Origin of the sequence: Curtobacterium sp. MCLR17_058, from assembly GCF_003234705.2 — a bacterium.
Classification (GTDB): domain Bacteria; phylum Actinomycetota; class Actinomycetes; order Actinomycetales; family Microbacteriaceae; genus Curtobacterium; species Curtobacterium flaccumfaciens.
Window position 1 is genome coordinate 1,759,234 of the sequence record NZ_CP126262.1, and the last position, 57,120, is coordinate 1,816,353.

53 protein-coding genes (2 of these 53 cut by a window edge) are annotated in these 57,120 nt (G+C 71.0%); 32 read left to right on the top strand and 21 right to left on the bottom strand.

Features of this window, described 5'->3' with window-relative positions:
• On the top strand, positions 1-2 hold a 2-nt sliver of the coding sequence (locus DEJ11_RS08330) for an RDD family protein (protein WP_071244549.1). It extends 454 nt beyond the left edge of the window; just 2 of its 456 coding nucleotides fall inside the window; the start codon falls outside the window, past its left edge; only part of the stop codon is in view: it crosses the left edge, with 2 bases visible at positions 1-2.
• Positions 3-379: 377 nt separating this feature from the next.
• Here DEJ11_RS08330 and DEJ11_RS08335 read toward each other — a convergent pair whose 3' ends face one another.
• Positions 380-1,096: a DUF4191 domain-containing protein gene (locus tag DEJ11_RS08335; protein WP_027465455.1), complete on the bottom strand. Its 717-nt coding sequence runs from the start codon at positions 1,094-1,096 to the stop codon at positions 380-382.
• 128 nt (positions 1,097-1,224) lie between these two features.
• On the opposite strand from DEJ11_RS08335, the gene DEJ11_RS08340 reads away from it, so the two are divergent.
• Entirely contained in the window at positions 1,225-2,052 is an 828-nt protein-coding gene (locus DEJ11_RS08340) for a hypothetical protein (protein WP_146250082.1), read from the top strand.
• Positions 2,053-2,134: 82 nt separating this feature from the next.
• Here DEJ11_RS08340 and sucB read toward each other — a convergent pair whose 3' ends face one another.
• The 3 genes from sucB to DEJ11_RS08355 all read right to left on the bottom strand — a co-directional run bounded on the left by sucB (position 2,135) and on the right by DEJ11_RS08355 (position 6,731).
• The gene (gene sucB / locus DEJ11_RS08345; protein WP_111104345.1) at positions 2,135-3,640 is read right to left on the bottom strand and encodes a 2-oxoglutarate dehydrogenase, E2 component, dihydrolipoamide succinyltransferase; all 1,506 of its coding nucleotides are present in this window, start codon (positions 3,638-3,640) and stop codon (positions 2,135-2,137) included.
• A gap of 70 nt (positions 3,641-3,710) precedes the next feature.
• Complete coding sequence (gene lpdA, locus DEJ11_RS08350) at positions 3,711-5,084, bottom strand: dihydrolipoyl dehydrogenase (RefSeq protein ID WP_111022800.1); 1,374 nt, start codon at positions 5,082-5,084, stop codon at positions 3,711-3,713.
• A 156-nt stretch (positions 5,085-5,240) separates the two neighbouring features.
• A complete protein-coding gene (locus DEJ11_RS08355; RefSeq protein WP_111104344.1) occupies positions 5,241-6,731 on the bottom strand; it encodes a leucyl aminopeptidase in 1,491 nt (496 codons plus the stop codon).
• Between the two features lie 76 nt (positions 6,732-6,807).
• Between DEJ11_RS08355 and DEJ11_RS08360 the strand changes: the two genes are divergently transcribed.
• From DEJ11_RS08360 to DEJ11_RS08380, 5 genes are all read left to right on the top strand, one after another.
• Entirely contained in the window at positions 6,808-7,737 is a 930-nt protein-coding gene (locus tag DEJ11_RS08360) for a proteasome assembly chaperone family protein (protein ID WP_027465460.1), read from the top strand.
• A gap of 157 nt (positions 7,738-7,894) precedes the next feature.
• Positions 7,895-9,214 (top strand): MFS transporter, encoded by a 1,320-nt coding sequence (locus DEJ11_RS08365; protein WP_071403956.1) that lies wholly within the window; start codon positions 7,895-7,897, stop codon positions 9,212-9,214.
• Positions 9,215-9,407: 193 nt separating this feature from the next.
• The gene (locus DEJ11_RS08370) at positions 9,408-10,667 is read left to right on the top strand and encodes an RNA polymerase sigma factor (RefSeq protein WP_027465462.1); all 1,260 of its coding nucleotides are present in this window, start codon (positions 9,408-9,410) and stop codon (positions 10,665-10,667) included.
• Positions 10,668-10,673: 6 nt separating this feature from the next.
• The gene (locus DEJ11_RS08375; protein WP_017886091.1) at positions 10,674-11,933 is read left to right on the top strand and encodes a MurT ligase domain-containing protein; all 1,260 of its coding nucleotides are present in this window, start codon (positions 10,674-10,676) and stop codon (positions 11,931-11,933) included.
• Complete coding sequence (locus DEJ11_RS08380) at positions 11,930-12,703, top strand: type 1 glutamine amidotransferase (RefSeq protein ID WP_111104342.1); 774 nt, start codon at positions 11,930-11,932, stop codon at positions 12,701-12,703. Before DEJ11_RS08375 ends, DEJ11_RS08380 begins: the two co-directional genes overlap by 4 nt.
• 132 nt (positions 12,704-12,835) lie before the next feature.
• Here DEJ11_RS08380 and DEJ11_RS08385 read toward each other — a convergent pair whose 3' ends face one another.
• Positions 12,836-13,060: a DUF7455 domain-containing protein gene (locus tag DEJ11_RS08385; protein WP_017886093.1), complete on the bottom strand. Its 225-nt coding sequence runs from the start codon at positions 13,058-13,060 to the stop codon at positions 12,836-12,838.
• A 167-nt stretch (positions 13,061-13,227) separates the two neighbouring features.
• On the opposite strand from DEJ11_RS08385, the gene DEJ11_RS08390 reads away from it, so the two are divergent.
• On the top strand, positions 13,228-15,354 hold the full coding sequence (locus DEJ11_RS08390; protein ID WP_071244557.1) for a DNA gyrase/topoisomerase IV subunit B: 2,127 nt from the start codon (positions 13,228-13,230) through the stop codon (positions 15,352-15,354).
• Positions 15,355-15,598: 244 nt separating this feature from the next.
• On the opposite strand, the gene DEJ11_RS08395 is transcribed toward DEJ11_RS08390, so the two are convergent.
• Positions 15,599-18,085, bottom strand: coding sequence for a DNA gyrase/topoisomerase IV subunit A (locus tag DEJ11_RS08395; RefSeq protein ID WP_111104377.1), 2,487 nt, complete (start codon positions 18,083-18,085; stop codon positions 15,599-15,601).
• 43 nt (positions 18,086-18,128) lie between these two features.
• Here DEJ11_RS08395 and DEJ11_RS08400 point away from each other — a divergent pair, with 43 nt between their 5' ends.
• Entirely contained in the window at positions 18,129-19,295 is a 1,167-nt protein-coding gene (locus tag DEJ11_RS08400) for an alkaline phosphatase family protein (protein ID WP_181440874.1), read from the top strand.
• A 50-nt stretch (positions 19,296-19,345) separates the two neighbouring features.
• Here DEJ11_RS08400 and sepH read toward each other — a convergent pair whose 3' ends face one another.
• Positions 19,346-20,374, bottom strand: coding sequence for a septation protein SepH (gene sepH, locus DEJ11_RS08405; protein WP_164941099.1), 1,029 nt, complete (start codon positions 20,372-20,374; stop codon positions 19,346-19,348).
• Positions 20,375-20,672: 298 nt separating this feature from the next.
• Between sepH and DEJ11_RS08410 the strand changes: the two genes are divergently transcribed.
• Positions 20,673-20,972, top strand: a complete 300-nt coding sequence (locus tag DEJ11_RS08410) for a DUF4193 domain-containing protein (RefSeq protein WP_017886098.1) — start codon at positions 20,673-20,675, stop codon at positions 20,970-20,972.
• 128 nt (positions 20,973-21,100) lie between these two features.
• On the opposite strand, the gene DEJ11_RS08415 is transcribed toward DEJ11_RS08410, so the two are convergent.
• Entirely contained in the window at positions 21,101-21,532 is a 432-nt protein-coding gene (locus tag DEJ11_RS08415) for a DUF3093 domain-containing protein (RefSeq protein ID WP_110859581.1), read from the bottom strand.
• Positions 21,533-21,595: 63 nt separating this feature from the next.
• Here DEJ11_RS08415 and dut point away from each other — a divergent pair, with 63 nt between their 5' ends.
• The 6 genes from dut (at position 21,596) to DEJ11_RS08445 (ending at position 29,547) form a co-directional block, all read left to right on the top strand.
• Positions 21,596-22,087 (top strand): dUTP diphosphatase, encoded by a 492-nt coding sequence (dut, locus tag DEJ11_RS08420; RefSeq protein WP_071403948.1) that lies wholly within the window; start codon positions 21,596-21,598, stop codon positions 22,085-22,087.
• Positions 22,084-22,806 carry a DUF3710 domain-containing protein gene (locus DEJ11_RS08425; RefSeq protein WP_027465470.1) on the top strand — a complete coding sequence of 241 codons (723 nt, stop codon included), beginning with the start codon at positions 22,084-22,086 and terminating at the stop codon, positions 22,804-22,806. The genes dut and DEJ11_RS08425 overlap by 4 nt, the downstream gene beginning before the upstream one ends.
• A 131-nt stretch (positions 22,807-22,937) precedes the next feature.
• Positions 22,938-23,642 (top strand): DUF3159 domain-containing protein, encoded by a 705-nt coding sequence (locus tag DEJ11_RS08430; RefSeq protein WP_258370793.1) that lies wholly within the window; start codon positions 22,938-22,940, stop codon positions 23,640-23,642.
• A 127-nt stretch (positions 23,643-23,769) separates the two neighbouring features.
• Positions 23,770-26,586, top strand: a complete 2,817-nt coding sequence (acnA, locus tag DEJ11_RS08435) for an aconitate hydratase AcnA (protein WP_027465472.1) — start codon at positions 23,770-23,772, stop codon at positions 26,584-26,586.
• Between the two features lie 109 nt (positions 26,587-26,695).
• Positions 26,696-28,633, top strand: coding sequence for a 1-deoxy-D-xylulose-5-phosphate synthase (dxs, locus tag DEJ11_RS08440; protein WP_111031820.1), 1,938 nt, complete (start codon positions 26,696-26,698; stop codon positions 28,631-28,633).
• A gap of 326 nt (positions 28,634-28,959) precedes the next feature.
• Entirely contained in the window at positions 28,960-29,547 is a 588-nt protein-coding gene (locus DEJ11_RS08445; RefSeq protein ID WP_146250081.1) for a hypothetical protein, read from the top strand.
• A 151-nt stretch (positions 29,548-29,698) separates the two neighbouring features.
• Here DEJ11_RS08445 and DEJ11_RS08450 read toward each other — a convergent pair whose 3' ends face one another.
• From DEJ11_RS08450 to DEJ11_RS08465, 4 genes are all read right to left on the bottom strand, one after another.
• Positions 29,699-31,837, bottom strand: a complete 2,139-nt coding sequence (locus DEJ11_RS08450) for a 3-hydroxyacyl-CoA dehydrogenase NAD-binding domain-containing protein (protein ID WP_111104337.1) — start codon at positions 31,835-31,837, stop codon at positions 29,699-29,701.
• A 2-nt stretch (positions 31,838-31,839) separates the two neighbouring features.
• Positions 31,840-33,057: a thiolase family protein gene (locus tag DEJ11_RS08455; RefSeq protein ID WP_027465475.1), complete on the bottom strand. Its 1,218-nt coding sequence runs from the start codon at positions 33,055-33,057 to the stop codon at positions 31,840-31,842.
• Positions 33,058-33,185: 128 nt separating this feature from the next.
• Positions 33,186-34,496 (bottom strand): HRDC domain-containing protein, encoded by a 1,311-nt coding sequence (locus DEJ11_RS08460; protein ID WP_502866916.1) that lies wholly within the window; start codon positions 34,494-34,496, stop codon positions 33,186-33,188.
• Entirely contained in the window at positions 34,493-35,074 is a 582-nt protein-coding gene (locus DEJ11_RS08465) for a DUF3000 domain-containing protein (RefSeq protein ID WP_017886108.1), read from the bottom strand. Before DEJ11_RS08465 ends, DEJ11_RS08460 begins: the two co-directional genes overlap by 4 nt.
• A 23-nt stretch (positions 35,075-35,097) precedes the next feature.
• Between DEJ11_RS08465 and DEJ11_RS08470 the strand changes: the two genes are divergently transcribed.
• Positions 35,098-36,321 carry an alpha/beta fold hydrolase gene (locus DEJ11_RS08470; protein ID WP_284176733.1) on the top strand — a complete coding sequence of 408 codons (1,224 nt, stop codon included), beginning with the start codon at positions 35,098-35,100 and terminating at the stop codon, positions 36,319-36,321.
• Between the two features lie 72 nt (positions 36,322-36,393).
• Here the strand turns inward: DEJ11_RS08470 and DEJ11_RS08475 are convergent, their stop codons facing one another.
• Positions 36,394-36,852, bottom strand: a complete 459-nt coding sequence (locus DEJ11_RS08475) for a SufE family protein (protein ID WP_027465483.1) — start codon at positions 36,850-36,852, stop codon at positions 36,394-36,396.
• Complete coding sequence (locus tag DEJ11_RS08480) at positions 36,849-37,760, bottom strand: sulfurtransferase (protein WP_111103788.1); 912 nt, start codon at positions 37,758-37,760, stop codon at positions 36,849-36,851. The genes DEJ11_RS08475 and DEJ11_RS08480 overlap by 4 nt, the downstream gene beginning before the upstream one ends.
• 171 nt (positions 37,761-37,931) lie before the next feature.
• Here DEJ11_RS08480 and zapE point away from each other — a divergent pair, with 171 nt between their 5' ends.
• A complete protein-coding gene (zapE, locus tag DEJ11_RS08485) occupies positions 37,932-38,954 on the top strand; it encodes a cell division protein ZapE (protein WP_111030005.1) in 1,023 nt (340 codons plus the stop codon).
• A gap of 210 nt (positions 38,955-39,164) precedes the next feature.
• A complete protein-coding gene (locus DEJ11_RS08490) occupies positions 39,165-40,439 on the top strand; it encodes an ammonium transporter (RefSeq protein ID WP_111030006.1) in 1,275 nt (424 codons plus the stop codon).
• 164 nt (positions 40,440-40,603) lie between these two features.
• Here the strand turns inward: DEJ11_RS08490 and DEJ11_RS08495 are convergent, their stop codons facing one another.
• Positions 40,604-41,575: an aldo/keto reductase gene (locus DEJ11_RS08495; protein WP_111103786.1), complete on the bottom strand. Its 972-nt coding sequence runs from the start codon at positions 41,573-41,575 to the stop codon at positions 40,604-40,606.
• A 99-nt stretch (positions 41,576-41,674) separates the two neighbouring features.
• Between DEJ11_RS08495 and DEJ11_RS08500 the strand changes: the two genes are divergently transcribed.
• Together DEJ11_RS08500 and DEJ11_RS08505 are read left to right on the top strand one after the other, a co-directional pair.
• A complete protein-coding gene (locus DEJ11_RS08500) occupies positions 41,675-42,082 on the top strand; it encodes a ChaB family protein (RefSeq protein ID WP_111103784.1) in 408 nt (135 codons plus the stop codon).
• Between the two features lie 67 nt (positions 42,083-42,149).
• A complete protein-coding gene (locus tag DEJ11_RS08505) occupies positions 42,150-43,118 on the top strand; it encodes a beta-ketoacyl-ACP synthase III (RefSeq protein WP_111022822.1) in 969 nt (322 codons plus the stop codon).
• A gap of 117 nt (positions 43,119-43,235) precedes the next feature.
• On the opposite strand, the gene DEJ11_RS08510 is transcribed toward DEJ11_RS08505, so the two are convergent.
• Complete coding sequence (locus DEJ11_RS08510; RefSeq protein ID WP_181440847.1) at positions 43,236-44,108, bottom strand: hypothetical protein; 873 nt, start codon at positions 44,106-44,108, stop codon at positions 43,236-43,238.
• 38 nt (positions 44,109-44,146) lie between these two features.
• On the opposite strand from DEJ11_RS08510, the gene DEJ11_RS08515 reads away from it, so the two are divergent.
• Entirely contained in the window at positions 44,147-44,794 is a 648-nt protein-coding gene (locus DEJ11_RS08515; protein WP_111103782.1) for a hypothetical protein, read from the top strand.
• Positions 44,795-44,811: 17 nt separating this feature from the next.
• On the opposite strand, the gene DEJ11_RS08520 is transcribed toward DEJ11_RS08515, so the two are convergent.
• From DEJ11_RS08520 to DEJ11_RS08540, 5 genes are all read right to left on the bottom strand, one after another.
• Complete coding sequence (locus DEJ11_RS08520) at positions 44,812-45,774, bottom strand: putative endonuclease domain-containing protein (protein WP_111103780.1); 963 nt, start codon at positions 45,772-45,774, stop codon at positions 44,812-44,814.
• Between the two features lie 272 nt (positions 45,775-46,046).
• Complete coding sequence (fliW, locus tag DEJ11_RS08525; protein WP_027465503.1) at positions 46,047-46,415, bottom strand: flagellar assembly protein FliW; 369 nt, start codon at positions 46,413-46,415, stop codon at positions 46,047-46,049.
• Positions 46,412-47,293, bottom strand: a complete 882-nt coding sequence (gene flgL / locus DEJ11_RS08530; protein WP_111103778.1) for a flagellar hook-associated protein FlgL — start codon at positions 47,291-47,293, stop codon at positions 46,412-46,414. Before flgL ends, fliW begins: the two co-directional genes overlap by 4 nt.
• 2 nt (positions 47,294-47,295) lie before the next feature.
• A complete protein-coding gene (gene flgK / locus DEJ11_RS08535) occupies positions 47,296-48,717 on the bottom strand; it encodes a flagellar hook-associated protein FlgK (protein ID WP_111103776.1) in 1,422 nt (473 codons plus the stop codon).
• Between the two features lie 4 nt (positions 48,718-48,721).
• Positions 48,722-49,207, bottom strand: a complete 486-nt coding sequence (locus DEJ11_RS08540) for a flagellar protein FlgN (protein WP_071403931.1) — start codon at positions 49,205-49,207, stop codon at positions 48,722-48,724.
• A gap of 443 nt (positions 49,208-49,650) precedes the next feature.
• Here DEJ11_RS08540 and DEJ11_RS08545 point away from each other — a divergent pair, with 443 nt between their 5' ends.
• The 10 genes from DEJ11_RS08545 to fliG form a co-directional block, all read left to right on the top strand.
• A complete protein-coding gene (locus DEJ11_RS08545; protein WP_111088081.1) occupies positions 49,651-50,466 on the top strand; it encodes a sigma-70 family RNA polymerase sigma factor in 816 nt (271 codons plus the stop codon).
• Between the two features lie 118 nt (positions 50,467-50,584).
• Complete coding sequence (locus DEJ11_RS08550; RefSeq protein ID WP_071403929.1) at positions 50,585-51,424, top strand: flagellin N-terminal helical domain-containing protein; 840 nt, start codon at positions 50,585-50,587, stop codon at positions 51,422-51,424.
• A gap of 106 nt (positions 51,425-51,530) precedes the next feature.
• Positions 51,531-52,919 carry a flagellar filament capping protein FliD gene (gene fliD / locus DEJ11_RS08555; RefSeq protein WP_258375427.1) on the top strand — a complete coding sequence of 463 codons (1,389 nt, stop codon included), beginning with the start codon at positions 51,531-51,533 and terminating at the stop codon, positions 52,917-52,919.
• Positions 52,920-52,930: 11 nt separating this feature from the next.
• Positions 52,931-53,404 carry a flagellar export chaperone FliS gene (gene fliS / locus DEJ11_RS08560; RefSeq protein WP_111039524.1) on the top strand — a complete coding sequence of 158 codons (474 nt, stop codon included), beginning with the start codon at positions 52,931-52,933 and terminating at the stop codon, positions 53,402-53,404.
• Positions 53,394-53,720 (top strand): hypothetical protein, encoded by a 327-nt coding sequence (locus DEJ11_RS08565; protein ID WP_071403928.1) that lies wholly within the window; start codon positions 53,394-53,396, stop codon positions 53,718-53,720. The genes fliS and DEJ11_RS08565 overlap by 11 nt, the downstream gene beginning before the upstream one ends.
• Before the next feature lie 238 nt (positions 53,721-53,958).
• Positions 53,959-54,303: a flagellar basal body protein gene (locus DEJ11_RS08570; RefSeq protein ID WP_017886135.1), complete on the top strand. Its 345-nt coding sequence runs from the start codon at positions 53,959-53,961 to the stop codon at positions 54,301-54,303.
• Positions 54,300-54,695, top strand: coding sequence for a flagellar basal body rod protein FlgC (locus DEJ11_RS08575; protein ID WP_017886136.1), 396 nt, complete (start codon positions 54,300-54,302; stop codon positions 54,693-54,695). Before DEJ11_RS08570 ends, DEJ11_RS08575 begins: the two co-directional genes overlap by 4 nt.
• On the top strand, positions 54,695-55,036 hold the full coding sequence (gene fliE, locus DEJ11_RS08580) for a flagellar hook-basal body complex protein FliE (RefSeq protein WP_027465513.1): 342 nt from the start codon (positions 54,695-54,697) through the stop codon (positions 55,034-55,036). Before DEJ11_RS08575 ends, fliE begins: the two co-directional genes overlap by 1 nt.
• Positions 55,036-56,706, top strand: a complete 1,671-nt coding sequence (fliF, locus tag DEJ11_RS08585) for a flagellar basal-body MS-ring/collar protein FliF (RefSeq protein WP_111103774.1) — start codon at positions 55,036-55,038, stop codon at positions 56,704-56,706. The genes fliE and fliF overlap by 1 nt, the downstream gene beginning before the upstream one ends.
• Positions 56,707-56,714: 8 nt before the next feature.
• Positions 56,715-57,120: the 5' portion of a flagellar motor switch protein FliG gene (fliG, locus tag DEJ11_RS08590; RefSeq protein WP_071244891.1), read on the top strand. It continues 635 nt past the right edge of the window; the window shows 406 of its 1,041 coding nt (coding positions 1-406); the start codon lies at positions 56,715-56,717; its stop codon lies off the right edge, out of view.

Sequence of the window (57,120 nt, forward strand, 5' to 3'; positions counted from 1 at the left end):
GATCGCGTCGGCCGGGGTTGCGGGTGCGGCGCGCGGGTCGTGGCTGTCGTCCGCGCCGTCGCACCGTGCGGGGTCGCTCATCGGGTGCGAGCAGGCACGCCCCGTGCGCCGTCGAAGTCCCGCACCGAGCTGGCAACCTCGCACGGTCCAGGGCCGGTGCCGCGCCGTCGCACCGTGCGAGGTTGCTCACCGGGTGCGAGTCGGCCCGCCCCGTGCGCGGTCGGAGTCCCGCACCGAGCTGGCAACCTCGCACGGTTCAGCGAAGGTCGCACGGTGCGGGACTCGCGAACACCCCCGCCCCCGCCGGCACTCCACGCACGCACGAGAACGCCCACGACCAGATCTGGTCGGGGGCGTTCTCGTGTGCGGAGGGCTTCGGTCAGCGCGGCCGTCCGGCGCGAGCCCGCATCGGGTCCATGCCCTTCGGGATCGAGGCCGCGGGGCTCTGCGTCAGCGAGTCGAGACGGTTCGCGACCGCCAGGACCTCGTTGCGGTTGAGCGACTTCTTGAGCTTGTTCATGGCACGGGGCAGCTTGTGCAGCGTCAGGCTCTCACCGGTGCCGTCACCCACGTGCAGCACGTGCACGGCGACGTTCGGGACGATGCGCTGCACCTTGCGGCGCTCCTCGTCGACCTGGCGGTTGAGGTTGCCACGCTGGCCCTCGGTGATCAGGACGACGCCCGGGCGACCCACGGCGCGGTAGACCGCTGCCTGCGAGCGACCGTGCACCGCGACCGGCATCTCGCTCGAGCGCCACTGGCGACGGAGCGAGTTCGACAGCACGGCACCGACGGCGCCGGGCTGGCCTTCGATCTGCGAGTACGCGGCGCGTTCGGCCAGACGGCCGAGCACGATGAGGAAGAGCAGCACACCGAGCAGCACACCGGCGACGATCCACAGGACGATCGCGAGCCAGTTCTGCCCCGGCAGGAGCAGCGCCAGCAGGACACCGAGGACGACCGGGCCGACGAAGGCGAGGGCGAACCACCAGACCGACGACGGGTCGGCCTTTCGGGTCATCTGGAAGACCTGGAACATCTGCTTGAGACGCCCCGGCTCCTTCGCCTTCTTGTCTGTGGAAGAGCTGCGTGCCATGCGAACAGGATACGGCCTCCGTGCGCCGGGGGAGACCGTCGCGTGTCCGGCTGTGCGCGAACACGTCTTGTCCACAGGTGGTGCGGGAGAGCCTGGAGGCCCGCCGCGCCACCGCCACGCTGGTCGCCATGGAGACGAGTACCGAAGACCACCCGGATCGCTGGATCGCGACCGGCAACGAGCACGACGTGCTCAGCTGGGTCGCCGACCGCTCCGCGGCCGCCGAGCGGCACCTCGTCCCGGTGGCCGCGGTCGGTCGGACCCCGACGGGGCATCTCGTGGTCGACATCGACCGGCCGACCGGCACACCGCTCGTGGCGGCGCTCGACCGGCTCGGCACCCCGACCACCGGCGTCGCGGTGACCCTGACGGTCCCGCTCCTGGAGCTCCTGGTGGCGGTGCACGACGGCGCGGTCCTGCTCGGTACAGCCGGCATCGACGACGTGCTGGTGGACGACTCCGGTGCCGTCGTGCTCTGCGACCGCCCGACGAACGCGACGAACCCGACGACCCCGACGAACCCGATGAACCAAACCAACGCGAGGACCCCGACGCGCACCGCACCCCCGACCGACGCGGCCCGCACCCTCGTGCTCGCAGCCCGGACGGTGTGGGACCGCGTCGACCCGGCCGATCCCGCTCAGCAACCGGTGCTCGACGCGCTGCAGGACGCCCTCGACGGTGACGGACCGAGCGCACGAACGGCACTCGACGTCGTCCACGGCACCGCCGCGCCCCGGCCGTTCCGCTGGACCCCTGTGCCGAGCGACCTCGTGTTCGCCGAACCGCCGACACCGGACGGGCAGGACGGACTGCTCGAGCGCCTGCGGGGCGTGGTCGAGCACGGCGTCCCGCTCGGAGCCGACCGACGGCTCCCGCTCCGCCGCGTGCTCGTAGGGCTCGTCGTCGCCGTCGGGTCGGTGGTCGCCGCCCTGACCCTGCTCGGCGGCGGGTGACGCCGAACCCGCCCGTGAACGGGAACGGGAACGGCCCCAGCTCCCACGAGGGGAACCGGGGCCGTCGGCCGTGCTGCTGGGATCAGTACCCGAGGTTCGGAGCGAAGTTGCCCTCTTCGAGACGGTTCTTCACCGCGACGAGGTACCGCGAGGCATCCGCACCGTCGATGATCCGGTGGTCGTACGACAGTGCCAGGTAGACGAACGAGCGGATGGCGATGGCCTCCTGGCCGTCGACCTTCACGACCGCCGGACGCTTCGTGACGATGCCGGTGCCGAGGATCGCCGACTGCGGCAGGAACACCACGGGGGTGTCGAACAGCGCGCCACGCGATCCGGTGTTGGTCAGTGTGAACGTGCCACCGGCCAGCTCGTCGGGCTTGAGCTGGTTGTTCCGGGTGCGCTCGGCGAGGTCCGCGATGGACTTCGAGAACTGCGCCAGGTCCAGCGAGGCCGCGTCCTTGATGACCGGGGTCAGCAGGCCGCGCTCGGTGTCCACCGCGATGGAGACGTTCTCGGACTCCGGGTAGACGATCTCGTCACCCTCGACCGTGGAGTTGATCTTCGGGTGGGCCTTCAGTGCCTCGGACGCCGCGAGGGCGAAGAACGGCATGAAGGAGAGCTTCGAGCCGGTCTTCTCGAGGAACTCCGCCTTGTGGGCGTCGCGGAACTGCGCCACCTTCGTGACGTCGACCTCGACGACGCTCGTGAGCTGTGCGGTCGAGGTCATCGACTGCACGGCACGCTCGGCGACGACCTTGCGCAGGCGGGTCATCTTCTCGCGGGTCCCGCGCAGCGGCGAGACCTCGGCGACGAACGGGCCGGACGCGGCGGCTGGTGCTGCTGCTGCTGCCGAGGCGGCCGGGGCCTTCGCGGCGGCGGCGAGGACGTCCTCCTTGCGGATGCGCCCCCCGACACCGGAGCCGGTGACCGTGGACAGGTCGACACCCTGCTCGTTGGCGAGCTTGCGCACCAGCGGGGTGACGTAGCCGGAGGCTGCGCCGTCCTGCGTGGGGTTCGGCACCGCGGCGGCGGCCGTGGTGCTCGGCGCGGATGCCGGAGCCGGAGCGGCCTGGGCCGGCACGGCTGCCGGCGGAGCGGCTGCGGGCGGCGGGACCGGAGCGGCGGCCGGGACCGGTGCTGCCGCGGGCGGGGCGGACGGTGCCTGCGGGGCGGCGGGCTGCGTCTGTCCGGCGGGGGCCGGCTCGGGCTCGGTGGGCTCGGGCGCGGGGGTCTCGGCCTCCTGCTCCGTGCTCGGAGCGGCCTCGGGCTCCTCGGCGTCGGCAGCGGCGGCGTTCGCGTCGTCGGCGCCGGAGTCGGACGAGTCCGAACCGCCGTCGGACGAGCCGGAGCCGTCACCGATCTTCACGAGGGCGGTGCCGACCTCGACGGTCTCGTCCTCGGGAACGAGGATCTCCTCGACGACGCCGGCGATCGGCGACGGGATCTCGGTGTCGACCTTGTCGGTCGAGACCTCGAGCAGCGGCTCGTCGACCTCGACCCGGTCACCGACGTTCTTCAGCCATCGGGTCACCGTGCCCTCGGTGACGCTCTCGCCGAGCGCCGGGAGGTTGACGGATTCGCTCATCGGGTGGACTCCTCTTCGCGGGGGATTGCAGTGGTTGTTGATGTCATTGTCACAGTGCGGCCGGTGCCGGTCACAGCGCGTGCAGCGGCTTGCCCGCGAGGTGCAGGAACGCCTCGCCGAGGGCTTCGTTCTGGGTCGGGTGACCGTGCACCAGGGGAGCGATGTCCTCCGGGTAGGCCTCCCAGTTCACGGCGAGCTGGGCTTCGCCGATGAGCTCGCCGACGCGGGCACCGATCATGCTGACGCCGACGACGGGGCCGTCCACGACGCGCACGACCTTGACGGAGCCGGAGGTCCCGATGATGTGGCTCTTGCCGTTGCCGGCCAGGTTGTACTCGTACGAGTCGACCTTGTCGGCGCCGTACTGCTCCTCGGCCTTGGCCTGCGAGAGCCCGACCGACGCGACCTCGGGGTCGGAGTAGGTGATCTTCGGGATGTTCTTGTCCTCGATGACCACCGGGTTGAGGCCGGCGATCTCCTCGGCGACGAAGATGCCCTGCTGGAAGCCGCGGTGCGCGAGCTGCAGACCGGGGACGATGTCGCCGACGGCGTAGACGTTCGGGATGTTCGTGGCGAGACGCTCGTTCGTGGTGACGAACCCGCGGTCCATCGCCACGCCGACCTCGTCGTAGCCGACGTTCTGCGTGACCGGGCCACGGCCGACGGCGACGAGCAGCACGTCACCGTCGAAGGTCTTGCCGTCCTCCAGCGTGACGACGACGCCGTTCTCGTGCTGCTCGACGCCCTGGAACCGGACACCGAGCGAGAACTCGATGCCGCGCTTGCGGAACGCACGCTCGAGCTGCTTCGACATCGACTCGTCCTCGGCGGGGACCAGGTGCGGCAGGCCCTCGACGATGGTGACCTCGGCCCCGAAGGACTTCCAGACGCTGGCGAACTCGACGCCGATGACGCCGCCGCCCAGGATGACGACCTTGTTCGGGACGTAGTCCATGCGGAGCGCGGTCTCGCTGGTGATCACGCGGCCGCCGATCTCGAGCCCGGGCAGGGACTTCGAGTAGGAGCCGGTCGCGAGCACGATGTTCTTGCCGGTGACGGTCTGGTCGCCGACCTGCACGGTGTTCTGCGAGGTCAGACGACCCCAGCCCTCGACCACGGTGATGCCGCGGGCCTTGATCAGACCCTGCAGGCCCTTGTACTTGGAGTTGATGATGCCCTGCTGGTAGTCGATGACCTTGGGCACGTCGACACCGGCGAACTCCGCGACCACGCCGTACTTCTCGGCGTCGCGCGTCGCGTCGGCGACCTCGGCCGCGTGCAGCAGTGCCTTCGTCGGGATGCAGCCGCGGTGCAGGCACGTCCCTCCGAGCTTGTCGCCCTCGATGAGCGCGACGCTCATGCCGAGTTCGGCGGCCCGGAGCGCAGCGGCGTACCCACCACTCCCGCCACCGAGGACAACGACGTCGTAAGTCTGTTCCGTCACCTGGTGCAACTCCCTCGTGCGTGTCGGGCCGATCGGGCCCTACGTGGACACCGCGGAGGGCGGCGTCCGACGGTCGGACCGCGTGGTTCCGGTCCCGTCCCGTGCAGTACCGGTGGGAGGCGCGTCAGTGCGCCGTTCCCACCGGTACCAAACCTACTACTCGGACTGGAGGTCTTCTGCGAGAGCGATGAGCGTCCGGACCATCACGCCCGTCGCACCCTTGCCCAACCAGGCGTACCCGCCGCCCTTGTTCTCCGACGGACCCGCGATGTCGAGGTGCGCCCAGGGGACACCCTCGCCGGCGAAGCGCTCGAGGAACTTGCCCGCGAGCAGCATGCCGCCGGCCGGGTTGCCGACCGTGGCGTTGACGATGTCGGCGACGTCGCTGGACAGCCGGGCCTCGAGCTCCTCGGGCAGCGGCATCGGCCAGATCGGCTCCGAGACGCCCTCGGCGACGGCGCGGACCTTCGCGACGAGGTCGTCGCTGCCCATCAGGCCGGTGGTGCGGTCGCCGAGCGCGACGACCTGGGCGCCGGTCAGCGTGGCGACGTCGACGAGCGCGTCGGGCTGCTCGAGCGACGCGGCGGCCATCCCGTCGCCGAGCACCAGGCGGCCCTCGGCGTCGGTGTTCGTGACCTCGACCGTGGTGCCGTTCTTCAGCGTCAGGACGTCGCCCGGGCGGGTCGCGGTGCCGGAGGGCATGTTCTCGGCGAGGGCGAGCCACGCGGTCACGCGCACGTTCAGCCCCAGGCGGGCGGCGGCGACGGTCGCGGCGAGCACCGTGGCGGCACCGGTCATGTCGGTCTTCATGCCGAGCATCGACGCCGCGGGCTTGAGCGAGAGGCCGCCCGAGTCGAAGGTGATGCCCTTGCCCACGAGGGCGAGGTGCTTCGTGGCGGACTCCGGCGCGTACCGGACGACGACCAGGCGCGGGGGACGCGCCGAACCGCGGCCGACACCGAGGATGCCGCCGAAGCCCTGCTCCTCGAGCGCCTGCTCGTCGAGGACCTCGACGGTGAGCGGCAGGTCCGAGGCGAACCCGGTCGCGACGTCGGCGACGTCCTGCGGCCCGAGGTCGCCCGCGGCGGTGTTCACGAGATCGCGCACGAGCGACGCGGCGTCGGCGACGATCGCGGGGCGCACGGCGGCGTCGGCTGCGACGTCGGCGGGGGCGACGACCTCGATGCGCTGGTCACCGCGGGCCGGGGCCTTGGTGCCGGTGCCCTTGTGCCGGGTGAAGGCGTACGCGCCGAGCGCCGCGCCCTCGAGGGCGGCGTCGACGAGCTCGGCCGAGTCCGTGGGCAGGGCGAGCGTGATCGAGTCGACCCGGGGGAGCTGTCGCACGGCGCTGCCGGCCGCAGCGCGGATCGCCGCGACGCCCGTGGCGGAGCCGAGGCCGATCAGCGCGACCGACTTCGCACCGACGCCGGTGGCCGGCAGCCGGACGAGCTGGTCCTTCGCGCCGGTGACCCCGATCGCGGCGAGGTCGAGGCCGGCGAGGGCGTCGAGCGTGCCGAGGGCGGTGGGGGCGAGCACGGCGGGGCTGTCGGCCTCGCCGGCCGAGCCCGGGCGGACCCCGACGACGAGCACGTCGGCGGTGGTGGTCTCGGGGGGTGAACTGGTGGTGGAGAGCGTCGGTCGGACCATGCTCCAACCCTACCGACGGCCTGTTCGCTGTCGGCGTGGTCGTCGCGCACCGGGGACGTCGGAGGCCCCGCCTAGCATGGGGACGGTGAACCACCCCGAGGAGCTCTACACGTTCGACGCGGACGCCCCGACCGTGCCAGCAGGGTTGCACCTGATCGCCGGGCTGACCGGTTTCGCCGATGCCGGATCGGCCGTGGCGCAGGTGACGAACTCGATCCTCGAGGACCTCGACACCGAGCTCGTCGCCGAGTTCGACCCGGACGTGCTGCTCGACTGGCGGGCCCGTCGCCCGGTCATCACCTTCGAGCACGACCACATCAGCGCCGTCGAGCCGCCCCGTCTGGCGCTGCACCTGGTGCGCGACGAGATCGGCCAGCCGTTCCTGTTCCTGTCGGGCTACGAGCCGGACTTCCAGTGGAACCGCTTCGTCCGCGCCGTCACCGGGCTCGCCGCCGACCTGCAGGTCGCCGACACCACGTGGGTGCAGTCCATCCCGATGCCGGTCCCGCACACCCGTCCGATCAGCCTGACCGTCTCCGGCACCCGGGCCGACCTCGTCGAGCAGATGAGCGTCTGGAAGCCCGAGACCCAGGCGCCGGCGAACGTCCTGCACCTGGTCGAGCACCGCCTCGCCGAGACGGGCGCGCAGGTCACCGGGCTCGTGCTGCTCGTGCCGCACTACCTGTCCGACACCGAGTTCCCCGACGCCGCCGTCGCAGCCCTGTCCGGCATCGCCGCCGCGACCGGGCTCATCTTCCCGACCGACGCCCTGCGCGAGTCGGGTCGCGAGTTCCTCACCCGCGTCGAGGAGCAGGTGGCCGGCAACCCCGAGCTGCAGCGCCTGGTCTCCGTGCTCGAGGAGCGGCACGACACGTACATGGAGGGCAACCCCGTCGCATCGCCGCTCACCGGCGTCGACGGCGAGGTGCCGACCGCCGACGCCATCGCGGCCGAGCTCGAGCGCTTCCTCGCCGACCGGCGCACCCAGGGCGACGCGACCGACTGACCGTCGCGGGATCCGGACGTCCCCACAGGGCGGCCTGGAGGCCCGTGGCGGCCCCGCACCGCGCCTCCAGGCCGTCCTCCGGTCGCCCGCACGACGTGACGCGCGTCGACGACGCTCGTCGCGCATCGACGCGGGGACGCGTCGGTAGCCTGGTCCGGTGAACTCCCGTCGTGCCTTCCTGATCTGGGGCGTCGCGGTCCTCGCGTACGTCCTCGCCGTGGTGCAGCGGTCCTCGCTCGGGGTGTCCGGCGTCGACGCGCAGGACCGGTTCGCCGTCTCCGCCGCGGTCCTGTCCACCCTCGCCGTGGTGCAGATCGCCGTCTACGCGGGGCTGCAGATCCCGGTGGGGATCGCCCTCGACCGCGTTGGCCCGCGCCGGCTGGTGCTCCTCGGCGCCGCGCTGCTGGTCGTCGGACAGGCGATCGTCGCGGTGTCCCCCTCGATCGGGCCGGCCATCGCGGGGCGGGTGCTCGTCGGTGCCGGTGACGCGATGACCTTCATCTCGGTGATCCGCCTGGTGCCGATGTGGTTCAGCGGCCGGATCCTGCCGCAGATCTCGCAGTGGACGGGCAACCTCGGGCAGATCGGCCAGATCCTGTCGGCGTTCCCCTTCGCGGTGCTCCTGCACACGGTGGGCTGGACGCCGGCGTTCGGCGTCGCGGCCGCGGCCAGCGCGGTCGGCCTGGTGCTCGCCGCGGTCTTCGTGCGGAACGGTCCCGTGCCGGTGCGGACGGACACGATCCCGCTGCCGCACTCGTGGGGTGCCGCGTTCAGCACCTTCGGGCACGCGCTCCGGCGCCCGGGCACGCAGCTCGGGTTCTGGTCGCACTACGTCACGCAGTCCTCGGGCACGGTGTTCTCGCTGCTGTGGGGCGTGCCGATGCTCCGGGGGCTCGGGTACTCCCCGGGTGAGGCGGCGGGGTTCCTCACGATCATCGTGGTCGTCGGGTTCGTCGCCGGTCCGGTGCTCGGTGTGCTCTGCGCACGGTTCCCGATGCGCCGGTCGAACCTGGTGCTCGGCGTGGTCGTCCTGCTCGCGGTGCTCTGGACGGCGATCCTGCTCTGGCCCGGGCACCCGCCGACGTGGTTGCTCGTGCTGCTCGTCGTCGCGATGGGGATCGGTGGGCCCGGTTCCCTGATCGGCTTCGACTTCGCTCGGACCTTCAACCCGGTCGGATCGCTCGGCTCGGCGAACGGTGTCGTGAACGTCGGCGGCTTCCTGGCGGCCTTCGTGATGATGTACCTGATCGGCGTCGTCCTCGACGTCGCTGCGCGGGCTTCGGGCACCGAGGTGTTCGCCTGGGAGAACTTCCGGATCGCCCTCACCGTGCAGTACGTCGTGGTCGGTTTCGGCGTCGGGATGCTCCTGCACGCCCGCCGTCGGACCCGCCGCGTGCTGCACTCGGAAGAGGGAATACGCGTCGGGCCACTCTGGGTTGCACTCGTTGCACGCCTGCGGAAGCGGCACGTGCAATAATGATCACGGACCCGTTCGGGACCCCTGTCTGTCGGAGCACTTCGGTGCGCCGGTGAACTCGGGGGACTTGACATGGGTCCTAGTGCTGCCCGGAACGGTAGGACTCGTACGACGCGGGGGACTGCGGCGCGGGACCTGGGCGGCGAGGGAGGCCACGACCCCACGAACGTGGCACGACGAGAGAGGTGATCGCATGGCTGCCCGGAGCACGACGATCGATCCCACGAAGGACACCGAGCCCGAGGGCGCTGTGGCAGAGGACGCCACGGACACCGAGGGCACCGCAGCGCCGAAGAAGCGCGCCACGAAGGCCCCCGCCAAGAAGGCGCCCGCCAAGAAGGCGGCGCCCAAGGCGAAGAAGACCGACGCCGTCGACGAGGCGATCGCCTCCGACGAGCCCGTCGAGGAGCCGACCGACGAGGCCGACGACACCGACGACAAGACGGCCAAGCCGGACGCCGCTGCCGCGGTCGCCGCCGGTGCGCTCGTCATCTCGCAGACCGACGACGACGAGGCGCCGGTCTACTCGACGACCATCACGGGTGCCACCGCCGACCCGGTGAAGGACTACCTGAAGCAGATCGGCAAGGTCGCCCTGCTCAACGCCGAGCAGGAGGTCGAGCTCGCGATGCGCATCGAGGCCGGCCTGTTCGCCGAGGACAAGCTGCAGCACGCGACGGGGCTCTCGAAGCCCGCCGAGCGTGAACTGCGCTGGGTCGCCCGTGACGGTCAGCGTGCGAAGTCGCACCTGCTCGGTGCGAACCTCCGCCTGGTCGTCTCGCTCGCGAAGCGCTACACCGGTCGTGGCATGCAGTTCCTGGACCTCATCCAGGAGGGCAACCTGGGCCTGATCCGTGCGGTCGAGAAGTTCGACTACACCAAGGGCTTCAAGTTCTCGACCTACGCGACGTGGTGGATCCGTCAGGCCATCACCCGTGCCATGGCCGACCAGGCCCGCACCATCCGCATCCCGGTGCACATGGTCGAGGTCATCAACAAGCTCGCCCGCGTCCAGCGGCAGATGCTGCAGGACCTCGGTCGCGAACCCACTCCGGAAGAGCTCGCCCGCGAGCTCGACATGACCCCGGAGAAGGTCGTCGAGGTCCAGAAGTACGGCCGCGAGCCGATCTCGCTGCACACGCCCCTGGGCGAGGACGGCGACTCGGAGTTCGGTGACCTCATCGAGGACACCGAGGCGGTCGTGCCGGCCGACGCGGTGGGCTTCACGATGCTGCAGAAGCAGCTCGAGAGCCTGCTCGACTCCCTGTCCGAGCGCGAGGCGGGCGTGATCCGCATGCGCTTCGGCCTCGGTGACGGCCAGCCGAAGACGCTCGACCAGATCGGTGACACGTTCGGCGTGACGCGCGAGCGCATCCGTCAGATCGAGTCCAAGACGATGGCGAAGCTCCGCCACCCGTCGCGGTCGCAGTCGCTGCGCGACTACCTCGAGTAAGCCGGCATGCGCTTCTTCATCCCGATCCTGATCGGGCGGATCCTCCGTGCTCTCGCTCGTGCGCGGGGCGGCGGGTCCGCCTACCCGGGGTTCATCGTCCTGAAGCTCGTGCCGGACTTCCTGCAGCACGTGACGAAGCAGTTCCCGAACGGCGTCGTCTTCGTGCTCGGCTCGAACGGCAAGTCGACGACCACGCACATGATCTCCGACATCGTGCGGGCCCACGGGCTGCGGGTCTTCACGAACCCGTCCGGCGCGAACCTGCCGCAGGGCATCGCGTCGGCCCTGCTGTCCGAGGTCTCGCTGACCGGTCGCCTGAAGGCGGACATCGGCATCCTCGAGGTCGACGAGGCCTTCGCGGTCGAGCTCGCCGGCATCCTGTCGCCCTCGACGGTGACGATGCTCAACGTGCAGGTCGACCAGCTGTACCGGTTCTTCGAGACCGAGCGCGTGGCGACGATGATGCTCGACACCGCCGCACTGTCGACGGCGAACGTCATCACGAACCACGACGACCAGTTCCTCGACGGCTACTCCGGTACCCCCGGGCAGCGTGTCCTGCGGTTCGGTGCGAGCGACGAGGTCATCGCCGCAGCGCCGAACGGTCTGCAGAACGCCGACTCGTTCGACGCCGGTGACCGTGCCCAGCACACCGCCGACGCCGAGGTCGTGGCCCACACGGGCGACGGCGCGACGATCCGTTTCGACGGCGCCGAGATCCCGGTCCGTCTCCCCGCACGCGGCCTGCACTACGCGGTCGACGCCGCTGCTGCCACCGCCACGGCGAGTGCGGCCCTCGGCGCGCAGTTCCGCGCGGACGCCGTGACCAAGGCCTTCGGCACGATGAAGCCCGCGTACGGCCGCGGCGAGCGACTGCCCATCGCGGGCGAGTCCGCCGAGTTCACGATGTTCAAGAACGCCGCGAGCCTCCAGCTCAACCTCGACGCCCTGCCGGACCAGCCCGAGCAGGTCCTCATGGCGATCGACGAGGGCACGCCCGACATCTCCTGGATCTACGACATCGACTTCTCGAAGCTCGACCACGTGGACGTCGTCTCCGGTGACAAGGCGTGGCAGATCGCGATCGCGCTCGAGCACGCCGGTGTCCGCATCGGCCGGGTCGAGCCCGACGTCGAAGCGGCCATCAAGCACATGGAGCAGCTCGGCTCGACGACCCGCGGGACGAAGAACTTCATCGTCAACTACGAGATCATGATGATCGCCCGCAAGGCCCTCGGCCACCCGGACATGGAGAAGACCGCATGACGGCCGATCGGCTGACGATCCTGCACGTCTACCCCCGGCAGATGGGCGTCTCGGGCGACCGTGGCAACGTCGCGGCGCTGGTCCGCCGTGCGGCCGCCGCGGACATCGAGACCCAGGTCCTCGAGTACGCGCCTGGTGACGACCTGCCGACCACGGCGGACGTCGTCGTCATCGGCAACGGTCCGCTCAGCGCGATGCGTTCCCTGGGCGACGACGTCACACGCATCGGGGGAGCACTCCGTGCGTTCGCGACCGACGGTGTGCCGGTGCTCGCTGTCGGCGGTGGGTTCGACCTCGCGACGAACGAGGTAGTGCCGACCGAGGGTGCGCCGGTCGCCGGCTTCGGCGTGTTCGACGCCCGTGCCGTCCGCGGTGCTGAGCGCCGCGTGAACTACTTCGTCCTCGAGACCCGGTACCCGCTGCTCCCCGGAGCACCGAAGCGTCTCGCCGGCTTCGAGGACCACGCAACCCGCATCGAGCTCGCAGCCGGGGTCACCCCCTTCGCCGACGTCGTATCCGGCGGCGGCAACCAGGCCGGCACCCCGGTCGAGGGTGCGATCGTCGGGAACTCCTTCGGCACGCACACCCAGGGTCCGGTCCTGCCGCTCAACCCGCAGCTGACCGACGGCGTCCTCGCCGCAGCGACCACGCGGCTGGGTCGCGAGTATGCGCCGGACGCCGAGCGCACGGCGACCATCGACCGCTACGCACGCGAAGCGCGCGCCACGGTCGATCGCTACGTCGACAAGGCGTTCAAGCGCATCGCCTGACGCACGAAGAAGAAGGCCGGGTCCCGACGGGGCCCGGCCTTCGTCGTCTCCGCGCGATCTGAACGGGCTGCAGACAGACAGGAGGCGCGGTGCCAGCTGGCACCGCGCCTCCTGTCTTCGTGTCGGTCGCGACTACTTCGACTCGTAGAGTCGGCTGCTCTCGTCGTGCCACTCGATGGCGGTCGCCGCGAGCTTGTCCTTGAACTCGGCGCCGTGGTGGGCGCAGAAGTAGAGCTCGCCGCTCGACATGGTGGCTCGGATGTAGGCCTGCGCCCCGCAGCTGTCGCAACGGTCGGCGGCGGTCAGCTGGTGGTTGCTGACTTCGTCGATGGAGGGGTCCTGCACGGTCTGGGTCATTGCTGTGCTCCTCACGGATCGCAGGTGGTGCCGGGTGGTTGCACCATTTCAACACGTGATGCCTGAGAGCGACGCATTGTCGGGCCCTGTTTCGCTCAGCGCGGATCGCTTGGCCCCAGTGCGAGTGTCCACACGGTGCTGTCGGTGCCGCTCGGTAAACTCCGACGGTGAGCTCCGACTACTCCGCACGCCATCTCTCCGTCCTCGAAGGGCTCGAGGCGGTCCGGAAGCGGCCGGGCATGTACATCGGCTCGACGGACTCCCGGGGCCTCATGCACTGCCTGTGGGAGATCATCGACAACTCGGTCGACGAAGCCCTCGCGGGGCACGGTGACGAGATCGGTGTCGTGCTGCACGCCGACGGCTCGGTCGAGGTCCGTGACACCGCCCGGGGCATCCCCGTCGACGTCGAACCGAAGACCGGCCTGACCGGGGTCGAGGTCGTGTTCACCAAGCTGCACGCCGGCGGCAAGTTCGGCTCGGGGTCCTACGCGGCCTCGGGTGGCCTGCACGGGGTCGGCGCCTCGGTCGTGAACGCGCTGTCGGAGCGCCTCGATGTCGAGGTCGACCGTGGCGGCAAGACCTACGCCATGTCGTTCCACCGCGGCGAGCCCGGCATCTTCGACGACAGCAAGGGCATCGGCCCGGACGCCCCGTTCGCGCCCTTCACGTCCGGCAGCGAGCTGCGCGTCGTGGGCAAGGTCAAGAAGGGCGTCACCGGCTCCCGGATCCGCTACTGGGCGGACCGCCAGATCTTCACCGCCGACGCCCGGTTCAGCACCGATGACCTGGTCACCCGTGCACGCCAGACCGCGTTCCTCGTGCCGGGGCTCGGCATCACCATCACCGACGAGCGCGCGGCGTCGATCGACGCTGCTGCTGCCCGGGCCGAGGCGACGGGCACCACCGTGGCCGCCGGGCCGGTGGTCGAGCGCTTCCGGTACGAGGGCGGCATCGGCGAGTTCGTCGAGCACCTCGCCGTCGACAGCCCCCTCACCGACGTCTGGCGCGTGCAGGGGACCGGCACCTTCACCGAGACCGTGCCGATGCTCGACGACAAGGGCCACATGGTCTCCACCTCGGTCGAGCGCGAGTGCGAGGTCGACCTGGCGCTCCGCTGGGGCAGTGGCTACGAGACCGTGTTCCGCAGCTTCGTCAACATCATCGCGACGCCGAAGGGCGGCACGCACCAGGCCGGGTTCGAGTCGGGCGTCGTCAAGGCCGTCCGTGCCCAGGTCGAGGCGAACGCCCGCAAGCTCAAGGTCGGGCAGGACAAGCTCGACAAGGACGACGTGCTCGCCGGCATGACCGCCGTGCTGACCGTGCGCCTGCCCGAGCCGCAGTTCGAGGGGCAGACGAAGGAGATCCTCGGCACCCCGGCGGTCCGCAAGATCGTCGACCAGGTCGTGTCGAAGCGCATCACCGAGATCCTCACCTCGACGCAGCGCACCGAGAAGGCACAGTCGGCCGCCCTGCTCGAGAAGGTCGTGTCCGAGATGAAGACCCGCATCTCGGCGCGGGCACACAAGGAGACGCAGCGCCGCAAGAACGCGCTCGAGAACTCCTCGCTGCCGACGAAGCTCGCCGACTGCCGCTCGCAGGAGACCGAGGGCACCGAGCTCTTCATCGTCGAGGGTGACTCGGCGCTGGGCACCGCGAAGCTCGCCCGCAACAGCGAGTACCAGGCGCTGCTGCCGATCCGCGGCAAGATCCTCAACGTGCAGAAGGCGTCCGTGTCGGACATGCTCTCGAACGTCGAGTGCGCGTCGATCATCCAGGTCATCGGCGCCGGTTCGGGCCGCACGTTCGACATCGACCAGGCCCGCTACGGAAAGATCATCATCATGTCGGACGCCGACGTCGACGGCGCTCACATCCGTACGCTGCTGCTGACGCTGTTCTTCCGGTACATGCGGCCGATGATCGAACAGGGCCGGGTCTTCGCCGCCGTGCCGCCGCTGCACCGGGTCGTCGTGGTGAACCGCGGCAAGCCGAACGACACGCTCTACACGTACTCCGAACAGGAGCTGCAGACGGTGCTGAAGAAGCTCGAGAAGACGGGCAAGAAGTACCAGGAGCCGATCCAGCGGTACAAGGGCCTCGGCGAGATGGACGCCGACCAGCTGGCGGAGACCACGATGGACCGCGCGCACCGCACCCTGCGCCGGGTGAACGTGACCCATGCCGAAGGGGCCGCGAAGGTGTTCGAGCTGCTCATGGGCAACGACGTCGCGCCGCGCAAGGAGTTCATCCTGGCCGGCGAGGGCCTGGACCGCGACCGCATCGACGCGTAGCGCGTCGCGAAAGCGACACCGCTCGGCCGACGCGCACGGTCCATGGCGCAAGAGCGACAGAACCCCGCCGACAGTCGGCGGGGTTCTGTCGCTTCCGCGATGGCGGACGGGAGGCCCGTGGCGGGGCCGCCCCGCGCCTCCAGGCCGGTGCGCCCTGCGTTCTCACGCGCTGGGCGACACCTCACGGGGTCCGAAGAGCGTGAGGTGTCGCCAGGCGCGAAAGTTGGCGCGCGCCAGCTCGCGCCTAGGCCTCGCCGGCGGTGCCGTCGAGCGTCGCAGCGCTGCCACCGATCGAGCCGATGACCGCCTCGAGCGGGGCACCCGACCCGTCACGCTTCGACAGCCAGTCGGGCAGGGTGCGCGCGGCGCCGTCCGTGCCGACGGCGTGCGGCGGCGCGATGCCGGCCCAGCCCACGGTGAGCCCGTCCTCGCCCTTCAGGAACGCGTGCGCCCGGACACCCTGGGTGGCACGGCCCTTCGCCGGGAACTCCGACAGGGCGGAGACCTTGGCGCGACCGGCGTCCGTACCGGGCAGAGCGGTCGAGGTGGTGGACACCGTGGCGACCACGGCGTCGTCGGAGCGTGCGACCGAGCCGAACCAGATCACGGAGGCGCCGTCAGCGAGGGCCATGCCGGCCACTCCACCCGCGGGCAACCCCTGCGCCCGGACGACGGACGCCGGGAACCGCAGCAGCTGCGCGTTCGAGCTGATGAACACGAGGTCGTCGGACTCCGGGGCCCGGGCAGCGCCGACCACGTGGTCGCCGGGCTTCAGGCCGATGGCGACGAACTCGGGCTTGTCGGGCCACGCACCCGCCACGACGCGCTTCACGACGCCGTGTGCGGTGCCGATCGCCAGCGAGTCCGAGGACGCGCCGGACAGGTCGACGATCGCCACGACGGTCTCGCCCTTGGTGAGCGCCAGGAAGTCGGTGACCCGGACGCCGGCGTCGAGCCGGACCGCGGCTGGCGGTACGGCGGGGACGTCGACGGGGGAGAGCCGGAGGACACGACCGGTCGAGGTGATCGCGCCGATCTGTCCCCGCACCGTGCTCACCACGGCGGAGCGGACGGCGTCGTGCTTCGAGCGCTTCGGCACGCGGACGATGCCGAGCTCCGACGTCGGGATGTCGACGCGGATGAGCCGTCCGGTGGTGGAGAGGAGCACGCGGCAGGGGGAGTCGGCGATCTGCAGCGACTCCGGGTCGACCGCGGCCTTCCGACCGCCCTTCACCGGGGCGTCGGCCTCGGTGAGCAGCGTGCGCCGCGGGGTCGCGAACTTGTCGGACACCTCGGTCAGCTCGAGGGCGACCTGCGCCCGGAGCCGTTCGTCGGACGCCAGCAGTTCTTCGAGGGCGGCGATGTCGGCGAGCAGCTGGTCGCGCTCGGCCTCGAGCTCCATCCGCGAGAACTTCGTCAGGCGGCGCAGGCGCAGCTCGAGGATGTACTCGGCCTGCACCTCGGACAGGTCGAAGACGTCGCGCAGGCGGTTGCGCGCCGCCTCGGAGTCGTCGGAGGTGCGGATGACCTGGATGACCTCGTCGATGTCGAGGATCGCGATGAGCAGGCCCTCGACCAGGTGCAGCCGTTCCTTGCGTCGTGCCAGCCGGTACTGCGACCGGCGGGTGACGACGTCGAGCCGGTGCTGCACGTAGACGTCGAGCAGCTCGCGGAGCCCGAGGGTGCGCGGCGACCCGCCGACCAGCGCGACGTTGTTGATGCCGAAGCCGTCCTCGAGCGGGGTGTGCTTGTAGAGCTGCTCGAGCACGGCGGTGGGGTTGAAGCCGCTCTTGATGCCGATGACGAGCCGGAGTCCGTGGTTGCGGTCGGTCAGGTCGTTGACGTCCGAGATGCCGACGAGCTTCTTGGACTGGACGCCGTCCTTGATCTTCTCGATCACACGCTCGGGGCCGACCAGGTAGGGCAGCTCGGTGACGACGAGCCCGACCTTGCGCGGGGTGAGGTTCTCGACGCTCACCTTCGCGCGAGTGCGGAACGAACCGCGGCCGGTGGCGTAGGCGTCACGGACCCCGGAGAGCCCGACGATCGTGCCACCGGACGGCAGGTCGGGGCCGGGCACGAACTCCATGAGCTCTTCGAGGCTGGCCTGCGGGTTCATGAGCAGGTGCTTCGCGGCCTCGACGACCTCGCCGAGGTTGTGCGGCGCCATGTTCGTCGCCATGCCGACCGCGATGCCGGAGGCGCCGTTGACGAGCAGGTTCGGGAACGCCGCCGGCAGCACGCCCGGCTGCATGATCTGGTTGTCGTAGTTCGGGACGAAGTCGACGACGTCCTCGCCCAGGCCCTCGGTCATCGCCATCGACGGTTCGGCGAGCCGCGCCTCGGTGTACCGGGCGGCAGCGGGGCCGTCGTCGAGCGAGCCGAAGTTGCCGTGGCCGTCGACGAGCGGCACGCGCATCGTGAACGGCTGGGCCATGCGGACCAGCGCGTCGTAGATCGCGCCGTCGCCGTGCGGGTGCAGCTTGCCCATCACCTCGCCGGTGACGCGGGCGCTCTTGACGTGTCCGCGGTCGGGCCGCAGCCCCATCTCGGCCATCTGGTACAGGATGCGACGCTGCACCGGCTTCAGGCCGTCGCGGGCGTCGGGCAGTGCCCGCGAGTAGATGACGGAGTACGCGTACTCGAGGAAGGAGCCCTGCATCTCCTCGGAGACGTCGACGTCCTCGATGCGCTCACCGTCGGGCAGGCCGACTACGTCCGTGCGTGCCATGGCACCTTTCTGGAGAACCGGAGTCGTCTGGGAGACTCGTGGGATGGGAACAAGCGTACCGACGGCCCCCGACGCCGTCGCGAACCTCGCCGACGTCTTCCCGAGTTGCCTCGTGGCGCTCGGCGCTGCGGACGACGCGTGGTTGCGGAACGACGGCCTGGAGGCCCGGATCACCCTCCGCCCCGCCCGCTCGGCGATCGTCGTGCTGGTCGACGGCCTCGGTTCCGCCGCGCTGGCGGCGCGCGCCGGGCACGCCCGCTGGTTGACCGGTGCGAAGGGCACCGGCACCGCGAAGAAGCTCCGGAGCGGGTTCCCGACGACGACCGCGGCGGCGCTGAGCACCCTGACCACGGGCCGCTCGCCCGGCACCCACGGCGTCGTCGGGTACAGCGGCTGGAACCCGGACACCGGTGCCGTGATGAACCTGCTCGGCGGCTGGGACACCGAGGTGCCCGCCGACTGGTTCCTGACGCAGACGCTGTTCACCCGGGCCGCGGAGCTCGGACTCGACCCGGTCGTCGTCGGGCCGGACCGGTACCGCTCGTCCGGGATGACCGCGAACGTGCTCGGCGGCGCCCGGTACGTGTCCGCGGACACCATCCCGCAGCGTGTCGACGCCGTACTGGCCGAGACCGCCACCGGCCGCTCGCTCGTCTACCTGTACGTTCCGGAGCTCGACTCGATCGGGCACAAGTACGGCTGGCAGTCCGACCGGTGGACGGCCGCCCTCGAGCTGCTCGACGGGGAACTCGCCCGCCTCGATGCCCGGACCGCGGACGACGTGGGGGTCCTGGTGACGGCGGACCACGGTGTGCTCGACGTGCCGGACCACGCGAACATCGCCATCGACCCGCTGCTGCTCACCGACGTCGTCGGCGTCGCGGGTGACCCGCGCTGCCGCCAGCTCACCGTCGCACCCGGCACGGACGTCCGCGCCCTCGTCGGCGCGTTCCGGGCGCGCTACGGCAAGAAGGCCTCCGTCGCCAGCCGTGCCGAAGCGATCGAGGCCGGGTGGTTCGGGCAGGTGTCCGACCAGGTGGTGCCGCGAATCGGCGACGTGCTCGTCGTGGCGCGCGGCTCGTGGGCGTTCAACGACGACCGTGCCCTGCGCGAGGACGAGACGCCGAAGCGCATGATCGGCCAGCACGGGGCGATGACCGACGAGGAGACGATCGTGCCGCTCCGGCTCGCCGGCGCGTTCGCCCACTGAGGGCGTCAGTGCTCACGAGGGGCAGCGCCGACGGCCGGTGAGCATGCCGATCAGGCGGGGTCGTCGTCCGGGCGGGTGCCGAAGACGATCTCGTCCCAGCTCGGCATCGAGCGGCGGTTGCGCTTCTTGCGTTCGCCACGGCTCTCGGGCTCCGGCGCCGATGCCGGACGGGCGTCGGCGGACTGCGGTGCGGTGTCGTGCGCGCCGCCGTCCTCGAAGCCCTGCAGCGGGATGTCGACGACGCTGATGGAGGTCCCGCGGGCGGATTCGTCGCGCTGCTCGCCGAACGACGCTGCTTCGCGCTCACCGCGGCGACGGCGGAGCGCCTCCAGCAGGTCGGCGGTCTCGTTGCCGGGAGCACGCTCTTCCACGGCGGCCTGGCCGATGCGGGGCAGCGGTGCACGGAGCGGCGCGTGCTGGGACGGCTCAGGCTCGGCTGCCGGCTGCTCCGGCTCGTCGACGCGGAAGGCGCCGGAGTCGAAGCGGGTGCCGTCGTCGTCCTGCTGCTCGAACTCGACCGCACGCAGGCGCGGGGCGATGCCCTCGTCGTCGGTGTGCGACAGCCGGTGCGCGTCGCCGTTGTCCGGCACGAGGGTCGAGGTCTTGGGGTCGAAGTGCCACTGGGCGTCGTGCTCGACCTCGCCCGCGGTGTAGCGGACGCGGACCTGCCAGCCGCTCTCCGGGTGCTTCCAGGAGCCCCAGGTGATCGCGGTGGCCTCGCCGGCCTCGAGCTTCGCGGTGATCGCGGGGCCGAAGGTGTCGGGGGCCTCGTCGTCGACCGGGGTGACCGGCACGCGGTGTGAGGCGTCGAGGATGAAGGCGCGCTCGGCGAGGACCGGGCCCTCGAAGCGGCGGACGTACTCGACGTCGACGTCGAGCGCGGCGGCCACGTCGGCGGCGTCGGCGCCACCACGGATGCGCGCCTGGACGTCCTTGGGGGAGACCCGCTTCTGCGGACCGGCGTCGGGGTTCGCCTGGCGCACCTGGCCTGCCAGCGACGACGTGACGGGCAACCGGAACTCGGTGCCGCCGTCGGTCGCCAGGAGGAGTGCGCCGGACTCGACTCCGATGACTCTCACGTCTTGCATGGTTCCGCCTTCCCAGCGTCGCGTACGGTCCTGCTGTCGTACCCCGTGAGTATGCAGGGACGACGGGCGGTTTCCGGGGAGGCGCACGGGCGTGCCGCGGACATCCGCACGGCCGATCCCGAGCGCGCGGCGCTCCGGCAACGGGTGTCGGGAATGTCCGGTTCCGGTCATGGGTTGCACAGCCAGCACGACCCGCCGCAGCACTCGGTTTGCGCTCTGGCGGGGCGTGGTGCAAACTGTCGCCGCCGATCACCCGGCGACGACCTCTCGATACGAGAAATGGATGGGCATGGCCACCGATTACGACGCCCCCCGGAAGACCGACGACAACTCTGACTCAGAGTCGATCGAGGCCCTCAAGGAGCGCGTTCCCGACAAGATGTCGGGGGTCGTCGACGATGATTCCGACAACCCCGGCAGCTTCGAACTCGCCGGGCAGGACCTCAGCGACGTCGACCTCGACGTCGTGGTGCTGCCCCCGCAGGTCGATGAGTTCACCTGCGTCGAGTGCTTCCTCGTGAAGCACCGCTCCCAGCTCGACCACGAGTCGAAGCTCGGACCGGTCTGCGCGGAGTGCGCTTCGCTCTAGCGAGCACAGCCGCGTCGCTCTCGACGCAACGATCAGCGAAGGCCCCGCATCCTCCAGGGATGCGGGGCCTTCGTCGTGTGCTGCGAGGCGGGGCCGAGCCGCGCCTCCAGGCCGTGGACCGTGGTCCGTCAGGACCGCAGCGCCTCGACGACCTTGCCCGGGTGCCGGACGCTGACCAGCCAGTAGGGCGTCGGGTCCGCGTCGTCGCGCACCTCGACCTTGACGACCCCGCGGACGTAGCCGCGGAAGAGGGTCCAGGCCCGGGCGTCGAGTGCCGGCCCGCGCTGCTCGGTGGCCGCTGCGCCCTCGAACGCCTCGGTCGTGCCGACGAGCGTGCGGGGGAGGTGTGCCTTGCCCGCGCGGAACTCGGTGTCGGTGACCTCGATGGTGGGTGCGAGTGCCCACAGGAGGACCAGGACCCCGAGCTCCATCCCGATCGCCACGAGGACGCCGGCCAGGACGCTGATGGGGAGGAAGACGAGCAGGGTGGCGGGGATGACGAGCGCCGTCGCCAGGTAGAGGGCGGGCGGGGCCCAGAGTCGTTCGCGGTACAGGGTCACGGGTCCATTCGATCACGAGCGAGCGAGGTCACGGAACGGTCACGGCTGCACTACCCTCGTCACGTGACCGAACCAGTCGACGTCCTCTGGACCGGGGAGCACGCTCCCGGCCACGCCCACCCCGGCGACGCGGGTGCCGATCTCGTCTCCACCGAGGCCTTCGTGCTGCAGCCGGGCGAGCGACACCTGGCCGCCACGGGGCTGCGCATCGCGCTGCCCGAGGGGTACGCCGCGTTCGTGGTCCCGCGGAGCGGCCTGGCGGCGAAGCACGGCATCACGATCGTGAACAGCCCCGGCACCGTCGACTCCGGCTACCGCGGGGAGATCAAGGTCGCCCTGCTCAACACCGACCAGACGGAACCGTACGAGGTGCACGTCGGCGACCGCATCGCCCAGTTGATCGTGATGCCGGTGCCGCAGGTGACCTACACCCGGGTCGACGACCTGCCGGACAGCGTCCGCGGACAGGGCGGGTTCGGCTCGTCGGGCTACGGTGACCGGAGCGACGCCGTGACCGGTGCCGCCGCAGACGCTCAGGAAGGAACGCGCGCATGAAGTTCGGCCGACGCAAGCGGGACGAGGTCGAGGTGGCGGACGCCGTCGCCGACGACATCGAGGTCGCGGACACGTCCCCCGAGGTCGACATCGCGACGGATGCCGACGCGGACCTCGACGAGGTCGACGCGGTCGCCCCGACGGACAAGTCCGCTCCGGAGGACCGGGCCGAGAACGGCCCCCACGACGAGACCGAGGCGAACCTGGTCCGCCCGTACGTCGACCTGGGCGGGGTGAAGGTGCTCCCGCGCGAGGGCCTGCACCTGCGCCTCGAGGTCGAGGAGGGCTCGCAGCGCGTCGTCGCAGTCGGGCTCGACTACGACGAGTCCACGTTGCAGGTCCAGCCGTTCGCAGCACCGCGCTCGACCGGCCTCTGGCACGAGATCCGCGCGCAGATCGCCGAGCAGATCGAGCGCCAGGGTGGTGTCGTGACCGAGGTCGACGGCCCGTTCGGCCCCGAGCTCCGTGCGTCCGTCCCGGTCGCCGTGGACGGCGACGGCGGCACCGCCGGCTCCCGCCCGGCCCGCTTCGTCGGCGTCGACGGCCCGCGCTGGTTCCTGCGCGGCGTGATCGCCGGCAAGGCCGCCGAGCAGCCCGACGACGCGAGCGAGATCGAGGAGCTGTTCCGCAGCGTCGTCGTCGTGCGCGGCACGACGCCGATGCCGCCGCGCGACCTCATCCCGCTGCACATGCCCAAGTCGACGCAGACCGCGATCTGACCGACAGACGACCAACCCCGCCTGGAGGCACGGTGCCGGACCACGACGACACCCCACGACCCGAGACGGCTGGCTCCGACCCCGTTGCACCGGCTGCTGAGTCATCGGTGGCGCCGGCGGCTGAGCCCTCGGTGGCGCCGTCGTTCTCCGCGCAGTTCCGTGACGCCGTGCAGAACGCCGGGATCGCCCGCGTGGCACCCGGTGAGGCACCGTCCGGCCGGGCGCTGCTCGGCGCGGTCGGCGGGGTGCGCGGCCTCGCCGAGTCGGTGCTGCCCGGGTTCGCGTTCCTGGTCGTCTACGCGATCACGAAGGAGCTCGTGCCGAGCGTCGTGATCCCGGTGGCGGTCGGCCTGGTGTTCGTGGTGCTCCGGCTGCTGCAGCGGCAGTCGGTGACGATGTCGTTCGCGGGCATCCTCGGCGTCGCGGTCTCGGCCGGCCTGGCGCTCATCACCGGCCGCGCGGAGAGCAACTTCATCCCCGGGATCGTCATCAACGCGGTCTGGCTCGTCGGACTCCTGATCACGCTGGCGATCCGCTGGCCGCTGATCGGACTCGTCGTCGGCTTCCTGCTGCCCGCGAACGAGGACGGCTCGCACGTCGACTGGCGCGCCGACCCCGTCAAGCGCCGCGTGCTGACGGTCGCCACCTGGATCTGGGTCGGGCTGTTCGCGGTCCGGCTCGCGGTGGAGGTCCCGCTGTACCTGACGGCGCAGGTCGAACTGCTCGCCGGGCTGAAGCTCATCCTCGGCGTGCCGCTGTACGCGGCGGTGCTCTGGGTGACCTGGCTGCTGGTCCGCACCGTGTTCGTCCGACGCGACGACGTCGCCCCGGTGTAGAGTTCTCTCGACATCAAGATAGTTCTCGCAGGCGCGCACGCGTCCGCGGGATTAGGTTTGCCTTGCTGGTGGGACGGTCCACGGCCCGCGAGGATGAGGGCAAACCGATCAGTAGGGAGGCGGCACGGTGGCTGCAGTCAATAGCTTCGGCTCGAAGGACACACTGTCGGTTGGGGGTGTCGACTACGCGATCCACCGGATCGACTCGGTTCCCGGGCACGAGAAGTTGCCCTACAGCCTGAAGGTGCTGCTCGAGAACCTCCTCCGCACCGAGGACGGCAAGAACGTCACCGAGGGACAGATCCGGGCGCTCGGCTCCTGGCGGCCCGACGCGGAACCCGACACCGAGATCCAGTTCTCGCCGGCGCGCGTCGTCATGCAGGACTTCACGGGTGTGCCGTGCATCGTCGACCTCGCCACCATGCGCGAGGCCATGGCGGACATCGGCGGCGACCCGAACAAGATCAACCCGCTGTCCCCGGCCGAGATGGTCATCGACCACTCCGTCATCGCCGACCTGTTCGGCAGCACGGACGCCCTGCAGCGCAACACGGACCTGGAGTACGAGCGGAACGGTGAGCGCTACCAGTTCCTCCGCTGGGGCCAGACCGCGTTCGAGGACTTCAAGGTCGTCCCGCCGGGCACCGGCATCGTCCACCAGGTCAACATCGAGTACCTGGCGAAGGTCACCTACACGCGTGACTTCGACGGCGAGACGTACGCGTACCCGGACACCCTGGTCGGTACCGACTCGCACACCACGATGGTGAACGGCCTCGGCGTGCTCGGCTGGGGCGTCGGCGGCATCGAGGCCGAGGCCGCGATGCTCGGCCAGCCCGTGTCGATGCTCATCCCGAAGGTCGTCGGCTTCAAGCTCTCCGGTGAGATCCCGGCCGGCGTGACCGCGACCGACGTGGTGCTCACCATCACCCAGGAGCTCCGCAAGCACGGCGTCGTCGGCAAGTTCGTCGAGTTCTACGGCGAGGGCGTCGGCGCCGTCCCGCTCGCCAACCGCGCCACCATCGGCAACATGTCGCCCGAGTTCGGTTCGACGGCGGCGATCTTCCCGGTCGACGACGTCACGTTGGACTACCTGCGGCTGACCGGTCGCGACGAGGCACAGATCGCCCTGGTCGAGGCGTACTCCAAGGCCCAGGGCCTGTGGCACGACGCCTCGGTCGAGCCGAACTACTCCGAGTACATGGAGCTCGACCTCTCCACCGTCGTTCCCTCCATCTCGGGCCCGAAGCGTCCGCAGGACCGCATCGAGCTGACGAACGCGAAGAGCCAGTTCGAGCTCGACCTGAACAACTACACGACGCCGTCCGAGCAGACCGACCTCGACGACGCGGTCGAGGAGACGTTCCCGGCCTCCGACCCGATCGCCGCCGGTTCGACCAACGAGGACACGGCGCTGCACGAGCACGTGCACGTGTCGAGCGCACCGTCGACCGCCTCGGCGCCGACGAAGGTCGCGATGGACGGGGCCGACCCGTTCACGATCGACCACGGTGCCGTCGCGATCGCCGCCATCACGTCGTGCACGAACACGTCGAACCCGTCGGTCATGATGGCCGCCGGCATCCTCGCCCGGAACGCCGCGAAGAAGGGCCTCACCGCGAAGCCCTGGGTGAAGACCACCCTCGCGCCCGGGTCGAAGGTCGTCACCGACTACTACGAGAAGGCCGGTCTCACCACCTACCTCGAGCAGCTCGGCTTCTACACGGTCGGCTACGGCTGCACCACCTGCATCGGCAACTCGGGCCCGCTGCCCGAGGAGATCTCGCAGGCCGTGCAGGACAACGACCTCGCCGTCACCGCGGTGCTCTCGGGCAACCGCAACTTCGAGGGCCGGATCAACCCCGACGTCAAGATGAACTACCTGGCGTCCCCGCCGCTGGTCATCGCCTACGCCCTCGCCGGGTCGATGCACTTCGACTTCGACAAGGACGCCCTCGGCACCGACCAGGACGGCAACGACGTCTACCTGACCGACATCTGGCCCGACGCGGCCGAGGTGCAGCAGGTCATCGACGAGTCGATCGACACCGAGATGTTCACCCACGAGTACGGCTCCGTGTTCGAGGGCGACGACCGCTGGAAGAACCTGCCGACCCCGACCGGCGACACCTTCGAGTGGGACCAGGAGTCGACCTACGTCCGGAAGCCCCCGTACTTCGAGGGCATGACGATGCAGCCCGACGCGGTGTCGGACATCTCCGGCGCCCGGGTGCTCGCGAAGCTCGGCGACTCGGTCACGACCGACCACATCTCGCCGGCCGGTTCGATCAAGGCCGACAGCCCCGCCGGCCAGTACCTCGCCGAGCACGGCGTCGACCGCAAGGACTTCAACTCCTACGGCTCGCGTCGCGGCAACCACGAGGTCATGATCCGCGGCACGTTCGCGAACATCCGTCTGCGCAACCAGCTGCTCGACGGCGTGGAGGGCGGGTACACCCGTGACTTCACGACGCCGGACGGTGCGCAGTCGTTCATCTACGACGCCTCGCAGCACTACCAGGAGCAGGGCATCCCGCTCGTCATCTTCGGCGGCAAGGAGTACGGCTCCGGCTCGTCCCGTGACTGGGCTGCCAAGGGCACGAACCTGCTCGGTGTCCGCGCGGTCATCACCGAGAGCTTCGAGCGGATCCACCGCTCGAACCTCATCGGCATGGGCGTCGTCCCGCTGCAGTTCCCGGCGGGCGAGACGGTCGAGTCCCTCGGGCTCGACGGCACCGAGGTCGTCTCGATCTCCGGGCTGACCGAGTTGAACGAGGGCCGCACCCCGAAGACGGTGCACGTCACCGCGACGCCGAGCGAGCACTCGCCAGCCGGCAAGCAGCCGATCGAGTTCGACGCGGTCGTCCGCATCGACACCCCCGGCGAGGCCGACTACTACCGCAACGGCGGCATCCTGCAGTACGTGCTCCGCTCGCTCGTCTGACGCGACCCGGATACTGCCTGGAGGCGCGGTGCCAGCTGGCACCGCGCCTCCAGTCCGTTCTGTCCCCACGCGCATAGAGTGGGCCGACAGCCCCACGAAAGGAGCGCCCGTGAGCCTGCTCGCCAGCATCACGTCGCCGCGCGACCTGAAGCGTCTCTCCGACGCGCAGATGACCGACCTCGCCGCCGAGATCCGGCGCTTCCTGGTCGCCGAGGTCGCGAAGACCGGTGGGCACCTCGGGCCGAACCTGGGCGTCGTGGAGCTGACGCTCGCGATGCACCGCGTGTTCGACTCGCCGAACGACCCGTTCGTCTTCGACACCGGGCACCAGTCGTACGTGCACAAGCTCGTCACCGGGCGCCAGGACTTCTCGAAGCTGCGCGAACGCGGCGGCATCGCCGGCTACCCGCAGCGGAGCGAGTCCGAGCACGACATCGTCGAGTCCTCGCACGCGTCGTCGTCGCTGTCGTGGGCCGACGGCATCTCCCGAGCGTTCGGGCAGACCGGGCAGACCGACCGCACCGTCGTCGCGGTGGTGGGGGACGGCGCCCTCACCGGCGGCATGACGTGGGAGGCGCTCAACAACATCTCCGACGACAACGACCGTCGACTGGTCATCGTCGTCAACGACAACGGCCGCTCGTACGCCCCGACGATCGGTGGCATGGCGCGGTTCCTCAGCTCCGTGCGCACCCGCCGTGAGTACCGCGCCCTGTACGAGGGCACGCAGGCCGTGGCGGCGCGGTTCGGCGCTCCGGGTCGTGCGGTGTACCGGGGCATGCGCGGGGGCCTGCACGGCTTCCTGTCGCGGCTGACGAACAACGAGGCGCTGTACTCGAACCTCGACATCAAGTACATCGGCCCGGTGAACGGCCACGACCAGCAGGCGATGGAGGCAGCACTCCGGCAGGCGAAGGAGTACGGCGCTCCCGTGATCGTGCACGCGATCACCGAGAAGGGCCACGGCTTCGAGCCCGCCCTGCGCGACCAGGCCGACCAGTTCCACGCCGTCGGGCACATCGACCCGGAGACGGGGGAGTCGCTCGACGCCGCATCGGGCCCGTCGTGGACCTCGGTGTTCGCGTCCTCCTTGGCCGAAGCCGGCGCCTCGGATCCCCGGATCGTCGCGATCACGGCGGCGATGCTCCGACCGACCGGGCTCCACCTGTTCCAGGAGCAGCACCCCGACCGGGTCTACGACGTCGGCATCGCCGAGCAGCACGCCGTGACGACCGCCGCGGGCCTGGCCTACGGGGGACTCCACCCCGTGGTGGCGCTCTACGCGACGTTCCTGAACCGCGCGTTCGACCAGGTGCTGATGGACGTCGCCCTGCACAAGGCCGGCGTGACGTTCGTGCTCGACCGTGCCGGGATCACCGGCCCGGACGGCCCCTCCCACCACGGCATGTGGGACCTCGCGCTGCTGCAGGTCGTGCCAGGGATCCGGATCGCCGCACCCCGCGATGCTGCGACCCTGCGCGAGGAGTTCCGCGAGGCGATCGCCGTCGACGACGCCCCCACCGTGCTGCGGTGGTCGAAGGGGCAGGTCGGACCGGACATCCCCGCGGTCCGTCGTCTCCCCGATGGTGTGGACGTCCTGCACGCAGCCGCGGACGACGTCGAGGACGTGCTCTTCGTCGCCGTCGGGTCGATGGTGCCGGTGGCCCTCGAGGCCGCGGCGCTGCTCGAGGCGCAGGGCATCGGCGTCACCGTCGTGGACCCGCGCTGGGTGGTGCCGATCCCGACGTCGCTGATCGAGCTGTCGCGGACGCACCGGCTCGTGATCACCATCGAGGACGGCGTTCGGGTCGGCGGCGTCGGGACCCGGCTGCGGCAGGACCTCCGTGCCGCCGGGGTCGACACCGGGGTGAACGAGCTCGGGCTGCCCGACGCGTTCATCGACCACGCGACCCGGTCGCAGATCCTCGCCGATGCGGGGCTGACGGCGCAGGCCATCGCCCGCGACGTCATCGATCAGGTCGTCGGGACGAAGTTGCCGCAGGCGAAGCCCGCGCGGTCCCGCGAGTCGGCGGCGTCCGACCGCTGACGCCTGACGGCTGACGGCTGACGGCTGACGGCTGACCGCTCGGAACCAGGTTTCGGACACGGCACCACGTTCCTCCGCGGTGCTGTGTCCGGAACCTGGTTCGGTGGGGGGCCGCCTTGCCGCCGTGCTGCCATGCCGCGAGGGGCATGTGCCACGGGGACGTCTGGCAGGATCGCCACATGCGACGGGGGCTCAGGACGGTGACGGTGGGGCTCTGCCTCGCCGTGTTGGCGCTGACTTCGGGGTGTTCGGCAATGAACGACGGTTCGGTCGCGCCGGAGCTCGGTGCTGATGCCCGGGTCGGTGCCAGACAGACGATGCACCGCGTGATCGACTGGGATGGCGGGGAAGCGGTCCACCGGGTCGATGCCACCTGGACCGACTCCTGCGGGCACGCGAGCAACTCCGGCTTCTTCCAGCCCGCTGCAGGAACCACGTGCCGGATCGACGCCGGAGCGGTCTACACGATCGACGGTGCGACCACACCGGTCGACGCGGTGCGCATCGTCGGCCCAGCGCTTCGTGCAGGCGGCCTGACCGACGAGGACCTCGTGGCGCAGGCGATCCGGCCGGACGGATCGACACCGTCCTTGATCGATGTCGGTGGGCGGCAGTCGATCGCACTCGGCAGCGATGTCGGCCAGGACCGGTTCGCCGTCGTCCGGGTCCGTGGTTGGGACCAGTCACTCGGACTGTGGCAACCGGACGGATCGTCCGTCGTGCAGTCCGCGCCGGGACTCGGTGTCGACCGACGAGACGACGCCGTGCGGTCGAGCGGGGCGGACTACGTGCTCGTCGTGACGCACAGCGCCGACTACTTCACGTCGTACGACAACGAGCCGCCCGAGCCGCCGGCACCCCGGCTGTCGGTGCCGCCGTGCTTCAGTGGCAGCAACGACTGCGTCGGTGGCTGACGGCGGCGAACGGTAGCAGACGCCCGGGCTGCTGTCGGAGACGGTGGCACGCCTCGGCGCCGCACAATCAAAGTCACCCCGAACAACGGCGATCCGCGGTTCGGGGTGACTTCGGTTGTGCGGCGGTGCCGCCTTCGAGACCGAGTCGGCCCTAGCGGGAAGCGGGGCCGACGATCCGGGGCTCGTGGAACGTGCCGCCGAAGACCCGCTCGGACGCTCCGGAACGGTCGAGGTACGGGCTGATCCCACCGGCCTGGAACGGGTAGCCGGCACCGAGGATGAGCCCGAGGTCGATCTCCTCGACGTGCTCGACGACCCGGTCCTCGAGCATGCGGTGCAGCTCGTCGGCCAGGGCGTCCTCGAACCGGCGCTGCATCTCGGCGGCGTCGACCGGCTTCGCGTCCTTCTTGGAGGGCGCGACGAGCTTCACGGCGGCGGGGTCGTACCCGGTCGCGTTGCCCTTCTTGTCGCGGGTCAGGATCGTCCCGTGCTCGGCGATCTTCTTCAGGCCGTCGCCGGGGTAGAAGCGCTCCGGCCAGGCCGCGTGGTGCGAGTCGAGCACGTGCGCGCCGACCGGCAGCCCGACGAGCTCGAGCAGCTCGAACGGTGACATCGGCAGGCCGAGCGGTGCGGCACCCTGGGCGACGGTGTCGAACGAGGTCCCTTCCTCGACGCCGCGCATCGCCTCGCCGAGCACCCGGGCGAGCACCCGGTTGACGACGAAGCCCGGCTGGTCCGCGGTGATGATCGCGGTCTTCTTCAGGGTCTTTGCGACGGCGAGGGCCGTGACGAGGGCCTCGTCCGAGGTCTTCGCCGCGCGCACGACTTCGAGCAGCGGCATGACCGCGACCGGGTTGAAGAAGTGGAAGCCGACGAGCCGCTCCGGGTTGGTGAGCACCGACGCCATCTCGTCGACGGAGAGCGACGACGTGTTCGTGGCGAGGATGGCGTCCGGTGCGATGACCTGCTCGATCTTCCGGAGGACCTGCTGCTTGACGGTCATCTCCTCGAAGACGGCCTCGATCACCCAGTCGGCGTCGGCGAAGGCGTCGTAGGACACCGAGCCGCTGACGAGTGCGGTGATGCGGTTCGCGTCGTCGGGGGAGATCCGGCCCTTGTCGAGCAGCTTCGCGACCTCGCCGCGGATCCGCTCGACGCCGGCGTCCACACGGGACTGGTCGACGTCGGTGATGACGACGGGGACGCCCAGGCGTCGGGCGAACAGCAGCGCGAACTGCGACGCCATCAGCCCGGCGCCGAGGACGCCGACCTTCGTGATCTTCTTCGGTTCGACGCCCTCGGGAGCGCCGACGGGCTTCTTCGCACGCTTCTGCACGAGGTCGAAGGCGTACATCGACGCGGCGAACTGGTCGCCCGAGATGAGGTCGGCGAGGGCCTCGTCCTCGTCGGCGAACCGTTCGTCGAGCGAGCCCGACTTGGCGGCGGCCACGAGGTCGAGCGCCCGGAACGGCGACTTCGGCACGGTGCCGATCTTCGAGGCGACCTGTCCGCGGGCGACCTTGACGACGGTGCCCCATGCGGCCTTCTCGAGCATGCCCGGCTCGTTCTTCCGCACCACCTTGGTCGTTCCGGTGATGACGCCGTCCGCCCACGCCACGGCCGAGGGCAGGAACGTGACGGACGGGACGAGCACGTCGCCGATGCCGATCTCGACCGCGGCCTGACCGTCCATCAGACGGTTGTTCTTGAGCGGGTTCTCGACGATGACGCGGAGCGCGCGCTCCGGTCCGATCAGGCGGGGGAGCAGCGTCGCGCCGCCCCAGCCGGGGATGATGCCGAGGAACACCTCGGGCAGGCCGATGCCCTGCGCCGCGGACGAGAACGCCCGGTAGGTGCAGTGCAGGGCGATCTCGAGCCCACCACCGAGCGCCAGGGTGTTCACGAACGCGAACGACGGCACCCCGAGGTCGGCGAACTTGCGGAGCGTGGCGTGCCCGAGCGCGGCCAGGTCGTGGGCGGCCTCGCGCGACGGGACCGCCGCTGCCTGCGACAGGTCGGCGCCGGCTGCGAAGCAGTACTCCTTGCCGGTGATCGCGACGCCCTGGATCGTGCCCGCGGCGGCCTCGGTCTTCAGGGTGTCGAGCACGCCGGACAGCTCACGGAGCGTGCGGGGCCCGAGGGTGTTCGGCCGCTTGTAGTCCTTGCCGTTGTCGAGCGTGATGAGCGCCAGCGTGCCACCCGAGGGCATCGTGACGTGCTTGACGAACGAGTGCGTGACGACCTCGTCCTCGCTGAGTTCGGCCAGTCGGTCGTTGTCGACGATGGTCATGGTCACGCCCCCTTCCGAGCCGAACGCTCGGCCGACTTGCTGTGGTTCGGGTTCTCCCAGATGACGGTGCCGCCCTGGCCGAGCCCGATGCACATCGTGGTGATGCCGTACTTGACGTCCGGTCGCTCGGCGAACTGTGCGGCGAGCTGGTTCATCAGCCGGACACCACTCGACGCGAGCGGGTGGCCGACGGCGATCGCGCCGCCCCAGGCGTTCACGTTCGGGGAGTCCTGGGCGATGCCGTAGTTGTCGAGGAACGCGAGCACCTGGACGGCGAACGCCTCGTTGATCTCGAACAGGCCGATGTCGTCGATCGACAGGCCGGCCTTCGACAGGGCCTTGTCGGTCGCGGGGACCGGGCCGACGCCCATGACCTCGGGCTCGACGCCGGCGAAGGCGAACGAGACCATGCGCATCTTCGTCGACAGTCCGTGCTGCTTCGCACCATCCTCGGACGCGAGCAGGCTCATGGTCGCACCGTCGTTGAGACCGGCGGCGTTGCCGGCGGTGACCCGTCCGTGGGGCCGGAACGGCGTCTTCAACGCGGCCAGCGCCTCCAGGGTCGTCCCCGGCCGCGGCGGCTCGTCGGTGCTGACGACGTCCCAGCCGTCGCCCTTGTTGACCTCGACCGGGATGACGTCGGGCTGGAGCTTGCCGTTCGCCCAGGCAGCGGCGTACCGCTGCTGGGACTGGACGGCGTAGGCGTCCGTGCGGTCCTTCGTGATCGCGGGGAAGCGGTCGTGCAGGCGCTCGGCGGTGGCGCCCATGACGAGGGCGTCGCTCGAGACCATGCGCTCCGCGACGAAGCGCGGGTTGGGGTCGGCGTTGAAGCCCATCGGGTGCCGGCCCATGTGCTCGACACCACCGGCGATCGCGATGTCGGCGGCGCCGAAGGCGATGGCGCCGGCGAGCGTCGTGACGCTCGTCATGGCACCGGCACACATGCGGTCGATCGCGTAGCCGGGAACCGACTTCGGCAGACCAGCGAGCATGCCCACGGTGCGGCCGAGCGTCAGCCCCTGGTCACCCTGCTGCGTGGTGGCCGCGACGGCGACGTCGTCCACGGCTGCGGTGTCGAAGGCGTTCCGGTCGAGCAGTCCGCGCATCGCGTGCACCGCGAGGTCGTCGGACCGGGTCTTCCAGAACACCCCCTTCTCGCCGGCTCGTCCGAACGGTGTGCGAACGCCGTCCACGAACACGACGTCTGATGCCTTTGGCAATCCGGGCCTCCCAGATCCTCATCGATCGGGCCGGAACGCAGGTCGCTCCGGCCTGGCCGGGCCTCGCCCGGCGACCCTCCCGACGCTATGCCCCCAGCCTGGGCGGCCGCATGCCGGTTGGGCAGTTCCTACGACTCGTCGTCGTCCGTCGCCGCGGGCCGCTGTGCAGCAGCCACAAAGGCCGAGGCGATGATCGACGCGAGTTCCTCGACCTGCCACGGGCGGGCGTCGTGCTCGGCGAGGGCGGCGCCGACCAGTTCGGTCGACGGCGGCGACGGCGGGGCCCACGACACGAGCCGGAGCGTCTCCGGCGTGAGCAGGTTCTCGAGCGGGATGTCGAGTTCCTCGGCACGCTTCGTCACCGCGGCGCGCGCGGCCTTGTACCGGCGGTCGGCGGCCGGGTTGCGGTCCGCCCAGGCTCGGGGCGGGGGCAGGGTGGCCTCGCCGGCACCGCGCAGACGGGGGAGGTCCTCGGTGGTGCGGCCTTCCTCGACGGCGGCCCACCAGCGGTCGAGCTCGGAACGGCTGGCGCGGCCCGTGAAGGTCTTCAGCGCACCGAGTTCGGCGCGGGACTCGGGCGCAGCGGCCGCGGCGGCGACGATGGCCGAGTCGGGGATCGTGCGCCCGGGTGCGATGTCCGCCTGGCGGGCGTACTCGTCGCGAGCGAGCCAGAGCGACCGGGCGATCGCCAGTGCTCGCGCACCACGGAGCGCGTGCATGCCGGACAGTCGACGCCAGGGCTCGGCACGGGCGGGCTTCGGCGCACGGTGCAGGACCGCGTCGAACTCCTCCTGGGCGATCCGGGTCTTGCCGGCCTCGTCGAGCTTCTCGGCGAGGGCGTCGCGGAGGTCGGGCAGCAGTTCGACGTCGAGCGATGCGTAGACGAGCCACGACTGCGGCAGGGGACGGGTCGACCAGTCGGCGGCCGAGTGCGCCTTGGCCAGGGTGATGCCGAGCAGCTGCTCGACGACGGCGCCGAGGCCGACCCGGGGGAACCCGGCGATGCGGGCGCCGAGCTCGGTGTCGAAGATGCGCGTCGGGACGAGGCCGACCTCCTGCAGGCACGGCAGGTCCTGCGAGGCGGCGTGGAACAGCCACTCCTCGTCGACGATGGCGGCCTGCAGCTCCGAGAAGTCGCCGATCGGGATCGGGTCGAACAGGAACGCACCGGCACCGCGGCGGAACACCTGGATCAGGTAGGCGCGCTGCGAGTAGCGGTAGCCGCTGGCGCGCTCGGCGTCGACCGCGACGGGGCCGTGGCCGGCGGCGATGGCGGCGACCGCCTCGAGGTAGTCCTCGCGCGTGTCGATGACCTTGACGGCGTCGTGCGATGCCTCGAAGGCGGGGCCGGCGGCGGCGGCAGTCGGGCCGGCGGCGGCGGCCGGAGCGGCCGAGCCAGTAGCGGGGCCAGCGGCGTCCTGGGGAGCGGGGTCGGTCACTTGGCGAGCCTCCTCGGGGCCAGCAGGGTCACGCCGTCCGATGCGGGCGGCAGACCGGCGAGCATGGCGACGATGTCCTGCCAGGCCCGGACGTGTGCGGTGAGGTCGTCGCCGCGTGGTGTCCACGACGCGCGGAGTTCCAGCTGGGCGCCGTCGCCCTGTGCGGCGAGGTCGCCGTACCCGCGCGAGATGATCTTGGTGGCCGTGCCCGAGGCGTGGTCGTACGTCGCACCGTGCGACTCGAGGGCGTCGACGAGCCAGCTCCACGTGACGTCGGCGACGAACTCGTCGACCCCGATCTCCGGCTCGAGCGGCGCCTGCGCGAACGAGACGACACGGAACGCGCCGCCCCAGCCCTCGGGTTCTTCCGGGTCGTACAGGGCGATGAACCGGCCGGTTCCCAGGTCCGACTCGACGCCGTGCGCGGTGCCGGACACGTCCGCCGCCAGGGCGATCGAGAACGGTGCGATCCGGGTCGGCGAGGGGATCTCGGTGACGGTGGTCTCGGCACGGCCGCTGCCGCCGGACACGAACGCGCGGAGCCGCGCGAAGGCGTCGGGCTCTCGGGTTTCGGACACACATGCAGACTAGGCTCCGGGCCATGTCCCGATCCGCGCGACCCGCCGAGGACGTCGTCCAGGAGACCGCTCGATCGGCCGGGTTCATCGCACTCGGCGCCGGTCTGGCAGCTGCCGCGGTGGGGACGGCCGTCATCGGTGGCTTCGTCGCCGCCGTCGCCCGTGCCGTCGTCACCCCCGACCGCAAGCGCAACGAACGCGTCCCGATCCACGCCGTCGACCCCGTCCGCAGGACCGTCACGATCGAGCGCACCGCCGACACCGAGCTGCAGGGCCGCTACTCGCTCTGGTTCGGCGGCGGCACCGGCCACATGCGCGTCGGCGAGGTCCTCGGAACGACCGACACCACCGTCACGCGCCGCATCATCGCGATCGACGCCGGCGACCCGACCGCCGCACGTCGCGGACGCTGGGGCGGCTGGTTCTACCTGACCCCCGGCGAGCTCGACGTGCCCGTCGAGGACGTCGACATCCCCACCCCGAACGGCCCCGCCCCCGCCTGGGTCGTCCGCGCCGACGACCCGGCAGCGCCCTGGGCCGTCCTGGTGCACGGCCGTGGCGTCACGCGAGCCGAGACGATCCGCGCCGTCCCGGTCTTCCGCGCCGCCGGGTACTCGGTGGTGCTCGCCTCGTGGCGGAACGACGGTGTCGCCCCGCCGAGCGTCGACGGCCGCTACGGCCTCGGCAGCACCGAGTGGGAGGACGTCGACTCCGTCCTCCGCTGGCTCACCGCGCAGGACGCCCAGAGCGTCGTGCTCATGGGCTGGTCGATGGGCGGCGCCGTCGTGCTGCAGACCCTGCTCCGCTCGCGCTTCGCCGGTCTGGTCGACGGGGTGGTCCTCGAGTCTCCGGTTGTCGACTGGCACGCCGTCCTGAAGTCGCAGAGCCAGCTCCTCCGCCTGCCACGTCCGGTCCGCAAGGTCGCGCAGCGGCTGCTCCGCACGCCGGTGCTGCACCGGCTCGCCGGGCTCCAGGCTCCTGTGGACCTGCGCGAGCTCGACATGGTCACGCGATCCGACGAGCTCACGGTGCCGATCCTGCTGCTGCACAGCGACGACGACGGGTTCGTTCCGTCCTCGGCCTCACACGACCTGGCCCGCGCACGGCCCGACCTGGTGCGGCTCGAGATCCAGACCACGGCCCGGCACACCAAGCTCTGGAACCACGACGCCGACTGGTTCGACGCCCGGATCCTCGCCTGGCTCACCGAGGTGGTCCATCGGCGCGGGGCGGCCAGCGCGCGGTAGACGCAACCGGAGGGCGGACGGGAGGCGCGGTGCCAGCTGGCACCGCGCCTCCCGTCCGTCAACGGGTCGCGTCTACGCGACCGCCGCCTGCACCTGACGCTGCACGCGTCCGAGCATGCCCACCATGCCGCGGATCCGCAGGGGGCTGACCGCCTCGGACAGGCCGATGGTCAACGGGTAGTCCGTCGGGACGGCGAGCACCTGCTCGACGGTGAGGCCGGACAGTCCCTGCGCCAGGATCGAGGCGAAGCCGCGGGTGGTCGGCGCCTCGCGCGGGGCGGTGGCGTGCATCCGGACCACGTCCGGGGCGTCGCCGTCCTCGCCCACCGTCACCGTGATGAAGACGGGGGACTGGCACTCCTCGACCCGTTCGAGCTCGTCCTCGTGCCCCTGCAGGCGTTCGGGTAGCGCAGGCAGCTCGTTCGAGAACTCGAGCAGGAGCTGCAGGCGGTCCTTCTGGCCCAGGGCGAGGAAGTCGTCGCGGATCTCGGCGAGGGTGGCGGGGAGTGGTGCGTCGGTGCTGGCGTTCATCGGTTCGGAACAGTACCCGGCTCGGATCCCTGCACGATGGGGACGCGGACGGCGCTGCCCCACTCGGTCCACGAGCCGTCGTAGTTGCGGACGTTGTCGTAGCCGAGCAGGTGCTGCAGGACGAACCAGGTGTGGCTCGAGCGCTCACCGATGCGGCAGTAGGCGATGACCTCGTCGGCGTCACCGATGCCGGCGCCGTCACGGTAGACGGCGTCGAGCTCGTCGCGCGTCTTGAAGGTGCCGTCGGGGGCGGCGGCCGTCGCCCAGGGGATGTTCACGGCGGTGGGGACGTGGCCGCCGCGCAGCGCGCCCTCTTCCGGGTAGTCGGGCGCGGTCGTGCGCTCCCCGCTGTACTCCGGGGCGCTGCGGACGTCGATGAGCGGCTTGCCGAGGTGCGCGAGGACGTCGTCCTTGAAGGCGCGGACGGGCTCGTCGTGCCGCTCGACGACGGGGTACTCGACGGGCGTGGTCGGGGTCTCGTCGGTGGTCAGGGCGCGGTCCTCGGCGATCCACTTGCCGCGACCGCCGTCGAGCAGGCGGACGTCCTCGTGACCGAACAGCGTGAACACCCAGAGGGCGTACGCGGCCCACCAGTTGTTCTTGTCGCCGTAGATCACGACGGTGGTGTCGCGGCCGATGCCCTTGCCGCCGAGGAGCTCGGCGAAGGCGGCGCCGTCGATGTAGTCGCGCTGCACCGGGTCGTTGAGGTCGGTGTGCCAGTCGATCTTCACGGCGCCCGGGATGTGCCCCGTCTCGTAGAGCAGGACGTCCTCGTCGGACTCGACGACCACCAGGTCGGGCGCGCCGGCCCCGGCGTCGAGTTGCTCCTGCAGCCACTCGGTGGAGACGAGGCGCTCCGGGTGCGCGTAGGCGGCGAACTTCTCGGACGGGTCGACCGGTGCGGTCATCGGGGGTACCTCCAGGGGTGCGGGGGAGCGTGGTGCGGGGCGAGCGTGGTGCGGGGCGGGCTTGGTGCCCGGGTGCGTGCTGCCGGTGCCGGACTAGGATCGGGCGTCGGTGCCTGTGGGCAACGGTACGCGGACGTACCGTGCTCCTGACGCAACGTGACACCCCACGACATGCTTCCCGGAAGGGTTCCCCGATTGCCCGCTCACCTCGTCGACCGTGATCCCCAGGTGACGCCGCAGCAGATGGCTGCAGCGCTCGTGCCCCCGCCGCAGTTCACGGACGCGTCGTTCGACTCGTACCGGCCGGACCCGGACTACGACTCGCAGGCCTCGGTCCGCGATGCCGTCGCCGCGTTCGTGGCCGCCGGTCCGACGGAGGCCCCGCGGCGCGGGCTGTTCGGGCGCCGGAAGCAGGCGGCGGAACCCGCGGCGAAGTCCGGTGTGTACCTGGACGGCGGGTTCGGTGTCGGCAAGACCCACCTGCTCGCAGCCGCCTACCACGCGGCCACCGGCCGGAAGACCTTCGGCACCTTCATCGAGTACACCGCGCTCGTGGGCGCCCTGGGATTCCAGGGGACCGTCGACCTGCTCCGCGGCACCGCACTGGTGTGCATCGACGAGTTCGAGCTCGACGACCCGGGCGACACGATGGTGATGACCCGGCTCATCAAGGAACTGACCGAGACCGGCACCCGCTTCGCCGCGACGTCGAACACGCCCCCTGGCGCGCTGGGTGAGGGACGCTTCGCCGCGCAGGACTTCCTGCGCGAGATCCAGGCGATGTCGGACCGGTTCGACACCATGCGCATCGACGGCCTCGACTACCGCCGACGTGCCGTGGACGAGTCGGCGCAGGTCGTGTCCGACGTGCCCGCCGCGCTGCCGTCCGGCTCCGTGACGCTCGACGACTTCGGCGCGGTGGTCGCGCACCTGGGTTCCGTGCACCCGTCGAAGTACGTCGCGCTGGTCGAGGACCTCGACGCCGTCGGGCTCACCGACGTCCGGGCCTTCACCGACCAGACCGACGCGCTGCGCTGGGTCGCCCTGGTGGACCGGCTGTACGACGCGCAGGTGCGCATCGTCGCCTCGGGCACCCCGCTCGACCAGGTGTACCCCGACGTGATGCTCGAGGGCGGGTACCGCAAGAAGTACCTGCGCGCGGCGTCCCGCGTGGTGGCGCTCACCCGCGCCTGAGCGTCGCTCGCCGTCAGACCGATCTGTCCACGGCGGTCTCCTGCCCCTCGCGCAGGGGACATCGGGCCGCTGGAAACACGACGTTTACAAACGGCGCGGTCGCGTTACATCCGCGAAACAGTTCGTGCTCCCTCGTGAAACCTCGCCTCGCCAGACTCTGTGACACCCGAGGCGGTCCAAGAGCCGCTCGTGCAATCGAGAGGTGAGCAGATGCTTGATCAGGGCAACACGACGTTCGTGTTGGTGATGGCTGCGCTGGTGTTGTTCATGACACCCGGCCTGGCCTTCTTCTACGGCGGCTTGGTGAAGGCCAAGTCCGTCATCTCCATGATGATGATGTCGTTCGGTGCGATCGCGCTCGTGAGCGTGCTCTGGGTGGTCTACGGCTACGCGATCGCCTTCGCCAACCACGGCGACGGCACCGCGGTCTCCGGCGTGGTCGGGTTCTTCAGCATCGACTGGAACCAGATCGGCCTCGGCCAGGCCTTCGAGGAAGCGCAGTCCTCGAACATCCAGGCGGCGTACCCGTCGATGGCCTTCGTCGGCTTCCAGGCGACGTTCGCGATCATCACCGTCGCGCTCATCTCCGGCGCCATCGCCGACCGCGCCAAGTTCGGCGCGTGGATGGTCTTCGCCGGCGTCTGGGTCACGGTCGTCTACTTCCCGGTCGCCTCGTGGGTCTTCAACCTGACCTCGGGCTGGGCCGCCACGTGGGGCGTCATCGACTTCGCCGGTGGCACCGCGGTGCACATCAACGCCGGTGCAGCGGGTCTCGCCCTGGCGATCGTGCTCGGCAAGCGCGTCGGCTTCGCCAAGGGTGCGCACAAGCCGCACAACCCGCCCTTCGTCCTGCTCGGTGCCGCCATCCTGTGGTTCGGCTGGTTCGGCTTCAACGCCGGCTCCGAGGGCGCTGCTGACGGCATCGCCGCGATCGCCTGGGTGAACACCCTCGCCGCCCCGGCCGCCGCCATCCTCGGCTGGCTGCTCATCGAGAAGCTCAAGGACGGCAAGGCCACCTCCGTCGGCGCCGCATCGGGTGCCGTCACCGGCCTCGTCGCGATCACCCCGGCCTGTGCCGCGCTGACCCCGGGCTGGGGCATCCTGCTCGGCTTCCTCGCCGGTATCGTCTGCTGCTTCGCCATCGACTGGAAGTACCGCCTGGGCTTCGACGACTCGCTCGACGTGGTCGGCGTCCACCTGGTCGGCGGCATCTTCGGCACGCTGTTCCTCGGCTTCTTCGCCAACGACACCGGCCTGATCTACTCGGGCTCGTTCGAGCAGCTCGGCAAGCAGGCGGCCGCAGCGGGCGCCGTCGGCGCGTACTCGTTCGTCCTGGCCTTCGTCATCGGCTGGATCATCGAGAAGACGATGGGCTTCCGCGTCAAGACCGAGGACGAGGTCGCCGGCATCGACACCGCGGTCCACGGCGAAGAGGGCTACGTCCTCTACGAGCAGACCGACGACAGCCCGGTCAGCGTCCGCTAGTCACCAGGCACCACCCGCACGACGACGGGCCCCGCGCACACAGCAGGCGCGGGGCCCGTCGTCGTTGCGCTGGTCGCGTTCTCGACGTGACCACGGACGGGAGGCGCGGTGCGGGTCCGACCCGCACCGCGCCTCCCGGCTGTGCCCTGCTTTCCGGGCTCAGCTCACCACGCGTAGTCCTCCGGCGAGGTCTCGTGCCCCGGGAAGATCTCGTCGAGACGGTCCAGCGCACGCTGGTCGAGGCGGATGTCGACGGCGCGGACCGCGGACTCCCACTGCTCCATCGTGCGGGGGCCTGTGATCGGCGCGGTGACGCCGGGCTGGTGCAGCAGCCAGGCGAGGGCCAGCTCGCCGGGCGTGTGGCCGAGCTCCTTCGCGAGCGACTCGTACGACTGCAGCTGGTCGCGGTGCGCGTCGACGTACTCGGCGCTGCGGCCGGAGAGCCGACGGGAGCCGTTCTCGGTCTTCTCGATGACGCCGCCGAGCAGGCCGCCCTGCAGCGGCGACCAGGGGATCACGCCGAGGCCGTACGCGCGGGCGGCGGGCAGGACCTCGCGCTCGACGTCGCGGACCACGAGGTTGTAGATCGACTGCTCGCTGACCAGGCCGAAGGTGTTCCGGCGCTTCGCTGCCTCCTGGGCCTGGGCGATGTGCCACCCGGCGAAGTTCGACGAGCCGACGTACAGGACCTTGCCCTGCTGCACGGCGACGTCGATCGCCTGCCAGATCTCGTCCCACGGCGTCGCACGGTCGACGTGGTGGAACTGGTACAGGTCGATGTGGTCGGTCTGCAGCCGCTGCAGGCTCGCGTCGAGCGACTGCCGGATGTTCAGGGCGCTGAGCTTGCCGCCGTTCGGCCAGTCGGTCATCTCGCCGTAGACCTTCGTGGCGAGGACCGTCTTCTCGCGGCGACCGCCACCCTTGGCGAACCACCGTCCGATGATCTCCTCGGTGGCACCCTTGCCCACCGAGCCGCCGTAGCCGTTGGCGGTGTCGAAGAAGTTGACGCCGAGCTCGTGGGCCCGGTCCATGATCGCGTGCGAGTCGTCCTCGCTGGTCTCCGGGCCGAAGTTCATCGTGCCGAGCACGGCGCGGGAGACGGACAGACCGGTGCGACCGAGGTGTGTGTAGTCCATGAGACGGGTCTACTCGTGACGCCCTGGTGGCGCCAGGCCCTGGGAGTACCGGTCGAGTGGCGGGGAGTAGTCAGGGAGGACCACTCGAGAGGAGCAGCCATGCCAGCCAAGGACGAGATCCCCAGCACCCTGCAGCGGTCCCCGGAGCACGCGCAGGAGATCTTCGAGAAGACACTGGACTCGGCGAACGAGACGTACGGCCCGGGTGAGCGGGCGCACCGCACGGCGTTCGCCGCCGTGAAGCACGAGTACGAGAAGGTCGGCGACCACTGGGAGGAGAAGGAGTCCTCCGGGCCGTCCGACTCCGATGCCGCCGGTTCGCGTGGTGCTGGCTCGGGCTCATCCGGGAAGACCGAGGGCGGTGTCGACGCGAACGCCTCGAAGGCGCACCTGATGGACGTCGCGAAGCGGCTCGACGTCAGCGGCCGCTCGAAGATGACGAAGGACGAGCTGGTCGAGGCGATCGGCAAGGCGAACGACCGCGCGACCGCTGCCGCGCGGAAGTGACCGTCCCGCGTGCCGTGCATGCCCCGGTCGGCATGCGGCGGTGGGGTGAGGGGGTAACGTGCCGACGATGAACATCCCAGCACTCCGCGGCAGCCGGATCCTCGGGTTCGGACACCACCAGCCCGAACGCGTCCTGACCAACGACGAGCTCTCGACGATGGTCGACACGAACGACGAGTGGATCCGCACCCGCACCGGGATCCAGACCCGTCGGATCGCCGGTCCAGACGACACCGTCACGTCGATGGCCATCGAGGCCGGACGCCGTGCCCTCGCCGACGCCGGGGTGTCGCCCTCGGCCGTCGGACTCGTCATCGTCGCCTCCACCACCCACCAGGACCGCGCCCCGTACACGGCAGGCCGCGTCGCCGCCGCACTGGGCATGACGAACGGCCCGGCGCCGATCGACATCAACACCGCGTGCAGCGGCTTCGAGTACGCGCTCGGGCTCGCCGACCAGTCCATCCGCACCGGTTCGGCCGACGTCGCGCTCGTCATCGGGTCCGAGGTGCTGTCCGGCATCGCCGACTGGACCGACCGGTCGACGTGCGTGCTCGTCGGTGACGGGGCCGGTGCCGCCGTGCTCGGGGTCGCCGAGACGCCCGAGATTGGCCCGGTGTCGTGGGGGAGCGTGCCGCATCTGCTCGACGCCGTGCGTGTCGAAGGGTCGCCGGGGCGCTTCAACCAGGAGGGTCGCTCGATCTACCGCTGGGCCATCACCGAGGCCGAGGGGCACGCCCGCAAGGTCGTCGAGGCCGCCGGACTCACGATGGACGACATCGAGGTGTTCGCGTTCCACCAGGCGAACCTGCGGATCATCGAGCCGCTCGTCACCGCGCTCGGCGGGGAGTCCAAGTTCGTCATCCGCGACGTCGTCGAGTCCGGGAACACCTCGGCCGCGAGTGTGCCGCTCGGCCTGTCGAAGGCCTGGGAGCGCGGCGACCTCCCGGAGGGGGTGCCGGCCCTGCTGTTCGGGTTCGGTGGCGGGTTCGCCCACGCCGGGCAGGTCGTGACGACGCCGGTGCGGTCCTTCTAGGGCGCAGCTGCACGAACGGCCCGGGCTCGGGTGATCAGCATCCGTGCCCGGACCCTGCTCGGTCGTCGCGCCGGGCCGTTCTCGGTCGGCGTGCCGGACCGTTCTCGGTCGTCCTGGCTAACGCTTCGAGCGGGGGTCGTCCTGCCCCGGCTCGGTCCAGAGGTCCTGGTCCTTGCCCGCGCCGCGCTTCCACGGCAGGGCACGCCGGGTCTTCTCGGCAGCCGGTGTGACCGTCAGCACGATCGGGAACTCCGCCGGCGGCATGCCGAACCCCGTCCGCGACGCCTGGATCACCTTGCGCCCCAGGGCGTGGTTCCCCAAACCGCCGACGGCCGCTCCGATGCCGAACGGCAGCGCGCGGCCGATGACCGAACCGCCCTGCCGGATGGCGAAGCGCTTGATGAACTGGTCGCGGACCTGTCCACCGATGCCGTTGACGACCTGCTTCGGCAGCGAGGACGTCACCATCTCGCCCCAGAACGCCGTCCGGGCCTGCCCGCCGGCAGCCTGGCCGGCGAGCTGCTTGATGAGCTGCGTGCCCGGCGCACCGAGGATCATCGCCATCACCAGGGTGCGGGCGCGCTCTGGGTCGTCCAGCGCGATGCCGTGCACCTCGGTCACCGACTGTGCGAACAGCGCGGTGGTCTCCAGGAACCCGACCGTCTCGGCGCCGCTCAGTCCGAGCGCAGCGGCCATCCCGACGCCGGGGATCACCGCGCTCGCACCGACCGCGGCACCGCCGGTCGTCACCGCTGCCAGGTACTGCCGCTCGAGGATCTGGATCACCTCGGCGGGGGTCGCGTCGGGCTTGCGGCGACGGATCGCGTTGACGTGCGCGACCACGACGGGACGCTGCACACTGATGACCCGATCGAGCCACTTCGCCCAGCCCGTGGGCTGGACCTGCTGCGTTCGGGGGTCGGACGTGGTGGGGGAGACCGGTGCGGTCGGCAGGGGCACGATCGACTGGTCCTTCGGGGCGCGGGCCATGCGCTCACCGTACGCCGCACACGTGAGAGGCTCGCTGGATGGACACCGACCCCGCGCAGCGAGCAGTCGACGACGCCCGTCGTGCGGCCGGGTTCCTGACCGTCCGGCAGGTGGCCGCTCTCTCGCCCGAGGTCCGGGTCCTCGATCCGGCGTCCGTCCTGATCGGGGTGGGCGTGTCGGTCCTGCCTGGCGTGGTGCTGTACCCGTCCACGACGCTCGAGACCTGTCACGGTGGGGCGATCACGCTGGCTACCGGTGCCCGCCTGGGCCCCGGACCCGTGACCGTCGTGGCGTCTGCGGCGACGGTGCACATCGGGGAGGGCGCCGAACTTGGCCCGGGCCCCGTCACCGTCGTCGCGGACGGGGCCGACGTCGTGATCGGTGGTCGGGCTCGTCTGACGGCCGGGTGTCTCGTCGAGGGGCCGGCGCGGATCGGTGTGGGCGCGCAGGTGCTCGGGCCGGTGTCCGTGCGCGACGTCGAGCTCGAGGACGGCGGCGACCACCGCGAACCCGACCCGGACCACCGCGGCGGCGTGGTGAAGGGCACCGGGCCGGTCCGTGGGGTGCGCGTGGGGCTCGGCGAGGTCGTGGTCGGTGGGGCAGTGGACATCGGGGCGTCCTCCGGCCGCCCGCGGATCGAGCGTCAGCGCACGTACCACCCGGATGCGCCGCGTCGTCCGCGCTGATCGTCGAACACGCAGCCTCAGCACGGGACACCCGCACGCCGCAGGGCAGCCCGCACCCGGTCGGGCTGCATCAGGTCGGCCCACGAGAGCCGCACGACCGCGCGGACCTCGGGGAACGACCGGATGAAGTCCTCACGCCGCTTCTCGCGCCAGTGCGCGTCCGCGGTGGAGCGCCCGTCGAGCAGCACCGGGTCCTCGTACTTCGCGCGGCCGTCGACCTCGACCACGACGCCCTGGTCCGGGAACCAGAAGTCCACGATCGCCGTGGCCGATCCGGCCCGGGCGAACACGTGCTGCTGCACCGGGTCCGGCACCCCGAGCTCCCGGAACCGCACCCGGCACACCGACTCCGCGGGTGAACCCGACAGCGCCGACCCCATCCCCACCGCGATCCCCGCCTTGTCGTGGCCCTTGGGTGCCGTCGTGGCGAGTTCGTCGAGCAGGGTCTCGGGCAGGAGACGCCGGTCGTGGAGCGCCTGGTCGATCATCGGCAGTGCGAACTCGAGGGTGGAGGACCCCGCGATGTCGACGAGGGTCCGTGCCAACGACGTGACTGGCGCTCCGTCGATGTCGGCGGGGGTGGTCGCGGGCAGGCCGGCCCACCGTGAGTCCGTCGTCGGCGCGTGGACGAGCGGTCCGGGGTGGAGCCGGAGGTGTGCGGACGTGTCGGAGCGTTCGCGGCGCGGATCGACGACGTCGAGTTTCGACGGAGGGGCATGGACGAAGGGCAGTCCGTGCACGGCGGCCGCTGCGGAGCGCGCGAACGCCCTCGGCGCGTGGACCATCGGCGCGGTCGCGCGCACCAGGAGCAACAGGTGGTCCTCGGGCCGGAGTCCCATGACCGACGACGGGGAGACCAGGACCCCGGGACGGACCGCGATCAACTCCCCCCGACGGACGCGGCGTTGCAGGGCCCGGCGTTCGGCGCTGGGCTTGCCGGTCGTGCGGATGAGGGGGATGGTGCGTGCGCGGTCGTCCATGGATCAACCATCGATCGCCGGGCCCGACCACGGGGCGGCGGTGGGCCGATCTGTGGATGACGAGCCGGGCCTCCAGGCTGTGGAGGGATGAGGCGGACGCAACTTGCGACGATGTCGATGTCGTACGACGGCGACTCTGTCGCTGTCACGCGTGCGCAACAGTTGCAGGCGCGGGGGTGCGACAGCACCGATGTCGTACGACGTCGACAGTGTCGTTCCGCGTCGACCAGCCCGAAGCCCGAAGAACGGGTGCGAAGCAGCCGCGCCCCGCGCTACACCCGCGCGAGCTCCGCCCGCAGCGGCAGGTCCTGCTCCTCGAGGATGACCTGCGCACCCACGGCCGTCCGGGCGTTCACGACGATCGGCGCGAGCAGGTTGACCGTGGTGCCGGACGCCCCGGGGTTCGCGACCACCAGCAGCATCGCGTCGGCGGGGTCGGTCAGCCCGAGCCCGGCAGCCTGCTCGTCGGTGAGCTCCGGCGCGTACGACGGCAGGTGCACCGCGGCGTCGAGCAGGAACAGCCGCGCGTCGTCGCCGACGAGCGTGAACAGCCCCTCGGCGCCGTCGACCGGCGACAGCTCGAAGGCCGCGGCGGGGGCGAGCCCGAACGGCGGGACGGCGAAGGTCAGGGAGATGCTCATCGGAGGTAGTCCATCAGGGTCGGCTGCAGGACCTTCGCGGTGACGGCGAGGGCTGCCTGGTAGTTGGTCTGCTGCACCTGCAGGTCGAGGACGGCCTTCGCGAGGTCGACGTCCTCGATGTCGGCGCGACGGCTCTCGAGCGAGACGGTCGCGGACTTCAGCGAGTCCTGCGCCGTGAGCGCGGCGGCGTGCCGGATGCCGACGTCGGCCTGGGCGCCGCGGACGGTCCCGAGTGCGCCGTCCACGTCGTTGATCCGAGCGTTCACGTTCACCCCGTTCTGCAGGTCGTTGACGATGGAGTCGATCACCGCGAACACCGAGTCGTCGCCGGCCCCGAAGACCGCGGTGCCGGCGGTGTCGACGCGCACGGTCGTGCCGTCACCGATCCGCCGGGACACGTCGGTGCCGGCGGCCGCCCAGCCCGTGGCCGGGTCGTAGGCAGCAGCGGCGGTCGACGATCCCGCGAACACCGAGCGGGTGCCGTAGGTGGTGTTGGCCCGCGCCTCGAGGTCCGCCTTGAGCGACCGGAACTGCGTGACGAACGCGTCGCGGTTCGTGTCGCTCATGGTGCCGGAGTTCGCGGCCTGCACGGTGAGGTCGCGAACGCTGTTGAGCACCGAGTAGACGCTCGACAGCGCACTGTCGGTGGTCGCGAGCCAGGCCGCGGCGTCGTTCGCGTTCCGCGAGTACTGCGCTGCAGCGGCCTGCTCCTTGCGCACCTGCATCGACGAAGCGGTGCCGACCGGGTCGTCCGAGGGCTTCTGGATCGCACGCAGCGTCGTGGCCTGGTCGGTGAGCTCGGCGACCCGCGCGGCCCCGGCCTGCAGCCGGGCCGACGCGGCCGCCATCGACATCTGGGTGGTCACACGGGTGATCACGATCAGCCCCTCCCGACGAGTCCGACGCGGTTGATGATGGTGTCGAGCATCTCGTCGACCGCGGTCAGGACGCGCGCCGCGCCCTGGTACGCGTGCTGGTAGCTCAGCAGGTTGACGTTCTCCTCGTCGAGGTCGACGCCGGCGCTCGACTGCTGCTGGGTGCGTGCGTTGGTGAGCGCGAGTCCGGTCATCGTGGATTCCGACGTCGCCGACCTGGAGGCGGTGCCCACCCCCGCCACGAACGTCGCCCAGACCTGGTCGGCACCGTCCGACGACGCCCCGAGTCGCGCGAGCGCGTCGGCGAACGAGTCGTCGAGTTCCCCCGCCGCGTTCCGCGTCGCCAGTCCACTGGCGTCCGTGGGGACGACGCCGAGTGCTTGGGCGGCGGGGACGCCGGCCGCCAGGGAGAAGAAGGGTGCGCCGGTGGTGCCGGCCGGGGTGGTCCCGGCGGCGTGCAGGGCGTTCACGGTGGTGGCGAGTCGCGTGGCCACGGCGTCGTAGGACGCGGACGCCTCGGCGAGTGCGCCGCCGGTACCGGTGCCGGACGTCGGCGCGAGGACCGCGAGGGCGCCGCCGATGGAGCCGCCGCTCAGCCCGACGGCCCCGGCCGTGCCGGTGGTCCAGGTCAGGGTGACGGCGGTGCCGTCGGCGAGACGCTCGCCGCCGCCGAGGGCGACCGAGCGGGCGTCGGTGCCCTGCACGAGCGGGTTGCCGCCGAGGAGCACGTCGACCGTGCCGTCGGCGTTCGTCCGGGTGGTGCCGCCGGCGAGCGTGGCGATCTGCTGCGTGAGCTGGTCGCGCTGGTCGAGCAGCTCGTTGGCGGTGCCGCCCGAGGCGAGCGCGGTGCGGATCCGGCCGTTCAGGTCGGCGACCTGCTCCGCGGCGCCGTTCAGCTGGGCGACCTGCCCGGTCAGGGTGCCGCGCACCGAGGACCACTGCGCGTCGACGGCCTTCGAGCCGGCGGCCAGCGCGGAGACGACGGTGCCGGCGGCCCCGAGCACCGCGCTGGCGGCACCCGGGTCGTCGGGGTGGCTGGCGAGCTCGCTCCAGGACGACCAGAACGCGTCGAGCTTGGCGCTCAGGCCGTCCTTGCCGGGCTCGTGCAACCCGGTCTCGAGGGCGGAGAGCGCCGTGGCGCGGGCGTCGGCGTAGGCGGACGAACCGGCGGCGACGCGGACGCCGGCGTCGAGCGTGAGGGACGCCAGGCGGGCGATGCCGTCGACCGAGACACCCTGGCCGGCGAGGGCCGCGGTGCCCCGCATGAACCCGGTCTGGGTCGCGGGGACCGAGTTCTGCGTGACGCGCTGCCGCGTGTACCCGGCGGTGCCGGCGTTCGCGATGTTCTGGCCGGTGACGTCGATGCCGGCACGGGCGGCGGCGAGGCCCGAGTACGCGGTCGCGAGGGATCCGAAGGTGCTGACCACGGTGCTACAGCGTCCCCTCGAACAGGCGGGCGCCGTCCTGGCCCGCGCCGGACGTGCCACTGGCGTCGTAGGTGGCGGCACCGGTGACGGTCCCCGCCAGGGTCTCCTCGGTGGCCTGGGCGGCGGCACGGAGGAACCGGTCGTTCTCGTCGCGCAGGGCGCCGATCTGGGTGGTCAGTTCGACCATCGCGGTGAGGTGCGACGACAGGATCTCGCCCCACGGCCCGTTCGGTGCCGCGGCGACGACGTCGCGCAGGGGAGCGTCGGCGGGGACGCCCCACTCCTCGGCGACCTCGGCGCTCTGTGCGGCGCGTTCGAGACCGGTGCTGCGGAGCCGGTCGAGGACCTGCTCGACCTCGCGGCTGGCGTGCGACACCCAGCGGGAGCGGCCCGCGGTGAGCAGGAGCTGCTCCTCCTCGAGCTTGAAGGTGAGCAGTTCGAGCAGCTCGCGTTCGCGCCAGAGCACGGCGGACAGGTCGTTCACGCTCATCAGCTCCTCCCAGGTGGTGGTTCGTCGGGGTGGCCCCCGGTCCGTCATCCTGCGGACACCGGGACCTATCGACTCGGTGACCGCGACCGTAAGCCCCGGCGGCCGAGTGCCGTCACCCGTACTCGTCGACGCTGTGACCCGATGACCCCCGTCGGGGGACAAGAACGAGCGTTCCCGACCCCGAGTCCCCCCAAATGCCGACCGGAAACGGGGCCTGACACCCCCGCACTGGGGACGGTTGTGCACCTGTTCAGCGCATTGCCAGCCGATACATTCAGAACGCACCCCGGGGGACACCCGGAACCGCTCGGGAACGACGCGGGGTGCACCGCTCGGAGGGACCCGGGCGGGTCTTCGGCGTACGCACCGGCCATCCGAGGCCGGCGTCCGTCGCGCCCACGGACGGGTGAGCCGACACACGTCAGGTCGACCAGGGGAACAGCATGGACCGCACCGAACGCAACGCGATGATCGTGGAGCACCTCCCGCTCGTGGGCTACATCGTGGCCGACGTCCGCTCCCGGGCGACGCACCTGGACCGCGACGACCTCGCCGCCGTCGGGTCCCTCGCACTCGTCGCAGCCGCCGAGGCCTTCGACCCGACCCTCGGCGTGCCGTTCGGCGCCTACGCCCGCACCCGGATCGCCGGCGCGCTGGCGGACGACATGCGCTCGGCCGACTGGGCGTCCCGCGGCACCCGGAAGCGGATCCGCGAGACCCTCGCCACGCAGGAGGCCCTGTCCGCGCGCCTCGGACGAAGCGTCGGTGCGCAGGAGATCGCCGATGCCATGGGCGTCGACAAGCAGACCGCCGTCGACGCGATGAGCGACGCTGCCCGCACGGTCGCGCCGCTCGACGAGACCGTGCACGACCTCGTCGCCGCGGACCTGCCGCTCCCCGGGGACGACCTGCTCGAGACCGAGAAGCGCCGGTACCTCCGCGCCGCGGTCGAGGCCCTGCCGGAGCGGATGCGCTTCATCGTCGAGGCCGTCTACTTCGGCGACCGCTCGGTCACCGACGTCGCCGCCGAGCTCGGCATCACGCACTCGGCCGTCTCGCAGCAGCGCTCCGAGGCGATGCGCCTGCTCCACGACGGTCTCGCCGCCCACTACGGCGACGGCACCACCGTCGAGCCCGCGAGCCGCACCACCGCGGCCCGCCGCAGCGCCTACCTCGCCCGTGTCGCCACGAACGCCGCCGCCGGTGTCGCCCGTGCGGTGCACGACGCCGCAGCAGCACCGGCCGTCGCGGCGAGTTGAGACGTCGGCGGAAACTTCTCCGCCGATCCCCTAACGACTCCCGGCAACCGGTCGAGAGTCATCCATGTCAGCCCACGGACGGGCCGACGCACGACCCACATTCACGGAGGAAACCACCATGGGTATGTCCATCAACACCAACCTCTCGGCACTCAACACGTACCGGAACCTGAACTCGACGCAGAACGACCTGTCGAAGTCCCTCGAGAAGCTCTCGAGCGGCCTCCGCATCAACCGTGCTGCCGACGACGCGTCCGGTCTGACGATCTCCGAGGGGCTGAAGTCCCAGGTCGGTGGCCTCACGGTCGCCGCCCGCAACGCGCAGGACGGCATCTCCGTCGTGCAGACCGCTGAAGGTGGCCTCACCGAGACCCACTCGATCCTCCAGCGCATGCGCGACCTGGCCGTCCAGGCCGGCAACGACTCGAACAACGCGGACTCCCGCACGGCGATCACCACCGAGGTCGGCGAGCTCACCAAGGAGCTCACCCGCATCTCGGCGTCGACCAACTTCAACGGCATCAACCTGCTCGACGGCTCCGCCGGCGCCGCAGGCGTCCTGAAGTTCCAGGTCGGCGCGAACGGCGACGCGGCGAGCCAGATCGACGTGGACCTGTCGAAGTCGAACGTGGAGTCCGTGTCGACCGCGGTCGGCGCGCTCACCTTCGACTCGGCGACGAACGCTCAGGCTGCCATCACCGCGATCGACGAGCAGATCAAGTACGTCTCCGCGGCCCGTTCGAGCATCGGTGCAGTCCAGAACCGCTTCGACCACGCCATCAACGTGACGAACGTGGCCAAGGAGAACCTCACCGCTGCCTCCTCGCGCATCACCGACGTCGACATGGCAGAGGAGATGGTCAAGTACACGCGCGACAACATCCTCAGCCAGGCCGGCACCTCGATGCTCGCGCAGGCGAACCAGAGCACCCAGGGCGTGCTCTCGCTCCTGCGCTAGCCATCACGACGTCCGTCCTCCGGGCCCGATCGGGTGCCCCGGAGGACGGACGCCGCCGTCCTGACCACCTCCACGACGCCAGGGAGTGTCGACGATGTCCTCGTCCGTGTCATCGAGCACCAGCCTCGCGATCGACGGTCTGGTCAGCGGTCTCAAGACGACCGACCTCATCAACTCGCTGATGAGCGTCGAGGGGGTCCCGCAGACCCTGCTCAAGAACAAGCTCACCACCACCAACTCGTTCATCTCGTCACTGCAGACGCTCAACGGGTTGATCCAGGGGCTCGCCACGAAGGCCGCGGACGCCGCGAAGGCCTCGTCGCTCGACCTCTTCGCCGCGACGAGCACCGCGCCGAGCGTCACCGCCGTCACCGGTACCGGAGCGACCGCGGGCTCGATCAGCTTCACCGTCGGATCGACCGCCTCGGCCCAGGTCGGGGTCACGGCCGCGATGTCGACGTGGTCGGCCGGTGCGCAGCCGATCACGATCGTCGGCACGGACGGGAAGTCCACCACCGTGACGCCGGCGTCCGGCTCGCTCGACGACGCCGTGTCCGCCCTGAACAAGTCCGGTGCGGGCGTCACCGCGACGAAGGTCTCCGCCGGCACCGACGCCGACGGCACCAAGCTCTACCGCCTGCAGCTCACGTCCGCCAAGACCGGGGCGGCCGGCGGGTTCCAGGTGTACCGGGGCGGCGCCGACGACGTGGCAGCGGGCACCGCGACGAACGTCCTCACCGAGACCGGTGCCGCCGTCGTCACCGCGGCGACCGACGCCAGCGTCACCCTCTGGGCCGGCACCGCCGCCGCGCAGACGGTCACGAGCGCCACGAACACCTTCACCGGTCTCGTCCCCGGGGTCGACGTCACCGTCTCGAAGGCCACCACCGAGCCCGTCACCGTGACGGTCGCGCAGGACACCACCAAGGCGCAGTCCGTCGCCTCCGGGCTCGTCGACGCGATGAACGCGATCGCGGCCTACTACAAGACGAACACCGCGGTGTCGAGCTCGACCAGCGCGACGTCCGGCACCACGACGACGAAGGCCGGTGTCCTGCTCGGCGACGGTGCGTCCCGCGACGCCGTGCAGCGGCTCACGAGCACGATGTCCGCCCCGGTCGACGGCAAGTCCCCGTCGACGATCGGCATCGTGATCACGAAGGACGGCACGTTCACCTTCGACCCCGAGGTCTTCCAGAAGGCCCTCGCCACCGACCCGAAGGCCACCCAGGCGATGCTCTCCGGGGTCGCCGCGAACGTCGGCGCCGCGGCCACCGCCGCGTCCGACAAGTACGACGGCTCGGTCACCACGTCCATCACGGGGCAGCAGGCCGTCGCCAAGGACCTCACCACCCAGATCGACAGCTGGACCGACCGGCTGGCGATGCGCCGGGCCTCGCTGCAGACCCTCTACTCATCCCTCGAGACCAGCCTCAGCAAGCTCCAGTCGCAGTCGAGCTGGCTCGCCAGCCAGCTCGCTTCGACGTCGAGCTGACGGGAACGACCATGACCTTCGACTTCCAGGCAGCCGCCTTCCGCCAGGCCGCCCAGCCGCGCACCGTCACCGACCAGCGTCGTGCCCAGTACACGAACGAGGCCGTGCTGTCGGCGACGCCGGCCCAGCTCGTGACGATGCTCTACGACCGGCTGCTGCTCGACCTGCACCGTGCCGAGGCCGCGCAGGTCGCCGCCGACTGGGAGACGGCCCGCGAGCAGCTCCTGCACGCCCAGGCGATCGTCGGCGAGCTCTCGAGCACCCTCCGGATCGACGTCTGGGACGGCGGCGAGGGCCTGCTCGCCGTCTACAACTACGCCTCCACGTCGCTCATCACGGCGAACGTGCACCGCGACGTGCAGGCCACCCGCGACTGCATCCGGATCCTCGAGCCGCTGCGTCAGTCGTGGCACGAGGCAGCCGCGTCGCTGCCCGCGACGCCCGCCACGCAGCAGCCGACCGGGGGAGCCCTCGGTGTCGCCTGAGCCGTCCGCAGAGCTGTCGCCTGAGCCGTCCGACGGACGAGCCGCATGGGAGGCCCTGCTCACGTCCCTGGAGCACGACGCGGCCGGGCAGGCGGCCGACTCCACGGCCGTGGCCGGGTGGTCGGAGCCGGCCGGGCTGGGACCGCTGCCGCGGGACCTGGTGGGACGGGCCTCCCGGCTGCTCGCTGCGCAGCGGGACCGCATGACGGTGCTCGAGGCGGACCGCCGCTCGACGCTGGAGCACCTCGGTGCCCTGCGCGCCGTCGATGCCACGCGCGAGCCCCGTGGCTCCGTGTACCTCGACGCTTCCGCCTGACCCGCGCCCCCGCACCAGTTCTGCGACAGAGCACCCGTCGATCGACGGGTGCTCTGTCGCATCTCGGGTGCTCCGCCGCCCACAGCCCCCACCGCCCCCCGTTCGGGGCGACGCCTAACGCGGCGGACGACGGGCTCCGATAGCGCCACTCGAGCACGGATCGCTCACCAGTTCGGCCAGGGATCGGCCACCACCGCACGGCGACGTCGCACCGACGACGCCTGACGAGGGGACCCCCGTGTTCGATTCCGTGACGAGCGTCGCGCTGCAGAGCGCACTCGACGGCCTGTCGATGCGCCAGAAGGTGATCGCGAACAACATCGCGAACATCAACACGACGAACTACCACGCCGAGAAGGTGCAGTTCGAGGACGCCCTGGCGAAGTCGATCGTGGACGGCGACGGCGCCACCACGCCGACGATGGCGCGCAGCCTCGAGCCGACGAACACGAACGGCAACAACGTCAACCTCGACGAGGAGACGCTGTCGAACATCGACACCGTGCTGCGGTACCAGTTCGCCACGCAGGCGATGAACTCCGAGCTCACCAGCGTCCGTGCGGCGATGCGGACGAACTCGTGACGACCTTCGACGCGATCGGCATCGCGAGCACCGGCCTGACCGTGCACCGGAAGTGGCTCGACGCCGTCTCGGACAACATCGCCAACGCGAACACCGTGAAGTCGATGGACGACACCGCGTTCCAGGCGCGCTACGTCGAGGTGCAGGAGGGTGCCGGCGTCTCCGGCGCCTACGTCAAGGGCGCTGCGTTCGGCAGCGCCGCCGGCCGGGTGACCTACGACCCGGACAACCCGCTCGCGAACGAGGAGGGCTACGTCCGCATGCCCGACATCGACCTCGGCACGCAGATGGCGGACCTCATCATGGCCCAGCGCGGCTACCAGGCGAACGCCGCCGTGGTCGACCGTGCCAAGACCGCCTACGAGGCGGCACTGCAGATCGGGAAGAACTGATGCCCATCGACGCCGTGAACGGTGTGACCACCAACGCGATGACGAACGCACTGACCAGTGTGTCGGGGACGTCCAGCGACAGCACGAACGCCACCGGTGCCGCCGGCGCGACGACCGACGGCAGCGGGTTCGCCGCGAGCCTCGGCAACGCCGTCGACGGGCTCCAGTCGCTGCAGAGCGACTCGAAGACCCTCGCGCTCAAGGCCGTGACCGGCAACCTCGACGACATCCACGACGCCACGATCGCCGCCACCCGCGCGCAGGTCACGCTCGAGCTCGTCTCCGCCGTCCGCAACAAGGGCGTCGACGCCTTCAACGAGATCATGAGGATGCAGGCCTGATGCCCGTCGCCGTCAAGAACGTCTTCGCGCGCCTCAGCGCCTACGTGAAGGGCTTCTCCGCCGCCCAGCGCACCATCGCGATCCTGGCGATCGCGGCGCTCGTGCTCGGTGGGATCGCCCTCGCGTCCTGGCTCGGCAAGGCGTCCTACGCGCCGCTCTTCACCGGGCTCGCCGCGGCCGACGCGAGCTCCATCACGGACCAGCTGCAGACCGACGGTGTGCCGTTCCAGCTCACCGACGGCGGCGCGACGATCCTCGTGCCGCAGGCGCAGGTCTACTCGGAGCGGCTCAAGGCGGCGTCGAACGGCCTGCCGTCGTCGAACGAGGGCGGCTACTCGCTGCTCGACAAGATGGGCGTGACGAGCTCGGAGTTCCAGCAGGACGTCACCTACAAGCGTGCGATGGAGGGCGAGCTCGCCAAGACCATCGGTGCGATGGACGGCGTGCAGACCGCCACCGTGCAGCTCGCGATCCCGGAGAAGTCGGTGTTCGTCTCCGAGGAGAAGGACCCGACCGCATCGGTGTTCATCGCGACCGACAACGGCACGCAGCTGAGCACCGACCAGGTGCAGGCCATCGTGCACCTGACGAGCGCCTCGGTCGAGGGCATGCAGCCCACCGACGTCTCGGTCGTCGACGCGAAGGGCCAGACCCTGTCCGCCGTCGGCACCGGTGCGACCGGCAGCGGCGCGGACCAGGCCGCAGACTACGACGCGGCGACGAGCAAGAAGATCCAGGACCTGCTCGACACGACGCTCGGCGTCGGCAACGCGACCGTCGTGGTCTCCGGCACGATGAACCAGGAGTCCGGCACCCGGACGTCCGAGAGCTACACGAGCCCGACCTCGGGTCCGGTCGCACTGAACGAGTCGAGCACCACCGAGGAGTACGGCGCCGGCTCCGGCGCGGGGAGCGGCGCGACCGGGGTCCTCGGTCCGGACAACATCGCCGTCCCGAACGGCACCGCGACGAGCGGCACCGGCGACGACGGGTACAAGAACGAGTCGGCGACGAAGAACAACGCCGTCGACCACACCACCGAGACCACGCAGATCCCCTCGGGCGGGCTCGACCGGCAGACCATCTCGGTCGCGCTGAACTCGAAGGCCGACGCCGTGCAGAACGCGAACCTGCAGAGCATCAACGACCTGGTGTCCGCCGCCGCCGGGGTCGACCAGGACCGTGGCGACCAGGTCAAGGTCGCGATGATGGACTTCGACACGAGCGCCTCCGACCAGGCCGCCAAGGCCCTGGAAGCCCAGCAGAAGGCCGACCAGCAGGAAGCACTGTGGTCGTCGATCCGCACCGCCGGCATCGTGATCGGCATCGTCCTCGCCGTCATCGCGATCATGTTCTTCGTCGCCCGCCGCAACCGGAAGCAGGAGCGCGAGGCCGTCGACCTCGGCGAGCTCGACGCCTTCGCCGGCGAGACGTTCCAGCTGCCCCTCGCGATGGACGGCGTCGACGACCGGGCGACGCTCGGTGCCGGCGACGCGCCGACCGCCGTGCTGTCGGCGATGCCCGCCGGCGACGCCCCCACCGAGGTGCTCACGACCGAGGAGATCACCGCCGAGCGCCGCCGTCAGGACATCTCCGCCCTGGCCGAGCGTGACCCGAAGCGCACCGCCGAGCTCCTGCGCGGGCTCCTGGACGACCGGGCACCGGTGTGAGCGCGCTGATGCCGAGCCCCGGCGGCGGTTCCGGTCCGAGTGACCGTGCCCTGACCGGTGCGCAGAAGGTCGCGCTCATCCTCATGCAGATGGAGACCGACCGCGCCGCCGAGGTGATGAAGCAGTTCACCGAGATGGAGGCCGAGGAGATCTCCGCCGAGATCGTCCGGATGCGCCGCGTCGAGGACACCGTCGTCGACCAGACGCTGTCGGAGTTCCACCGGATCACGATGAGCGGCCGGCTGCAGAAGCGCGGTGGCAAGGAGACCGCCCTCGGGCTGCTCGAGGCGTCGTTCGGCGCTGAGCGGGCCGCCGGCGTGATGGACCGTCTGGCCTCGAACCTCGCCGGCCAGTCGTTCGACTTCCTCGACGACGCCGAACCCGGCCAGGTCATCTCCCTGCTCGAGGGCGAGC

Excerpts from the sequence above, each read along its gene's own strand:
- DEJ11_RS08335 (WP_027465455.1), bottom strand. The coding sequence starts at position 1,096 with ATGGCACGCAGCTCTTCCACAGACAAGAAGGCGAAGGAGCCGGGGCGT.
- DEJ11_RS08340 (WP_146250082.1), top strand. The coding sequence starts at position 1,225 with ATGGAGACGAGTACCGAAGACCACCCGGATCGCTGGATCGCGACCGGC.
- sucB (WP_111104345.1), bottom strand. The coding sequence starts at position 3,640 with ATGAGCGAATCCGTCAACCTCCCGGCGCTCGGCGAGAGCGTCACCGAG.
- DEJ11_RS08355 (WP_111104344.1), bottom strand. The coding sequence starts at position 6,731 with ATGGTCCGACCGACGCTCTCCACCACCAGTTCACCCCCCGAGACCACC.
- DEJ11_RS08360 (WP_027465460.1), top strand. The coding sequence starts at position 6,808 with ATGGGGACGGTGAACCACCCCGAGGAGCTCTACACGTTCGACGCGGAC.
- DEJ11_RS08370 (WP_027465462.1), top strand. The coding sequence starts at position 9,408 with ATGGCTGCCCGGAGCACGACGATCGATCCCACGAAGGACACCGAGCCC.
- DEJ11_RS08375 (WP_017886091.1), top strand. The coding sequence starts at position 10,674 with ATGCGCTTCTTCATCCCGATCCTGATCGGGCGGATCCTCCGTGCTCTC.
- DEJ11_RS08380 (WP_111104342.1), top strand. The coding sequence starts at position 11,930 with ATGACGGCCGATCGGCTGACGATCCTGCACGTCTACCCCCGGCAGATG.
- DEJ11_RS08385 (WP_017886093.1), bottom strand. The coding sequence starts at position 13,060 with ATGACCCAGACCGTGCAGGACCCCTCCATCGACGAAGTCAGCAACCAC.
- DEJ11_RS08395 (WP_111104377.1), bottom strand. The coding sequence starts at position 18,085 with ATGGCACGCACGGACGTAGTCGGCCTGCCCGACGGTGAGCGCATCGAG.
- DEJ11_RS08400 (WP_181440874.1), top strand. The coding sequence starts at position 18,129 with ATGGGAACAAGCGTACCGACGGCCCCCGACGCCGTCGCGAACCTCGCC.
- DEJ11_RS08410 (WP_017886098.1), top strand. The coding sequence starts at position 20,673 with ATGGCCACCGATTACGACGCCCCCCGGAAGACCGACGACAACTCTGAC.
- DEJ11_RS08425 (WP_027465470.1), top strand. The coding sequence starts at position 22,084 with ATGAAGTTCGGCCGACGCAAGCGGGACGAGGTCGAGGTGGCGGACGCC.
- DEJ11_RS08450 (WP_111104337.1), bottom strand. The coding sequence starts at position 31,837 with ATGACCATCGTCGACAACGACCGACTGGCCGAACTCAGCGAGGACGAG.
- DEJ11_RS08470 (WP_284176733.1), top strand. The coding sequence starts at position 35,098 with ATGTCCCGATCCGCGCGACCCGCCGAGGACGTCGTCCAGGAGACCGCT.
- DEJ11_RS08475 (WP_027465483.1), bottom strand. The coding sequence starts at position 36,852 with ATGAACGCCAGCACCGACGCACCACTCCCCGCCACCCTCGCCGAGATC.
- DEJ11_RS08480 (WP_111103788.1), bottom strand. The coding sequence starts at position 37,760 with ATGACCGCACCGGTCGACCCGTCCGAGAAGTTCGCCGCCTACGCGCAC.
- zapE (WP_111030005.1), top strand. The coding sequence starts at position 37,932 with ATGCTTCCCGGAAGGGTTCCCCGATTGCCCGCTCACCTCGTCGACCGT.
- DEJ11_RS08490 (WP_111030006.1), top strand. The coding sequence starts at position 39,165 with ATGCTTGATCAGGGCAACACGACGTTCGTGTTGGTGATGGCTGCGCTG.
- DEJ11_RS08495 (WP_111103786.1), bottom strand. The coding sequence starts at position 41,575 with ATGGACTACACACACCTCGGTCGCACCGGTCTGTCCGTCTCCCGCGCC.
- DEJ11_RS08500 (WP_111103784.1), top strand. The coding sequence starts at position 41,675 with ATGCCAGCCAAGGACGAGATCCCCAGCACCCTGCAGCGGTCCCCGGAG.
- DEJ11_RS08505 (WP_111022822.1), top strand. The coding sequence starts at position 42,150 with ATGAACATCCCAGCACTCCGCGGCAGCCGGATCCTCGGGTTCGGACAC.
- DEJ11_RS08510 (WP_181440847.1), bottom strand. The coding sequence starts at position 44,108 with ATGGCCCGCGCCCCGAAGGACCAGTCGATCGTGCCCCTGCCGACCGCA.
- DEJ11_RS08515 (WP_111103782.1), top strand. The coding sequence starts at position 44,147 with ATGGACACCGACCCCGCGCAGCGAGCAGTCGACGACGCCCGTCGTGCG.
- DEJ11_RS08520 (WP_111103780.1), bottom strand. The coding sequence starts at position 45,774 with ATGGACGACCGCGCACGCACCATCCCCCTCATCCGCACGACCGGCAAG.
- fliW (WP_027465503.1), bottom strand. The coding sequence starts at position 46,415 with ATGAGCATCTCCCTGACCTTCGCCGTCCCGCCGTTCGGGCTCGCCCCC.
- DEJ11_RS08540 (WP_071403931.1), bottom strand. The coding sequence starts at position 49,207 with ATGAGCGTGAACGACCTGTCCGCCGTGCTCTGGCGCGAACGCGAGCTG.
- DEJ11_RS08545 (WP_111088081.1), top strand. The coding sequence starts at position 49,651 with ATGGACCGCACCGAACGCAACGCGATGATCGTGGAGCACCTCCCGCTC.
- DEJ11_RS08550 (WP_071403929.1), top strand. The coding sequence starts at position 50,585 with ATGGGTATGTCCATCAACACCAACCTCTCGGCACTCAACACGTACCGG.
- fliS (WP_111039524.1), top strand. The coding sequence starts at position 52,931 with ATGACCTTCGACTTCCAGGCAGCCGCCTTCCGCCAGGCCGCCCAGCCG.
- fliE (WP_027465513.1), top strand. The coding sequence starts at position 54,695 with ATGCCCATCGACGCCGTGAACGGTGTGACCACCAACGCGATGACGAAC.
- fliF (WP_111103774.1), top strand. The coding sequence starts at position 55,036 with ATGCCCGTCGCCGTCAAGAACGTCTTCGCGCGCCTCAGCGCCTACGTG.